The sequence below is a fragment of the Leifsonia sp. YAF41 genome (assembly GCF_052113185.1).
In the GTDB taxonomy this organism is placed as follows: Bacteria; Actinomycetota; Actinomycetes; order Actinomycetales; family Microbacteriaceae; genus Cryobacterium.
On the sequence record NZ_JBFRCS010000004.1, the window covers coordinates 172317 to 228479 of the forward strand.

53 protein-coding genes (2 of these 53 running past the window's edge) are annotated in these 56163 nt (G+C 66.6%); 18 read left to right on the forward strand and 35 right to left on the reverse strand.

Translation table 11 applies throughout. From position 1 onward, the window contains the following. Positions 1 to 34, reverse strand: partial view of an endonuclease/exonuclease/phosphatase family protein gene (locus AB4Y63_RS05670; protein ID WP_441790068.1) — the 5' end (the start) only. It extends 710 nt beyond the left edge of the window; 34 of the gene's 744 nt are visible here — the first part of the coding sequence; its start codon is at positions 32 to 34; its stop codon lies beyond the left edge, outside the window. 237 nt (positions 35 to 271) lie between these two features. Here AB4Y63_RS05670 and AB4Y63_RS05675 point away from each other — a divergent pair, with 237 nt between their 5' ends. Beyond that, a complete protein-coding gene (locus tag AB4Y63_RS05675) occupies positions 272 to 508 on the forward strand; it encodes a hypothetical protein (protein WP_441790069.1) in 237 nt (78 codons plus the stop codon). A gap of 73 nt (positions 509 to 581) precedes the next feature. Next, the gene (locus tag AB4Y63_RS05680) at positions 582 to 1013 is read left to right on the forward strand and encodes a DUF2809 domain-containing protein (protein ID WP_441790070.1); all 432 of its coding nucleotides are present in this window, start codon (positions 582 to 584) and stop codon (positions 1011 to 1013) included. A gap of 28 nt (positions 1014 to 1041) precedes the next feature. Here AB4Y63_RS05680 and AB4Y63_RS05685 read toward each other — a convergent pair whose 3' ends face one another. Continuing rightward, the gene (locus AB4Y63_RS05685; protein WP_441790071.1) at positions 1042 to 1872 is read right to left on the reverse strand and encodes a nuclease-related domain-containing protein; all 831 of its coding nucleotides are present in this window, start codon (positions 1870 to 1872) and stop codon (positions 1042 to 1044) included. Positions 1873 to 1973: 101 nt separating this feature from the next. After that, positions 1974 to 2792, reverse strand: a complete 819-nt coding sequence (locus AB4Y63_RS05690) for a sulfite exporter TauE/SafE family protein (RefSeq protein ID WP_441790072.1) — start codon at positions 2790 to 2792, stop codon at positions 1974 to 1976. A gap of 186 nt (positions 2793 to 2978) precedes the next feature. On the opposite strand from AB4Y63_RS05690, the gene AB4Y63_RS05695 reads away from it, so the two are divergent. Continuing rightward, a complete protein-coding gene (locus tag AB4Y63_RS05695; protein ID WP_441790073.1) occupies positions 2979 to 3248 on the forward strand; it encodes an acylphosphatase in 270 nt (89 codons plus the stop codon). A 70-nt stretch (positions 3249 to 3318) separates the two neighbouring features. Beyond that, positions 3319 to 4029 carry a Pr6Pr family membrane protein gene (locus AB4Y63_RS05700; protein ID WP_441790074.1) on the forward strand — a complete coding sequence of 237 codons (711 nt, stop codon included), beginning with the start codon at positions 3319 to 3321 and terminating at the stop codon, positions 4027 to 4029. On the opposite strand, the gene AB4Y63_RS05705 is transcribed toward AB4Y63_RS05700, so the two are convergent. From AB4Y63_RS05705 to AB4Y63_RS05730, 6 genes are all read right to left on the reverse strand, one after another. Then, positions 3985 to 5427 carry an FAD-dependent oxidoreductase gene (locus AB4Y63_RS05705; RefSeq protein ID WP_441790075.1) on the reverse strand — a complete coding sequence of 481 codons (1443 nt, stop codon included), beginning with the start codon at positions 5425 to 5427 and terminating at the stop codon, positions 3985 to 3987. The genes AB4Y63_RS05700 and AB4Y63_RS05705 overlap by 45 nt on opposite strands. Before the next feature lie 164 nt (positions 5428 to 5591). Continuing rightward, positions 5592 to 7193 carry a DUF7059 domain-containing protein gene (locus tag AB4Y63_RS05710; RefSeq protein ID WP_441790076.1) on the reverse strand — a complete coding sequence of 534 codons (1602 nt, stop codon included), beginning with the start codon at positions 7191 to 7193 and terminating at the stop codon, positions 5592 to 5594. Positions 7194 to 7431: 238 nt separating this feature from the next. Beyond that, on the reverse strand, positions 7432 to 8604 hold the full coding sequence (locus AB4Y63_RS05715) for an FAD-dependent oxidoreductase (protein ID WP_441790077.1): 1173 nt from the start codon (positions 8602 to 8604) through the stop codon (positions 7432 to 7434). Continuing rightward, positions 8597 to 9535: a methyltransferase domain-containing protein gene (locus AB4Y63_RS05720; protein ID WP_441790078.1), complete on the reverse strand. Its 939-nt coding sequence runs from the start codon at positions 9533 to 9535 to the stop codon at positions 8597 to 8599. The genes AB4Y63_RS05715 and AB4Y63_RS05720 overlap by 8 nt, the downstream gene beginning before the upstream one ends. 7 nt (positions 9536 to 9542) lie before the next feature. Continuing rightward, entirely contained in the window at positions 9543 to 10817 is a 1275-nt protein-coding gene (locus tag AB4Y63_RS05725; RefSeq protein WP_441790079.1) for a type III polyketide synthase, read from the reverse strand. Between the two features lie 67 nt (positions 10818 to 10884). Beyond that, positions 10885 to 11715 carry a phosphatase PAP2 family protein gene (locus tag AB4Y63_RS05730; RefSeq protein ID WP_441790080.1) on the reverse strand — a complete coding sequence of 277 codons (831 nt, stop codon included), beginning with the start codon at positions 11713 to 11715 and terminating at the stop codon, positions 10885 to 10887. Positions 11716 to 12022: 307 nt separating this feature from the next. Between AB4Y63_RS05730 and AB4Y63_RS05735 the strand changes: the two genes are divergently transcribed. Together AB4Y63_RS05735 and AB4Y63_RS05740 are read left to right on the forward strand one after the other, a co-directional pair. Continuing rightward, a complete protein-coding gene (locus AB4Y63_RS05735) occupies positions 12023 to 12571 on the forward strand; it encodes an OsmC family protein (protein WP_441790081.1) in 549 nt (182 codons plus the stop codon). Between the two features lie 201 nt (positions 12572 to 12772). Then, positions 12773 to 13015 carry a hypothetical protein gene (locus tag AB4Y63_RS05740; RefSeq protein WP_441790082.1) on the forward strand — a complete coding sequence of 81 codons (243 nt, stop codon included), beginning with the start codon at positions 12773 to 12775 and terminating at the stop codon, positions 13013 to 13015. Positions 13016 to 13084: 69 nt separating this feature from the next. Here AB4Y63_RS05740 and AB4Y63_RS05745 read toward each other — a convergent pair whose 3' ends face one another. Beyond that, entirely contained in the window at positions 13085 to 14002 is a 918-nt protein-coding gene (locus tag AB4Y63_RS05745) for an NADP-dependent oxidoreductase (RefSeq protein WP_441790083.1), read from the reverse strand. A gap of 162 nt (positions 14003 to 14164) precedes the next feature. On the opposite strand from AB4Y63_RS05745, the gene AB4Y63_RS05750 reads away from it, so the two are divergent. Further along, positions 14165 to 15100 carry a phosphodiesterase gene (locus tag AB4Y63_RS05750; protein ID WP_441790084.1) on the forward strand — a complete coding sequence of 312 codons (936 nt, stop codon included), beginning with the start codon at positions 14165 to 14167 and terminating at the stop codon, positions 15098 to 15100. 167 nt (positions 15101 to 15267) lie between these two features. On the opposite strand, the gene AB4Y63_RS05755 is transcribed toward AB4Y63_RS05750, so the two are convergent. The 9 genes from AB4Y63_RS05755 to AB4Y63_RS05795 all read right to left on the reverse strand — a co-directional run bounded on the left by AB4Y63_RS05755 (position 15268) and on the right by AB4Y63_RS05795 (position 25746). Next, positions 15268 to 17091, reverse strand: coding sequence for a stealth family protein (locus tag AB4Y63_RS05755; RefSeq protein ID WP_441790085.1), 1824 nt, complete (start codon positions 17089 to 17091; stop codon positions 15268 to 15270). A 177-nt stretch (positions 17092 to 17268) separates the two neighbouring features. Then, positions 17269 to 17697, reverse strand: coding sequence for a DUF1761 domain-containing protein (locus tag AB4Y63_RS05760; protein WP_441790086.1), 429 nt, complete (start codon positions 17695 to 17697; stop codon positions 17269 to 17271). Positions 17698 to 17749: 52 nt separating this feature from the next. Then, positions 17750 to 18175, reverse strand: a complete 426-nt coding sequence (locus AB4Y63_RS05765; protein WP_441790087.1) for a DUF488 domain-containing protein — start codon at positions 18173 to 18175, stop codon at positions 17750 to 17752. Between the two features lie 15 nt (positions 18176 to 18190). Then, positions 18191 to 20296, reverse strand: a complete 2106-nt coding sequence (locus tag AB4Y63_RS05770; protein WP_441790088.1) for a thioredoxin domain-containing protein — start codon at positions 20294 to 20296, stop codon at positions 18191 to 18193. A gap of 153 nt (positions 20297 to 20449) precedes the next feature. Continuing rightward, entirely contained in the window at positions 20450 to 21118 is a 669-nt protein-coding gene (pnuC, locus tag AB4Y63_RS05775; RefSeq protein WP_441790089.1) for a nicotinamide riboside transporter PnuC, read from the reverse strand. Positions 21119 to 21128: 10 nt separating this feature from the next. After that, positions 21129 to 22019, reverse strand: coding sequence for a siderophore-interacting protein (locus AB4Y63_RS05780; protein WP_441790090.1), 891 nt, complete (start codon positions 22017 to 22019; stop codon positions 21129 to 21131). Between the two features lie 180 nt (positions 22020 to 22199). Further along, positions 22200 to 23033, reverse strand: coding sequence for an aldo/keto reductase (locus tag AB4Y63_RS05785; RefSeq protein WP_441790091.1), 834 nt, complete (start codon positions 23031 to 23033; stop codon positions 22200 to 22202). A gap of 98 nt (positions 23034 to 23131) precedes the next feature. Further along, a complete protein-coding gene (locus AB4Y63_RS05790) occupies positions 23132 to 24130 on the reverse strand; it encodes an ABC transporter permease (RefSeq protein ID WP_441790092.1) in 999 nt (332 codons plus the stop codon). After that, positions 24130 to 25746 (reverse strand): sugar ABC transporter ATP-binding protein, encoded by a 1617-nt coding sequence (locus AB4Y63_RS05795; RefSeq protein WP_441790093.1) that lies wholly within the window; start codon positions 25744 to 25746, stop codon positions 24130 to 24132. The genes AB4Y63_RS05790 and AB4Y63_RS05795 overlap by 1 nt, the downstream gene beginning before the upstream one ends. Before the next feature lie 256 nt (positions 25747 to 26002). Between AB4Y63_RS05795 and hrpA the strand changes: the two genes are divergently transcribed. Next, entirely contained in the window at positions 26003 to 29953 is a 3951-nt protein-coding gene (gene hrpA, locus AB4Y63_RS05800) for an ATP-dependent RNA helicase HrpA (protein WP_441790094.1), read from the forward strand. Positions 29954 to 30104: 151 nt separating this feature from the next. Here hrpA and AB4Y63_RS05805 read toward each other — a convergent pair whose 3' ends face one another. Genes AB4Y63_RS05805 through AB4Y63_RS05815 form a run of 3 tightly spaced genes read right to left on the reverse strand, consistent with a single transcriptional unit; the run spans position 30105 to position 32830 of the window. After that, positions 30105 to 30857, reverse strand: a complete 753-nt coding sequence (locus AB4Y63_RS05805) for an amino acid ABC transporter ATP-binding protein (protein WP_441790131.1) — start codon at positions 30855 to 30857, stop codon at positions 30105 to 30107. 44 nt (positions 30858 to 30901) lie between these two features. Beyond that, complete coding sequence (locus AB4Y63_RS05810; RefSeq protein ID WP_441790095.1) at positions 30902 to 31930, reverse strand: amino acid ABC transporter permease; 1029 nt, start codon at positions 31928 to 31930, stop codon at positions 30902 to 30904. A 3-nt stretch (positions 31931 to 31933) separates the two neighbouring features. After that, the gene (locus tag AB4Y63_RS05815) at positions 31934 to 32830 is read right to left on the reverse strand and encodes an ABC transporter substrate-binding protein (RefSeq protein ID WP_441790096.1); all 897 of its coding nucleotides are present in this window, start codon (positions 32828 to 32830) and stop codon (positions 31934 to 31936) included. A gap of 433 nt (positions 32831 to 33263) precedes the next feature. Here AB4Y63_RS05815 and AB4Y63_RS05820 point away from each other — a divergent pair, with 433 nt between their 5' ends. Both AB4Y63_RS05820 and AB4Y63_RS05825 read left to right on the forward strand, forming a co-directional pair. After that, a complete protein-coding gene (locus AB4Y63_RS05820; RefSeq protein ID WP_441790097.1) occupies positions 33264 to 34469 on the forward strand; it encodes an MFS transporter in 1206 nt (401 codons plus the stop codon). Between the two features lie 126 nt (positions 34470 to 34595). Continuing rightward, positions 34596 to 35420 (forward strand): aldo/keto reductase, encoded by an 825-nt coding sequence (locus AB4Y63_RS05825; protein WP_441790098.1) that lies wholly within the window; start codon positions 34596 to 34598, stop codon positions 35418 to 35420. Positions 35421 to 35555: 135 nt separating this feature from the next. Here AB4Y63_RS05825 and AB4Y63_RS05830 read toward each other — a convergent pair whose 3' ends face one another. The 3 genes from AB4Y63_RS05830 to AB4Y63_RS05840 form a co-directional block, all read right to left on the reverse strand. Beyond that, positions 35556 to 36545, reverse strand: a complete 990-nt coding sequence (locus AB4Y63_RS05830) for an aldo/keto reductase (RefSeq protein ID WP_441790099.1) — start codon at positions 36543 to 36545, stop codon at positions 35556 to 35558. 62 nt (positions 36546 to 36607) lie between these two features. After that, positions 36608 to 37498, reverse strand: coding sequence for an alpha/beta fold hydrolase (locus tag AB4Y63_RS05835; RefSeq protein ID WP_441790100.1), 891 nt, complete (start codon positions 37496 to 37498; stop codon positions 36608 to 36610). A gap of 3 nt (positions 37499 to 37501) precedes the next feature. After that, positions 37502 to 37723, reverse strand: coding sequence for a hypothetical protein (locus AB4Y63_RS05840; protein ID WP_441790101.1), 222 nt, complete (start codon positions 37721 to 37723; stop codon positions 37502 to 37504). A 167-nt stretch (positions 37724 to 37890) separates the two neighbouring features. On the opposite strand from AB4Y63_RS05840, the gene AB4Y63_RS05845 reads away from it, so the two are divergent. Then, positions 37891 to 38892, forward strand: coding sequence for a DUF4349 domain-containing protein (locus AB4Y63_RS05845; RefSeq protein WP_441790102.1), 1002 nt, complete (start codon positions 37891 to 37893; stop codon positions 38890 to 38892). On the opposite strand, the gene AB4Y63_RS05850 is transcribed toward AB4Y63_RS05845, so the two are convergent. Next, positions 38889 to 39821, reverse strand: a complete 933-nt coding sequence (locus tag AB4Y63_RS05850) for a nucleoside hydrolase (protein ID WP_441790103.1) — start codon at positions 39819 to 39821, stop codon at positions 38889 to 38891. The two genes, AB4Y63_RS05845 and AB4Y63_RS05850, sit on opposite strands and share 4 nt — an antisense overlap. A gap of 212 nt (positions 39822 to 40033) precedes the next feature. Between AB4Y63_RS05850 and AB4Y63_RS05855 the strand changes: the two genes are divergently transcribed. Further along, complete coding sequence (locus AB4Y63_RS05855) at positions 40034 to 41209, forward strand: acyl-CoA dehydrogenase family protein (protein ID WP_441790104.1); 1176 nt, start codon at positions 40034 to 40036, stop codon at positions 41207 to 41209. Then, the gene (locus AB4Y63_RS05860; protein WP_441790105.1) at positions 41202 to 42548 is read left to right on the forward strand and encodes a threonine/serine ThrE exporter family protein; all 1347 of its coding nucleotides are present in this window, start codon (positions 41202 to 41204) and stop codon (positions 42546 to 42548) included. The genes AB4Y63_RS05855 and AB4Y63_RS05860 overlap by 8 nt, the downstream gene beginning before the upstream one ends. Before the next feature lie 99 nt (positions 42549 to 42647). On the opposite strand, the gene AB4Y63_RS05865 is transcribed toward AB4Y63_RS05860, so the two are convergent. Together AB4Y63_RS05865 and AB4Y63_RS05870 are read right to left on the reverse strand one after the other, a co-directional pair. Then, the gene (locus AB4Y63_RS05865) at positions 42648 to 44087 is read right to left on the reverse strand and encodes a dihydrolipoyl dehydrogenase family protein (RefSeq protein ID WP_441790106.1); all 1440 of its coding nucleotides are present in this window, start codon (positions 44085 to 44087) and stop codon (positions 42648 to 42650) included. Positions 44088 to 44093: 6 nt separating this feature from the next. Beyond that, complete coding sequence (locus AB4Y63_RS05870) at positions 44094 to 44333, reverse strand: hypothetical protein (RefSeq protein ID WP_441790107.1); 240 nt, start codon at positions 44331 to 44333, stop codon at positions 44094 to 44096. A gap of 212 nt (positions 44334 to 44545) precedes the next feature. On the opposite strand from AB4Y63_RS05870, the gene AB4Y63_RS05875 reads away from it, so the two are divergent. Together AB4Y63_RS05875 and AB4Y63_RS05880 are read left to right on the forward strand one after the other, a co-directional pair. Further along, entirely contained in the window at positions 44546 to 44668 is a 123-nt protein-coding gene (locus AB4Y63_RS05875) for a hypothetical protein (protein WP_345068747.1), read from the forward strand. A 97-nt stretch (positions 44669 to 44765) separates the two neighbouring features. After that, entirely contained in the window at positions 44766 to 45641 is an 876-nt protein-coding gene (locus AB4Y63_RS05880) for a metal-dependent hydrolase (RefSeq protein ID WP_441790108.1), read from the forward strand. Between the two features lie 118 nt (positions 45642 to 45759). Here the strand turns inward: AB4Y63_RS05880 and AB4Y63_RS05885 are convergent, their stop codons facing one another. Continuing rightward, positions 45760 to 47400: a pyridoxal phosphate-dependent decarboxylase family protein gene (locus tag AB4Y63_RS05885; RefSeq protein ID WP_441790109.1), complete on the reverse strand. Its 1641-nt coding sequence runs from the start codon at positions 47398 to 47400 to the stop codon at positions 45760 to 45762. Beyond that, entirely contained in the window at positions 47397 to 48767 is a 1371-nt protein-coding gene (locus AB4Y63_RS05890; RefSeq protein ID WP_441790110.1) for an MFS transporter, read from the reverse strand. Before AB4Y63_RS05890 ends, AB4Y63_RS05885 begins: the two co-directional genes overlap by 4 nt. A gap of 168 nt (positions 48768 to 48935) precedes the next feature. Between AB4Y63_RS05890 and AB4Y63_RS05895 the strand changes: the two genes are divergently transcribed. After that, on the forward strand, positions 48936 to 49862 hold the full coding sequence (locus tag AB4Y63_RS05895; RefSeq protein WP_441790111.1) for a hypothetical protein: 927 nt from the start codon (positions 48936 to 48938) through the stop codon (positions 49860 to 49862). Between the two features lie 75 nt (positions 49863 to 49937). On the opposite strand, the gene AB4Y63_RS05900 is transcribed toward AB4Y63_RS05895, so the two are convergent. The 4 genes from AB4Y63_RS05900 to AB4Y63_RS05915 all read right to left on the reverse strand — a co-directional run bounded on the left by AB4Y63_RS05900 (position 49938) and on the right by AB4Y63_RS05915 (position 54268). Continuing rightward, the gene (locus AB4Y63_RS05900) at positions 49938 to 51131 is read right to left on the reverse strand and encodes a 4-hydroxybenzoate 3-monooxygenase (RefSeq protein ID WP_441790112.1); all 1194 of its coding nucleotides are present in this window, start codon (positions 51129 to 51131) and stop codon (positions 49938 to 49940) included. A gap of 389 nt (positions 51132 to 51520) precedes the next feature. Next, positions 51521 to 52345, reverse strand: a complete 825-nt coding sequence (locus AB4Y63_RS05905; RefSeq protein WP_441790113.1) for an IclR family transcriptional regulator — start codon at positions 52343 to 52345, stop codon at positions 51521 to 51523. Between the two features lie 106 nt (positions 52346 to 52451). Beyond that, positions 52452 to 53147: an NADPH-dependent F420 reductase gene (locus AB4Y63_RS05910; protein WP_441790114.1), complete on the reverse strand. Its 696-nt coding sequence runs from the start codon at positions 53145 to 53147 to the stop codon at positions 52452 to 52454. Beyond that, complete coding sequence (locus AB4Y63_RS05915; protein ID WP_441790115.1) at positions 53144 to 54268, reverse strand: LLM class flavin-dependent oxidoreductase; 1125 nt, start codon at positions 54266 to 54268, stop codon at positions 53144 to 53146. Before AB4Y63_RS05915 ends, AB4Y63_RS05910 begins: the two co-directional genes overlap by 4 nt. A 47-nt stretch (positions 54269 to 54315) precedes the next feature. On the opposite strand from AB4Y63_RS05915, the gene AB4Y63_RS05920 reads away from it, so the two are divergent. Next, positions 54316 to 54825, forward strand: coding sequence for a MarR family winged helix-turn-helix transcriptional regulator (locus tag AB4Y63_RS05920; protein ID WP_441790116.1), 510 nt, complete (start codon positions 54316 to 54318; stop codon positions 54823 to 54825). Between the two features lie 54 nt (positions 54826 to 54879). Here AB4Y63_RS05920 and AB4Y63_RS05925 read toward each other — a convergent pair whose 3' ends face one another. Continuing rightward, entirely contained in the window at positions 54880 to 55563 is a 684-nt protein-coding gene (locus AB4Y63_RS05925; RefSeq protein ID WP_441790117.1) for a GntR family transcriptional regulator, read from the reverse strand. Positions 55564 to 55755: 192 nt separating this feature from the next. Here AB4Y63_RS05925 and AB4Y63_RS05930 point away from each other — a divergent pair, with 192 nt between their 5' ends. Then, positions 55756 to 56163: the start of an MFS transporter gene (locus AB4Y63_RS05930; RefSeq protein WP_441790132.1), read on the forward strand. Its footprint extends 777 nt past the window's final position; the window shows 408 of its 1185 coding nt (coding positions 1-408); its start codon is at positions 55756 to 55758; its stop codon lies off the right edge, out of view.

Consider the following 56163-nt stretch of genomic DNA (forward strand, 5'->3'; position numbering starts at 1 on the left):
GGTTCTTGCGGAGGTTGTAACTGATCACCCTCACGATGGCCCTGCCTCTATCTCAGTAGTAGAGCTCCAGCCTACGTTCGGTTCGCCGATTCGGGATGCGACTGGCTCAGAATCCCAGCCGGATGTCTCTCGCACGCGACGGCAAGCGCACACTGCATCCGCCCGGGCGCTCGGCGCAGCATCCCTCTCCCAGCACCCCCTGGTACCGTTGATCCTGGTCGCCCTGCATTCTCGGAGGCGGGCCTTCGAACCTCAACCCGATGGGATCCCCGTGCTCCGCACCATGAAGAGCTGGTCGTTCAACACGTGTGCGATCGCCGGATTCTCGTGCAGCAGCTTCGCGGTACTTCTCATCATTGTCAACGCCCTCACCGGCAGCGTCGCGGTCACCCAGATTGTGCCCGTCGCAATTGTGTCGCTCGTGATCGGTGGCGCGCTCTCGGTGCGTGCCCACATCCTCTGGATGCACGGCAACAACGCCCCGGGAACCAACAAGCCCAAGCGATAACCGCACCTCTGCAGGCCGTCGCCCGCGTGGACCGGACCGTTCATCAGTCAGCGTCGCCCGATACAGTGCAGCAATGACTCCACGCCCCGTCCGCACCGGTCGCCGCCGCGCCTGGCTCCTCGGCTGTGCCGCCGGTGTCCTCGCCACCGGGTTGTTGGTGCACGTTATAGGCAGCGGACCTGCGGGCGATTTCACGGCCGACGCCCTCTACGCCGTGCTCATTTATCTGCTCGTCGCGCTTCTACTCCCCCGCGCCTCGAGCGTCACGGTGGCGGGCATCGCGCTCGCGTTCTGCGGGGCGATCGAGTTGTTCCAACTCACCGGGGTACCCGGCATCCTCTCCGACGCCTTCCCGCCCGCCCGGCTCGTCTTCGGCACTACGTTCGCGCCGGTCGATCTGATCGCCTATGCGCTCGGAACCGGAGTGGCATTGGCCGCGGATGCCGCGGTGCGGCGCTCGAAGACCAACCGTGTCAAGTCGTCCGAATCGGAGCCGGTGCGCTGAAGAACGGTTCGCTGAAGCACGGAGGAATTCAGCCGAACATTCCTAAGGCGAGTGGCAGCAATGCCATCGGGCTGACCACGAGCGCTCCGTAGCCGACCAGTTTCCAGAAACCTCGACGCACCCGCGCCGATCGCACCTCGGCATCGATCAGCTCGAACGCGGCAAGGAGGCCGACCGTCGTGCTGAACTGCGGTTGCGACGGCGCATCGGTCAAAATCGGCACCGGGCCGGTGGCATGCCAGGTGACCGGATTGTCGAGCAGTGAGACGATCTCGTCCTGCTCGGCGGGGCTGAGCACCGGGGACAGATTCGTCAGCCAGCGACGCAGTTGCCATGCATCGACGACCTTGACCTGAGTCGGTCGTTCCCGAATCGTCACCTGCTTGGGATCGATGAACGCAATGACCGGTTGCACCGGCGCGGGCAGGGGCATCCGTTCTTCGACGATGGCCGACACCCGCTGCGCCTCGACTTCGGCGGCCGGGATATAGCCTCGCGCCTCACCGTCAACGACCAGAGTGCTCTTGGCCACCCAGACATCTTTGTCGTGGTGGTGCTTGGTGTTGACGGTGAAGATTCCGCAGGGACCGATCACCAGGTGATCGATGTCCAGCGCGCCCATTCCGGCGGGCAGCGCATGGAGAACCGTCCACTCGGGCGGCAGCATGTCGAGGATGCGTCCCATCGCGATTTCGCCCTGGGCGTCGAGGTACCACGCGGTGGCGTCCGCGTTCAGCGGCGAGCGTCCGACGAGTCGGGCCAGCGGCGAGCGGCGAGGCATGTCGGCCTGGTGGCGTACCAGATTCTCGATGACCGACTGGCCCGCGCAGCGCTGCCGCATGCTCAGGGTTTCGGCCACGGATCTCCTTCTTGAATGAATAGAATCTAGCGGGCTGGCCGGTTGAATGGGTAGCCCCAAACGGGGGTAGTGCGGCGAATTGTGCCGCTGCGGTATGCGCGTCAGCGTCGCCGGATCGCCTGAACCGACAGCTGCACACTCGCCAGGAGCAACAGCGCCACGAAGAGCATGTTTGCTACCGCGGCCGGCAGCCACAGCGCCAGCGCGACTCCCCCGAAGGATGCCGCGGTCGCCGCAACCCCCACGACGAGAACACTCGGCAGATCGATCAACTTGTTCGCGCGATTGCGCAGCGTTCCGGTGATTCCCGTCGGAATCATGACGAGCAGCGAGGTGCCCTTAGCCACCAGATCGCTGGCACCGAACAGGATGATCAGGGCCGGCACGGCGATCAGACCGCCGCCGATGCCGAACAGGCCGGATGCGATGCCCATCAGCAGTCCGACGGCCAGCATGCTGAGCACCACACCGATGCTGAGCTCGACCGTGTCGCCGCGGATCGGGGTGACCAGCAGCATCCGGATTGCCACGATCACGATCAGTGCGATGAAGGTCCAGCGCAGCCAGGCCAGCGACAGCCGGGCCAGCAGGGCCGACCCGATCATCGCACCGACAACAGCGCCCACGGCGATGACCAGTCCCGCGACGAGGTCAATGTGCCCGTTGACCAGATAATTCGCGCTTCCGACGATCGCGGTCGGCACGATTGCGGCCAGAGAGGTCGCCGCGGCACGGCGCTGGTCCATGCCGGCCAGCCCGACCAGAAGCGGAACCATCAGGATGCCGCCACCGACGCCGAGAAGGCCGGAGAGCAGACCGCCCAGCAGACCGACAATCGCCAAGACCAGCCAGCGGCGCGGGGGCGTGTGCAGGGCGTCGGCTGCGGCGTGGTCACGCACTGAAGTGTCGTGCTCGGTCATACTGGCTGCTTTCGGTCGCGGGCGATCATGCCCGGGGAACGTCGGAAAGTCAGCGTTGACGGAGCGGGGCCGTCGCGGGATGCGCGTCGAGCCCCCGAGCGATTATAAGCACCCGCGAGAGACCTGCCGGTGCACGCGAGGGCCACGCTCGTCGTCATCACCCGGCCGGCGGAGCAGAATGGAGTTGTGATCTGCCAACGAATTCTGGTGCGAGGCCGCGTGCAGGGCGTCGGATTTCGCTATTCCGCCCGAGCCGAAGCGCTGCGTGTCGGCGTCGCCGGAACGGCACGCAATCGCGACGACGGCGCGGTCGACGTTGTCGTCGAGGGCGATGCGGCACCGGTCGCGGCGATGCTCGACTGGCTGGCGGTCGGTCCGCCGGGAGCTCGCGTCGAGAGCGTGGAAGTGTCGGAGCTGACGCCGACCGGCCTGAGCGGTTTCATGATCGTCGGCTAGGCAACCCGCGCTCAGCCGCACTGGCGTAGCGTTGAAGCATGCAAGCGCACGGGCATCTGGGTCTCTCCAGATGAGACTGAGCGTTCGGCAGGGGTTCGGCATCGGCCGGCTCGTTCTCGCTTGCGCGGGCGTTGTCGGGCTGATCGGCAACTTCGATTACGTGCTCGGCTTCAAGTCGTTCGGTGCCAACAACTTCTTCAGCTACTTCACGATTCAAAGCGCCATGGCGGCTGTGGTCATGTTCACGCTCGCCGCCATCGTCGCGTTTCGCCGCCGGGAGGACCCTCCCTGGCTCGACGTGCTGCGCACCCTGGTGACGACGTACATCATCGTCTCCGGCATCGTCTTCGCCGTGATGGTGGTGGAGTCCTCGTCGCGGGCGTATCGCATCGATGTGCCGTGGTCAGATCAGTTGCTTCACTTCTGGATTCCTGCCTTCGCGTTGCTCGACTGGCTTTTCGACCCGCACAAGAACCGGATGCGCTGGCGGTTGCTCGGTTGGGTGGTGATCTACCCGCTCGTCTGGGGTGTCTTCACTCTGATTCGCGGTGCCCAGGTCGGCTGGTACCCCTACTTCTTTCTCGATGGCAGCCAGGTCAGCGTCGCCGAAACGGTGATCTACTGCCTGATGTGTCTCGCAATCATCGTCGGCGTGACGGCGCTGCTTGTGGCCACCTCACGACTCAGATTGTCACCGTGGTGGACGCCCGCGCCGCAGCGGCATCCGGTGCCGGCGCTACTGGCCGACGAACGGCTCCAGGCTGCGGAGCGCCGCGGCTAACACCTCGTCGTCATCCTGCTTCGCGAGACGACGTGCACTGTCGGCGGCGGTCAGCCCCATCAGCACGGGCTGCCCGGTGAGCGGCAGCAGGTTCACCCAGACCGGAAAGTCCACGGTGTCGCCGACGACGTTCCAGATTTCAGCCTCCGACGTCCAAAACGGGGTGTCGTAGCGCAGCCAGATCTTGTCAAGAACTCCCATGCCGAGCTCCGCGATCGCCGCGCGGTGCGCAAACGGCAGCGGCGGGCTGAACTCGAGCGCGTCGGCCTTCAACACCCCGAGCGGCACCGTCACGATCACCCGGTCGACATTGATCGATTCGCCGGTCGCCATCCGCAGGCTCACGGTCTGGGCTGTGTAGGCGATCTTGGTGACGATGGTCGACAGCATCACATCGAGGTCGGTGGCCATCGAGGTGAGCAGGGTCGAATAGCCGCCGAGCACAATGCGCTCGTCGGCGAATTCCGCGTTGACGGCACTGGGTGCTGGCGCGTACCAGGCCGAGACCTCCGCCGCGGATGCCCCGGTGGGCATCTCGACATCGGTGACGAGTTCGAGGCCCAGCCAGTCGGCATCCGTCGGCGCGGCACCCTCTGCCGCGGTCGGCGCGGTCGGCGGCGGCGTCGGCGCGCCGGAACCAACGAGGGCGTCGGCGACCGAGACGTCGTGGGGCTGCGTCGCGGCCCAGTCGAGCGCGGCGGTGAGCAGCCGGGCACCGGTGTCGGGAACCGTCACCGTCTCGCCCGAGCGATCGCGGGTTTCAGCGGGCGTGCTGACGGGGGCCGTCGCGACGCCCGCTGCGGCGAGTTCATCGTCGAGGCTCGGGCTGCCGACCGGGGCGGTCGAGTGCACGAACGAAGCGCCGAGCTCGATCGGGAACGGCCAGTCCGAGCCGAAGACGGTATCGATGCGACCGCCGACCCGGTCACGGGATTCGATCACGATCACCGAAAAACCGGCGTCGCTCAATTGGCGAGCGGCGGTGAGGCCGGCCAGGCCTGCGCCGATCACCGCGACGCGCTCCCGCGCCGATGCCGCTGTGAAAACGGCGGTCGCCGCGACGCGGCCCGAATCCTGTGCACCCTGGGCCGTCCCGGGTGCGACCTCGGCAACGGCCTCCCCGGCCAGAAAGATGCGGTCGAGCACAGGAGCGGCCAGGTCGGCACGCTGCTCAGGAGCCGAACCGACTGCCTGGTAGCTGAACGAACCGCCGGCAAACGGATCGTTTGACCAGTTCGTGCGCTGCATCCCGGCGGGCTTCGGAACCGGTGATGGGCTCGGTGAGCCGGTCGAGGTCGGCGACTTCGTCGGCGAGGGATTCACGGGCGTGCACGCGGCGAGCGCCGCGACAGAGAGGCCGGATGCCGACACGAGCAGAAAGGTTCGACGATCGATCACGATGCGCGCGTCACTTCGTGCGGTGCTGCGCCGGGTGTTGCGGCACCATGCGCTTTCGGGACCTCGCCATTCATAACCCTCAAACTAACCCATGAAGCTCGGGATGTTCGAGGCTTCGAGGTTCGGGCTTGCGACATGGCCCGGTGAAGCGCTCAGCGACGCGCCTAGGCGGGCGCCTGCAGAAAGCCGTCGTCGAGAAGCTCGCGCACGCGGGGCAGCAGCTCGGCCCGCAGGTCGGTCTCGTCGGCTTCGAGCAATTGGGCCAGTGCCCCGATGATCGCTCCCACTGACAATTCGCCGTCGCAGGCGCCGATCAGTGCGGCGAGCGCGGTGTCGAGCTGCACGGAGCGCCCGAACCCACCGCCCTGGTGCAGGGTCATCAGGGTGGGGTCGTCCTGCCCTGGCCAGTAATGCCGCTCTTCTGTCACGTCGGGAGCGACAGTGAGATGGGAGGCGGCGAGCTGGGCGTCATCCGTCGCCACCTGCCAGTCGTGCGCCTGCAGGCAGGCGGCCAAGTGACTGCCGATGCCGGCGGCGTTCGCGCCGAGGGCGTCATGAAGGCGTTCGAGGCGGCGGAGCGGCGCGGATGTCCCGGCTGCGTCGGGAGAAGCGCTGAGCGGCGCGCGCAGCAGCATGTAGCCGAAGCCGACCTTGCTCACACGGCGGGCTTCGAAGTCGTCGAGCCAGGCGCCGTAGAGGCGGTCGAAGTCGGCTGTGTCGGGACGGGTGCCTCCGTCACGAATCCAGGTTTCGGCGTAGTCGGTTGGACCCTGAGCTTCGCGTTCGATGATCCACGCGTCAAGCGGCGTTTCCTCGGTGCCGTTCGGGGCGTCGAGCCACGAGCGCAGCCGGTCGAACGCGTCGCCGCTCGTACTCCCGGTCGACTCGGCACCCTCGTGGTACTCCCAGTTGCCGAGCAGCTGGGCGATTCCGCCGGGGTTCAAGTGAGCGGCCGCACCCGTCACGACCGCCTCGACGATCGCATCGCCGACGAGGCCGCCGTCGCGGTACTCGTAGCTCGGAATCCCCTCGGTGCGCGGCGTGATCACGAACGGTGGGTTCGAAATGATGTGGTCGAATCGTTCCCCGGCAACAGGGTCGAACAGGCTGCCGAGACGAAACTCGATATTGCTGATGCCGTTGAGTTCGGCGTTCAGCGCGGCAAGCTCGAGTGCGCGCTCGGAGATGTCGGTGGCGACGACCCGCGCGGCGTGGCGGGCGGCGTGCATCGCTTGGATACCGCATCCGGTGCCGAGGTCGAGGGCCGACTCCACCTCGTTCGGAATCATCAGTCCGGCCAAGGTGAGCGAGGCTCCACCGACGCCGAGCACGTGGTTCTCACCGAGTTCGTGGCCGAGAGCGAGTTCGCCGAGGTCGGAGACAATCCACCAGCTACCGGCCCCGTGGCCGTCGATGAAGCTGTAGGGGCGCAGTTCGAGCAGGGGGCGCACCACGGAGGCATCCCGGTCATCGATGCCGATCAGGCCGAGTTCGACGGCTCCGTTGATCCCGAGGGTCGGAAGTGCGGCGTCCAGATCCGTCTGCGCCACCGGAAGCCCGAGCACGAACAGTCGCGCGAGGGTGGCCGAGCGCTCTTCGCGACCGAGCTTCTCGCGCAGCTCGGCGAGCGCCCGCAGTGCCGGAACCCGCTGATTGCGGTGCAGGGCGGCATCCGCTGCGCTCCCCCACAACCCGGTGAGTGCGGTCACGCTGAAGTTGGCGGAGGCGAGGTCGGTACGAAGCTGGTCGATCAGTGCGGAAGTCACTCAACTATTCAACTGCACTCCGGGGGCGACGCTTCGCCTTCCCTGCTTTTCCCCGTCGGGCACCGCTTCATGGCACTGCCCCTGTGGCTAACTCCGGTTATCTCGGATGCTGGAAATTGACAACCGCAGGAATCCGCGGCAGCCGAGGGCTTGTTGCCGTCGCCGCCCGGGAGTAACCGGAGTTAGCCACACAAACGGCACGCATCGGGCCGGCGGGAGAAAAACTCGGGCTGTGCGGTTAAAGCCAGCGCATCGTGAACGCCCGGGCCAGCACTTGGTTCGCGGGCGGGATCGCCAGCACCCGCACTGCGGCGTTGCGGGCATGCAGGCGCAGCCCGTCGTACGGGCGTCCCATCGCCATGTTGAATCCGGCCTGCCGCACGGCCATTCGAGCGGCACTGCGCCGGCGCCGGTCGTATGCGGCCAGGGCGGCGTCGGCCTCCAGAGCAGAGTCGCAGTTACCGTCACGATGCGCCGTCTGCGCCTCCCGATCCGCCGTGACCGCACGCTCGAGGGCCGGGGCGAGAGCGACAGCATCCAACCATCCGAGGTTCATCCCCTGCCCGCCGATCGGGCTGATCTCGTGCGCCGCATCCCCGACCAGCACAATGCGGCCGACGACCATCCCTTCGGCGAGCCGCTGCTGCACCGCGAAGGCGCTCGGCGCCGCCAGCGCATCGGGCAATGTCACCGTCGTGCGTCGTCTGACGATGTCGGCCAGGTCGGCACCGCTCGCTTCCGGGGTGAGCCCATTCGTCATCGCCACCCATCGGCGTTTCCCACCCGGCAGCGGGAACGATTCGACGACCCCGCCGCGTTCGAAGAACAGCACCGCCGTCGACCCGTTCGCGCCCGAGTCAGGGAAGTCGGCCATCAGATAGGTTTCACCGGTGCCGATCGTGCGCCAGCCGATCCCGGCCGCCGCTCGCACCCGACTGCGCGCCCCGTCGGCGCCGACGAGATACCTGGCGCTCACCACCCGGCCATCAGCGAATCTGGCTTCGACGCGATTCCCGGTGTCACGCACATCCGACACCGCGACCCCCTCGTGCAGGGCGCCCGGCCGAAGTTGCCGAAAGCGCTCCCGGAGCAGCTCCTCGGTCTCATGCTGCGGCAGCGAGGCGACGAAGGGGTGGGCGGGAGCCGCCCGTTCGAAAGACAGCCGGCCGAGCGCCCTCCCATCACAACCGACGACTCCCTCCCGAATTCTCACTGCCCGCGCGAGCAGTTCGTCGGCGATGCCGATCTGTTGCAGCGCGGCCAGGCCCGGCGGGTGGATGCCGATGGCTCGGGAGCGCAGGGACGGCTCGGTGCGCGCCTCGAACACCTCGACATCGATACCGCGCAGGGCGAGCAGGCATGCGGTCAGCAGCCCGACCGGGCCGCCGCCGACGACGAGCACCTCAGGCATCCGTCGGCTCCGCCGGCGCCCGCTCCCCTGGCTTCGCACCCGCACCCGCCGAGTTTGCGCGTTCCGGTCGACCTTGCCTGGTGTGCCGCGCAAGCTCGACCGGAAGTGTCAAACTCGACGCGAGTGGCGGAGGAGACGTACCGACCGGCTTTGCCCGCGGCGCGACCCAGCGCAGCACCAGGCGCGACGGCAGCTCACGGGTGACATGCCAGCCGGCCGGCCCGGCCAGGCCTCCGCCCGTTGCCCGACCGCTCTGGGCGACTCCGCCCGTGGTCAGACCGGCCGCCAGCCCCGCCGTCTCGAGAGCCGCCCGTAATTCCCGCGCCGTGAAACTGCGCCGGATCGACGTCAAGCCGTCTTCACGAATGTAGGAGTCCCGGAAGAACGGAAAGGTGCCGACCGCGAACCCCAGGTAACCCCACCGGCTCCGCTCGATGTCGGCGTGCAGCACGCGCCGCCGACACAGCTGCTCCGAGTCGAACAGCAGCCCGCCGAGCTCGGCGGCGCTCAGGTGATGCAGCACATGATTCGACACCACGAAGTCGAACCGCGCCCCCTCTGCCACCAGCTCAGAGCTGAGCGCCCGGCGAAACACGAGCCCCGGCAGCGGCGGCTGGCCGACCGCGAAGGCGTGCGCACGCGCATCCGGGTCGATCGCGGTCACGCTCAGCCGCAACCGGTCGCGCACCGCCCAGCGCGCCAACGCCCGCGCCACATCGCCGCCGCCGGCCCCGACGTCAAGCAGAGTGCTGTTCTTGGAGGGGCTGAGCATCGGACGGATGTCCCGGCGGTAGATCGTGCGCCATCCCGACACCACCGCGTTGACATAGCGGAATTCGTCGTAGGTGCGCTCGAGGCGCTGCGGGTCGCACTCGCCGTCCATGATCTCGACGGCGTCGATCGCCCGAGAGCCGAGCGATGGGAAGGCCATCGGGCGGCTACCCGCGGCTCGCGGTCATCAAACTTGATTCGACGGTGAGTCCCGGACCGAATGCCATCGCGCAGACCCGTTCGCCGTCGGCGGTGGTCGGCGAGTCCATGATCGACTTGAGCACGAACAGCACTGTCGCACTCGACATGTTCCCGAACTCCCGCAGTGTCTGCCGGGCCGGCTCCAACTGAGCCTCAGTGAGCGCGAGTTTCGCCTCGGTCTTGTCGAGGATGCTGCGCCCACCGGGGTGAATCGCCCAGTGCGCGATCGCCTCATTCAACGGTTTGGTCAGCACGGCGACGCTGGGCGCGCCGCTCGCCTCGAGCGTTGCGCCGTCGTCGGGCGGCCCGTCGTCGCCGATCGCCAGCTCCCCGTTCGCCTCGCCCGATTCCACCCCGGTATACAGCGAGCCGTCGGCCCCGATCAGTTCGGCCAGCTCCGGGTCACGCGCCAGCAGCGGCGCCAAGGCGCTCTCGATGTGCTCGTCGATGATGTGCGGTACATAGCTGCTCAGCACCATTTCGAAACCCTCGTCACCGATCTTCCAGGCCATGTCGCCCTCGCCGACGGGCGTGATCACCGTCTCGAAATGATCGAGGGTGAGGGCGCTTTCGCCCGGCCAGGGGTCGCGGGCCGACACGATTCCCGCTGCCGCGCCATCCGCGAACAGCGAGGAGGCGACGATGGTGTCCGGATCGTTCGAGGTGCGCAGATGCAGCGAACACAGCTCGGCGCTGACCACCAGCACGACGGCATCCGGATCGGCTTCGACGAATTGCTTCGCCGTGCGCAGGGCAGGCATCGCCGCATAACATCCCATGAAGCCGAGGTGGTAGCGCTGCGTCGACGGGTTCAGTCCCAGCTCGCGCACCAGCATGTAGTCGGGCCCGGGGGCGAAGAACCCGGTGCACGACACGGTGACGACGTGCGTCACATCGGCGGCGGTCACCCCCGGGCAGTTCTCGAGGGCCCGGCGACCCGCCTCGACGAAGAGCTTCGTCGCCTCGACGATGTAGAGCTCGTTGCGCACCTTGGTTCCCGGAATGAGCAGGCGCTGCTCGACCGGATCGAAGAACTGCGGATTCGGCGTATCGACGTCGTAGGTGAGTTCGGCGATGACGGTGCGCCGCGTGTCGATGCCCGACAGGTTGAACGACGTTGTCACCAGCCTCTGGGCCAGGCGACTCAGATCGGGCTGGGCGGCGAAGACATCCCGCACTTGCTCCTGCACCAGGATTGTCGGGGGTACTGCAGTCTGTAGCGAACGCAACGTGACGGCCATAGCTCAGTGTGCCATGCGAGTGTTCGAAGTGGCACCCCTGAAATAACCCGAATTCGGCGCAGTTCGGTTACGGCAACCGGGCGAACAGCCGGGTGCCGATCACCGCGACGGCGAAACCGGCGGCCACGATGGCCGCCATCCCGCCGATGTAGGCGATGAGAGTCTCCGTCGATTCCCCGGATGCCCGCAGCACGGTGATCACGAACGCCACGCCCGTGACGACGGCGAACGGCACCACAATCCACACCAAACGCCCGGCCCGCCAGGGTCGAGCCGGAGCCGGCCTGGCTGGCCCGAACTGTGACAAAACGGCTCCGGCGAGACATCCCCAGAATGCGACGACAAGCAGCCCGGCAATCACATCGCTCGGCCGGTGCCAATGGGTGGCCACTGTCGACAGACCGGCCGCAACAGCGAACGCCGCCCCCCACGCCCCGACGGTGGGACGCATCCGCGGGCTTGAAACGAGGAAGACAGCGAGGGCGGATGCTGCGGCCACCGTTGTATGCCCCGAGGGGAATGAGTTGTCGGCGTACCCGGCGACATCGAGATCGGGGCGGGTCAGAATGGCGTACTTCAGCACTTGGGTCGTCGCGACGGCCGCGCCGGCAGCGGCCACCGCGACCAGAAAAGTCGACCAGTTGCGGCGCACAGCGGCGATCACGAGGGTGAGCACCAGGCAGATCACCGCCGAGATCAGTGGCACCCGGTCGAGAAGCGCGTTGGTCAGCGGGGTCACACTGCGTGACCCGAATTCGGCTCCATCGAAGGCGAGCTGATCGACAATCTGCCCGTTGTAGGTCTTCACGAAGAACCAGTAGAGCGCGATGAACGCCAGAGCGGCACAGACAGCACCGGTCAGGTATCTGGCCGGGCCGATCGAAGTTGAAGCGCTCACCTGTTCAACTGTGCCACAGCGATCCGCAGAGCTTGCACAGCGCCACCTCCACCTTCGCCGTGAAACGTCACGGCCTCTGAACGCGTCATTCCCCGCGACAGCGTTGTCTCACCTTCGCCGTGAAACGTCACGGCCTCTGAACGCGCCATTCCCCGCGACAGCGTTGTCTCACCTTCGCCGTGAAACGTCACGGCGCATGAACGCGCCGTGAAATGTTACGGCGCATGAACGGTGTATTCGCCCGCGACTGCGTTGCTTCCTAGTCTGAGACTCCGCTCGCGCCCACCGCATATCGCAAAGGAACAACATGACCCTCGCCATCGACACCATTCCCCCGATCACTGCCGATGAGCGCGCCGCGCGTTTGACGGATGCCGGAACCGCCTGGTCGAATCGCATCAGCGCCAACGTCAACAACGCCCAGCTCAGCTACACCGTGACAGGTGTCGGTGAAGGGTCGGTCGCCAGCCGCATCACGGCCGGCAAGCAGGTCTTCTTCGTCGACGAACCCGCCGCGCTCGCGGGCGATGACGTGGCGGCCAGCCCGGTGGAGTTTGCGCTCGGCGCCCTCATCTCCTGCCAGATCGTGGTCTATCGCCTCTACGCCCAGAACCTCGGCATTCGGGTCGACTCGATTTCTGCCGAAGCCGAGGGCGACCTCGACGTGCGCGGACTGTTCGGCGTCGACGACTCGGTGCGTCCTGGGTTCTCGGCCATCCGCCTCACCGTGCGCGTCACCGGCCCCGAAAGCGACGCCCGCTACGAGGACCTCCACGCCGCCGTCGACGCCCACTGCCCGGTGCTCGACCTGTTTGCCAACGCCACTCCGGTCACCGTCACGCTGGTCGCCAACTAGACAGCCCCGCGCTTTCACCATTTCGTTGGTCGAGGAGCGAGCGCCAGCGAGCGTCTCGAGACCTCGTGAGCCGGTCTCCAAACCCAACCCAGGTTCGAGGACCGGCTCGCGGGATCTCGAGACGCGGCCTCCTCCGTCGGCTGCTCCTCGATCAACGAGATGGAGCTTGCGTTCACAGCCGAGAAGCGTAGCGTCGAGGATATGTTCGGTTCACATGAGCATGGCCGGCGGGAGCGCGGCACTTCGGCGTTTGGATTCCCTGCACTCCGCACGACGGACATCCACGCTGCAGAAATAGCCACCTCGCCTGAGCTCGAAGGTGACTTCGAAGTCGAGCGCCACCGCGCGGCGGAGTCCGGTCGCGAGAAGATCGAGCGCTACGAGCATGGCGACGACAGCGGTCCGGTGATCCCCGGAACGACCTCGGGGTTCACCCACCCGTGACCGCACCCTGGGCGTTCACAGATGCGTTCACACTCAGGCACACGGACAAACACCTGTTCAAGCAAGGGTTCAGACGAGCGTGAGAACCACTTTGCCCAGCAGGTGCCCGCCCATCAGATAGTCGTAGGCGTCGCGCACCTTCTCCAACGGGTACGTGCGATCGATCGGCAAAACCACCTCTCCGGAGGCGATCAGCTCGGCGACCTCCGCCAGGTCGGCGAGCGTCGCTGTCTTGCCGCCGACTCCGGTGATTCCCGCATCCGCCCGGTGACCGCGGGCCGCAATCGTGTTGATCCGGGATCCGGGCGCCCCGAGCTTCAGCGCGACATCGATGGTTGCCGGACCCTGATTGTCGAGGGCCGCCGTCAGCCGCGGGGCGACCTGGCGCACCCGCTCGAGCAAGCCTTCTCCGTAGGCAATAGGGATGACATCCAGCCCGCGCAAGAATTCATGATGGGCTTCGCTGGCTGTTCCGATCACCCGGGCACCGGTGCGCCGCGCGAGTTGCGCGGCCAGAATGCCGACTCCCCCGGCGGCTGCACTCACCAAAACGGTGTCGTCGGCAGTCAGATGCAACGAGTTCACGCTGGCCCAGGCGGTGCGCCCCGCAATATCAAGTGCGCCGGCCACCTCGAAGCTCATTGCGTCGGGTTTGCGGATGATCCTGGTCGCGTCGATGATCACATAGTCGGCCTGCGCGTACATCCGCTTGCCGCCGAGCACCGCGTCGCCGAGCGTGAAGTCAGCGACCCCGCCACCGATCTGGTCGACGACGCCGGCGAAGTCGTTGCCATTGCCACACGGCGGAATTGCGTTGTAACCGGCCGCCGTGGGGCCGCCGCGGATGATCTTCACATCGACCTGGTTGAGCCCGGCCGCGTGCACCCTCACCCGAACCTCACCCGAGGACGGCTGCGGCCGTTCGTCGTGCTCGATGTGCAGCACCGAGGGGCCACCGAACTCGTCGAAACGTACGTAGCGTGCCATTCCGACAGCATAAGCACAGGAGGCAGATGCCGCGCCCCCCGATTTTTTGCAATCCGGATAGTGCGTGGCGTACACCAAATGTTCATAAACGTCTGGTCGAATGTTGCGTGAACCGTCTGCGTGCGCGTTAGAGAGTGTGCGCTTCGAACGAATGGAAGCTCTGTGAGCATTCGAACGGCCGAGTACCCCAGGCCGGACCATTTCCTGCTCCATCTCAGTGACACGCACCTTCTCGCCGGCGACCATCGTCTCTACGGACAGGTCGACAGCGCAGAGCATCTGACCCAGCTCTTTGCCGAGGTCGAAGCGTCGGGTGCACGGCCGGAGGCCATCATCGTCACCGGCGATCTGGCCGATCGCGGCGAACCGCAGGCGTACGATCGTCTGCGCGATATCGTCGAACCCACGGCCGCGCGCCTCGGCGCCCGGGTGATCTGGGTGATGGGCAACCACGACGACCGCGCCGTCTTCCGCACGACACTGCTCGGTGAGCTGCCCACAACCTCGCCGATCGACGATGTGGTCGAGATCAATGGGTTGCGCGTGATCACACTCGACACCTCGGTTCCCGGCCACCACTACGGCGAGGTCAGGCCCGAGCAGTTGGAGTGGTTGAGCGAGCAGTTGCGGGTTCCCGCCCCGGACGGCACGATCCTGGCCATGCACCATCCGCCGGTGCCGAGCGTGCTCGACCTTGCAGTGTCAGTCGAGTTGCGCGACCAGGGTCCGCTCGCCCAGGTGCTGCGCGGTTCCGACGTGCGCAGCATCCTCGCCGGTCATCTGCACTATTCGTCGACCGCAACCTTCGCCGGCATTCCAGTGTCGGTCGCATCCGCCACCTGCTACACCCAGGATCTGACGGTTCCCGTCGGCGGCACCCGGGGTCAGGATGCCGCGCGCGCGTTCAATCTCGTGCACGTCTACCCCGACACGGTGCTGCATTCCGTCGTGCCGCTCGGCAGCCACCCGGCGCTCGAATACATCGACGCGGCCGAGAGCGCCCGGCGCCTGGCCGAGTCGGAGATCGAGATTCTGCCGGCCGGCACGCTGCGGGCAGAGCCGCCGCGCACGACGCCGATCTCGGTACTCAGCGCCTGACGCCGAAAGCCGCCAGACCTCGTCGAGTCGCCAGACCTCGTCGAGTTTGACACGTGCGGTCGAGGTACCCCGTTGTGCCGGGGAATCTCGACCGCAACGGTCAAACTCGGCACAGGAACACAGCCGGGCCGGGCGCACGAAACGGCCCAGCCCCGCGCTGAGGCGAGTTACGCCCGACGCACCGCCTCGCCCAGCAACGGGTCGACCGCCGGGTCGATCACGGAGTCGGCAGCGCCGTCGGTCGGCGTCGCCTCCTTCTCCCATGGTGCCGGGAACGGGAAGTACAGTTCGAGAAACTCGGTCACCGCAGCGCGCCGCACTTCGTCGGAGATTTCAGGAAAGCTGCCGTCGTTGAGGCAGAACATGTCTTGGTCGCGACGCTTGCGCAGCCGCTTCATCTGCTGCAGAGCCCGCTTCAGGGTCGTCTCGATGTACATCGAGCGCACCTGAGTCTGCGCCACCGCGTGCCCGGTCATCAGCGCGTAGTAGTGGTAGAGCGAGTTCGTCACAGAGATATCGGTGGCCGACCGGAACTGACTGGCCGCGGTGCGCGCGAAGTCTTCGGGGAACTCGTTCTCCAGCTCCCGCATCACGCTTTTCACCAGCGGGGCCGCGGTGTGCTCCAGGTGCCGGGTGGTCACCTTGCCGAATCGGCCGAGCAGGAGGGCCCGGTTGACCCGTGCGGCATTCTCGAATCCGCTGCGGCTGGGATCGTTCTCGCCCAATCCGATGCGGGTCGCCGCCTCGACGAACTTGGTGACCCCACCGGGCGAGAAGAACAGCTCGGGGCCGACCGGCCGCCCGAAGAACATGTCGTCGTTGGAGTACAAGAAATGCTCGGCCAGACCGGGGATGTTGTGGAGCTGGCTTTCGACGGCGTGCGAATTGTGCGTGGGCAGCGCGCTCTGGTCGGCGAAGAACTCTTCGCTGCGCATGATGGTGACCCGCGGATGCTCGGCGAGCCAGACGGGTGCCGGCGAGTCGGTGGCGATGAAAATGCGCCGCACCCAGGGTGCGAACAGGTAGACGCTGCGCAGGGCGTACTTGAGTTCGTCGATCTGCCGGAAGCGCGCGTCGGAGTCGTCGCCCTCACCGGCGACATAGCCCTGCATCCGCTTGGCTCGTTCACGCTGGAAGTCGGAGGAGGAGCCGTCGACCCAGGAGAACACGAGGTCGATGTCGAAGCTGACATCGCTGGCCAGGTCGTCGAACATGCTCGGCAGGGTGCGCCACTGGCGGTCGTAGAGGTCGATCGTGGTTTCACGAGCCTCGGAGCGGGGAAGCCGGGTGCGCATCAACGCATTCTCGACCGGGGCGACGATGTCGTCTTCGCCGAAGCGCCAGAATTCGAGCTGGAACGCGGTCTGCGAGCCGTAGCGGAGGCGACCGATCGGTTCGATGCGCGGGCGGTAGACCCGAAACACCGAGGACTTCTTGAGCGTTGCAAGCGCACCGTCGGCAATGAGAGCTGGCTGCGTCTGGTTGCCGTCCTGCGGCTTGGCGTAGAACGGCTCATCGGCGAACGCGCCGGCAAGCGCTTGTGAGATCTTCTTGCGCGAGGCACGGTCGACAGCAATGACCAGCCGATTCTGATCGCCACGCACCAGCAGAAAATCGATCCCCGCCGCCTCGAGGGCGTCATGCACGGCGATGAGGTCGGTCACCATGGACTCGTGGGGTGTGAAATGCCCGTTGACGAGCGCAATTTCACCCTTGCGCACGACGACATCGTCGCGGTCGAACCGGCGGGTGCGTTCGTTCGGCGCGACGAGCACCAGCTCCGGCTCGCCGCTCAGTGAGAGCACCGGCATCGCTGCCGTGTTGGTACCCAGAAACTCGTCTGACGAGGGTGATCCGAGCGCGTCGACGTGGGTTCCGACGTGGGCGCCGCCGTGTCCGCCGCCGTGCGATCCCGCATGGCTGCTGATATGGCCGCTGCCGAGGGTGCTGCCTCGTTCGCCGTGTGATCCGGATCGATCAAAAGTGGCCATGGTTCTCCTCGAGACAATAGAACACAGGTTCACCAGGCATCCACACGCATCGCTGAGCAGCATGCGTTCGGCACTGCCGAACGGCGGCTCTGCCGGGAATGTCGAGACCGTGTGCTGTGCAGCCGGGCAAAGCGGTCGCGCTGTTCTCAGTGTACGTCGGTTCCCGCCGGTGGATCGCTAGAGTGCGCTGATCCCGAACAGCCCGATGATGAGGGCCATGATCATGATCGTCACCAGCTCATGGGCAATGTTCAACACGGTCAGGCCGCGCGGGCGGCGGTCGAAGGCGTCATGGGTGATCATGCGGGCGGCGGTGAATCCGGCCCAGAGGATGAGGCCGGTCAGCAACGTGTTGGCCAGAAAGCTGCCGTGGTAGAAGTTCTGTGCGATTGCCGCGGCTCCGGCGAGCACCCATGCGGTGATGAAACTGACGATCACCGTCACGATCAGGGGCGCGGCCGAGCCCTTCCTCATGCTTTCTTCGTCGTGTCCGACGGCCTTCATCCAGTAGGTGCCGAAGACCGCTTTTGCGTACCAAATCGCTCCGACGACCATGCTCGACACCGTCGCGAGCAGTACAGCCCAGATATTGATTTCCGGAACCATGATCGAGTCCTTTCAGCAGGCCCGTCGAGGCGACGAAGCGGATGGCTCGATGCTAATGCCCGGGGGCGACATCCGGATGCTGCGCCTCACCGTGCTTCTGGGCCTCGGACTCGGTGAGGTACTCGGCAAGGATCCGGGCGTGATTGACGACCGGGTCTTTTGCGCCGTAGACGAGGGTCGCCGTGCCGGCCGACGAAACACATGCCCAGAACTCGTCGATGGCCTTCACCGTGGCGGGATTGCCGTCGAGCTCGGCCCGGTAGCGAGCGGCGAATTCGTCGAGACGCTCAGGGTCGTGGTTCCACCAGGTGCGAAGCTCCGGCGTCGGCGCGATGTCCTTCAGCCAGGCGTCGAGGCGCGCGTGCTCGGTCGTGACCCCGCGCGGCCACAGCCGATCGACGAGTATTCGCACCCCATCGCTCGCAGCCGCATCGTCGTAGGCCCGTTTGATCACAATGCTCATGCGGTCAATGCTCATGCGCTCAGTGTGGTCTTAGCCCGGCTTGTCGTCCAGGGTCGGGATGCGCAGTTCGGCGTCGAGCGCCGCGGCATCGGTGATCGGAAGGCGACAGACGAAGTCACGACAGAAGTATGCCGTGGGCTTACCGTCGACGACCCCGCGATCGGCGAAGAGCGAGAATCCCGCCTCGGCGAAGGCCGCGGCCTGGCTGACCGTGACGGATGCGACGAGCCCGGCCGGATAGCGACGGGCCACGTTCAGCAGGGAGTCGCGTTCAACCGCGCTGCGGGTGGCGGGCGCGGCTGTGTCGGGAACGGCTGTATCGGACGCCGCTGTATCGGACGCCGCTGTGTCGGACGCGCTCGGGGCCTCGGGCGACACGACGACGAGCTGAATCGTGGGGGCCGCGCTCCGCGCCATCGCCCGCAAAGTGCCGCCGAATGCGAGCGGCTGGGCGAGGGCGAGGGGTGCGACGACGCTGAGCGCCTGGTCCGCTGCCTGGCGATAGCGTGACTCCCCGGTGAGTTGATAGAGCAGGCGCGCGGCATCGGCGGAGGCAGTGAGCCCCGACGGGTAGGCGCCTTCCGAAGGGTCGAGCGAGACGGCAAGCCCCTGGGCGACCAGTACCGGATCTCCCCCGGTCGGCACCCGGAAGGTCGCCGCCGAGCCTGCGGTGTCGGCTGTGTCGGCGGTATCAGCGGTGTTCGTGCCGACGATGGCCGGGTCATCGGCTGGGGTATCGGGCTCTGTCGCATCAGAGCCGGCGGTGTCGGCGGTCGGGGCTAGCGTGCTGTCAATGAGGCGGCGGGCCGCGGTGGCGTAGTCGACCTCTCCGGTGACGAGTGAAAGTTCGAGGAGGCCGTGTGCACACATCCCGTAGTCCTCCAGCGTCGCCGGCGCCGCGGAGATGCGCCCGTCGACCGAAGCCCGCACGAGGCGATCGGTCAAGACGTGGGCGGCCAGGATGTAGTCGGCGGCACGCCGGGCCGCGTCGATGGACTGTGGGTCGCCGGCGGCGAATCCGGCGCGGGCGAGAGCCCCGATGGCGAGACCGTTCCAGCCGGTGAGCACCTTCGCATCGAGCGCGGGCGGCGTCTGCTTCCGCCGCGCGATCAGGTCGAGGGCGTAGTAACCGCCTTCGACGCGTTCGCCGTCGACGGTGCTCTCCGAGTCCTGAGCGCTGGCGAATCCACCGGACGGGAGCTGCATCACCGACTGCAGAAACTGCGAGACACCGTCAGCGAGGATGCGCGCCCACGGTTCGTCGGTCAGTTGACGCGCGCGCACGGTGAGATCGAGCAGCTGAGCGTTGTCGTAGAGCATCCGTTCGTAGTGCGGTTCCGACCAGTCACGGTGCACCGCATAGCGAAAGAACCCGCCCTCGACCGGATCGCGAAGCGGTGAGGCGCCCATGATCTTGAGCGTGCGCAGCGCGAGCGACTGCCCCGTGGGTTGCTCGAGCAGAAACCCGAGCACGGGTGCCATCGGAAACTTCGGTGCGCCGCCGAATCCGCCGAAGAGTTGATCTTCCTGGTCGGCCAACCCGGCCACGATCGCCCGAGCAGCGTCGGCGCTCAGCCGCGCGCTTGGCTCGCTTCCGGCCGCATCGTCGCCGGCGAGGGCGACAGCCGCCGGAATCGTGACGGCCGCCACCGCGTCAGCGACGCGCTGCGCCCCGGCGATGACCGCGTCTCGGCGGGTGATCCAGGCATCCGTCACGGCGTCGAGCACCTGCCCGAACGACGGTTGCCCGGGTGCTGGCCGGGGCGGAAAGTAGGTGCCGGCGAAGAACGCCTGCCCGTCGGGGGTGACGAAGACATTGAGCGGCCACCCCAGGTTTCGGGTAAAGGCACTGGCCGCCGCGAGATAGCTTGCGTCGACATCGGGGTTCTCCTCCCGATCAACCTTGATGCTGACGAAGCGTTCGTTAAGGCTGGCGGCGAGCCCGGGGTCGCTGAAACTCTCCCGCGCCATCACGTGGCACCAGTGACAGGTCGAGTACCCGATCGAGACGAGCACCGGAACGTCGCGGGCGCGCGCCTCGGCGAAGGCATCGGCACCCCAGCCGAACCAGTCGACTGGGTTGTCGGCGTGGGAACGCAGGTACGGGCTGATCGCGTCGGCGAGACGGTTAGTCATGCACCCATTCTGCTCTTCGTGGATGCCTCTACGCAGTCCCGGCGCGGTGTAACCCGATGGGCGCGGGGTAGAGCGCGCGCCAGCGGGGATACACCGCGCCTGGGCGGTCGGGGCCGGGCCCGCGCCGGGCCCGCGGCGGGCCATCCATCAGCGTCAGAGCAGGAGCGCCTGCGCCTCGCGTTGCCGACGCTGCACGCGCATCCAGACGAAGAAACCCAGGAGGGTGAAGGCGCCGTAGAACACGTAGAGCACAGCCGACACGTAGTAGCCGGCGCTCACCAGCAGGGGCACACCGACTACGTCGACGGCGACCCAGATAAGCCAGAACTCCGTCCAGCCCTTCGCCATTCCATAGGTGGCCAGCAGCGAACCGGTGAAAATCCAGGCGTCGGCCCAGACCGGTTCGAACGAGCCGAGCGCGGTGAAGATCGGCGTCAGCGCTAGCGTGCCGCCGATCATCGTGGCGCCGAGCACGATGCGCACCCGGTTGCCGGCCCAATGCGGGACAACGGCGACGTGGGTCGGCGAGTTGCGTGCCCGCGACCACTGAATCCAGCCGTAGATCGATACGACGATGAACATGATCTGGCGCCCCGCTTGGCCGAGGAGGTTGACCGGGTTGGGTGTGCCGAAGACGGCACCGAGAAAGACGGTGAAGAGCAGCAGATTGCCGGCGATACCGACCGGCCAGGCCCACACCTTGCGGCGCATTCCGCCGAGGGCGCTGGCGAGACCGAAGAGGTTGCCCACAATCTCGCGCCACAGAATCACCTGGCCGCCGATGTGCAGCTGGGCGTCGAAGAGCCACTCAATCAGATTCATTGCCACTCATTCATCGCTCGAGCTGCGCCTCGGCGTCGTCCACCGGCTGCGCCCAACTTTGTTTGGCGGTGCGCCAGCCGTCTTCGGCCAGACCGCGCTTCCAGTACCCCGAAATCGAGAGGAACTCGCGCGCGACACTTTTCTCCACGCGCAGATAGCGGCGAAGCTCGCGCACGAAGCCGGCATCCCCGTGCACGAAGGCATGCACCTGGCCGGGCAAGAAGCGAAGCTCTCGCACCGTGGCCGCGATGTCCGGCGGTCCGGCCGGGTCGTCGCGGTGCAGCCAGATAAACTCCACGTCGGCGGCGGATGCGATCCGCTGCTCGTCGGCGGGAGAGCCCACCTCGATCACGGCCAACGCCCGGCTCCCTGACACCAGTGATTCGAGGCCTGCCGCGATGGCGGGCAGCGCGGAGTCGTCGCCGACGAACAAGTGCCAGTCGGCAGCGGGATTCGGCGCGTAGGCGCCGCCCGGGCCGGTCACGTAGATCTGGTCGCCGACCGCCGCGTGGAGCGCCCAGGGTGCCGCGACACCCTCGTCTCCGTGAACGACGAAATCGATGGCGAGCTCGCCGGTCCCGGCATCCCAGGACCGCACCGTGTAGGTGCGCATGATCGGCCACCACTCGGGTGACAGGTCACGCTTGATCTCGTCGGCGTTGTAGGGAACGCCGTACGGGGCATCCCGTGGCACGAAATGCAGCTTGACGTAACTGTCCGTCGGCACCCCCACAGCGAACTCGCTGAGCCCGGCGCCGCCGAACGTCACGCGCATCATCTGTGGGGTGAGCCGCTCGGTGCGCAGCACCTCGGCCAGCCAGCGACCCTTCGCCGGCCGGGTCGCCACGCCGGTCGCCGGGTCGGCGTTGACGACGACGGGCTCAGATACGGGTGCAGACACAGGCTCTTCCTTCGGCATCACAGACGTTCACGGCAGAACGCGAAACTCAGGCAAACTTTACTAGCAGTTCACGAGAGCTGTGGTCGACGCCGGTTGGGCGCTGTGAAGGACGAGGGTGCGCTGCACCATGTGGTCGAGGGGCGGCCGACGTCGTCGGCTGCTCCTCGACCGACGATCGAGCTAGTTGACCTCGTTCGGGTGCGCGCTGACCCGGCCGACACGCTCCAGCGCCGAGATCGCGGCGACCTCAGACTTCGACAGTTCGAAGTCGAGCACGTCGAAGTTCTCGGCCATCCGCGAGCGGTTGTTCGACTTCGGGAACACGATGTTGCCCATCTGCAGGTGCCAGCGGATGATCACCTGGGCCGGCGACTTTCCGTGCGCCTCGGCGGCGACTGCGACGACCGTCTCGTCGAACAGCGGGTATTTGCCCTGGCCAAGCGGGCCCCAGGCTTCGATGGCGATGCCGTGACGGCGCGCGTACTCTGTCACCTCCGGCTGCTGGTGGGCCGGGTGCAGTTCGATCTGGTTGACGACCGGAACCACATCCGTCTCGGCGAGCAGACGGCTCAGGTGCGGAACCAGGAAGTTCGAGACACCGATCGAGCGGGCCCGACCGGAGTCGTGAATCTGCTCGAGTGCCTTCCAGCTCTCGATGTAGCGGTCGTTGGCCGGTGCCGGCCAGTGAATCAGGTACAGGTCAACGTAGTCGAGGCCGAGCTTCTCGAGGCTCTCATCGAACGCGTCGAAAGCCGACTGGGTGCCCTGGCGGTCGTTCCACAGTTTGGTGGTCACGAACAGCTCGGAGCGGTCGATTCCGGAGGCGGCGAGAGCGTCGCCGACGCCCTGCTCGTTGCCGTAAATCGCCGCGGTGTCGATGTGCCGGTAGCCGACGCTCAGCGCATCGGTGACGATGCGGGTCGTCTCGGTCGGTTCGACCTTGAAAACTCCGAAGCCGAGCTGCGGAATGGTATGGCCGTCGTTGAGCGTAAGCGTGGGCACGGTGTTTGTCATCGGTCCAGCTTAGGGATCGTCATTCACCGAGGCTTTGTCGGGTGATCAGGAGCCCGTGGTAAGAGCGCCCGGTTTTCGGGTGGTTCAGTGCCGGCGGTTCAGTGCCGGCGGCGGCTCAGCCGGGCCAGGCCGAGCGCGAGCAGGATGACGACTCCGGTGAGCACCAACTGCAGCGCGCTGTTCATCTGCAACAGGGCGAGCCCGTTGCCGAGCACACCGACGATTCCGAGACCGACGGCGGTTCCACCGATGGTCGGCGAACCGGTGCGGGAGAGCGTGAGACCGAGCAGCACCGCAGCGATCGAGCTGAGCATCAACGGGCTGAGCATCGCCGCGTCGCCGGTTGTCGTATGCCCAGAAGCCAGGCTGGCGGTGAGGACGATTCCGGCGAGCGCTGCGCCGACGCCGGAGAGCGCAAAAGCTGTGAACCGCGCCAGTTTGGTGTTGAGGCCGGACAGCTTCGCGGCATTCGCGTTGCCGCCGATTGCATACCAGGTGCGGCCGAGCACCGTGGCGGAGAGCAGAAACCAGGCGAGGAGCATCACCACAACGGCAATCACGACGGGCACGGGAACCGGTCCGATGCGGCCCAGGCCGAGCCAGCTGACGGCGTCGGGCAGACCCGCTGCAGCGGCTCCGTTGCCGAGCAGCAGCGCGAGTCCGGTGAAGCACGTCATTGTGGCCAGCGTTGCAATGAACGTGGACAGCCCTAGGTACGCGACGACCAAGCCGTTGATTGCCCCGGCGAGCAGGCCCGCCCCCAGGCCGAGCAGAATGGCCGTGACCGGATGCATCCCACCCACGAGCAGCTGCGACACCAGCACTCCGACGAGGCCGGCCAGCGCGCCCACCGAGAGGTCGACGTCACCGGCTGCCATGACGATGGTCTGCACCGAGGCGACAATCGCGAGTACGGCCACCTGCTCGAGAATGGCGCTGAGGTTGGGCGGGGTGAGAAAGCTCTGCGGCGTCAGCATCGCGAAGAGCGCAATCAGACCGACTAGGGCGAGAAGGGTGCCGAGCGCGGCCAATCTGGCCGGAAGCCGGTGCGCCCCGGGGCGGGGGCCGGCCAGCGTGGGCGTGGTGCGACGTGGCATCAATCGGCCTTTCGGTAACAGTGCTGCAGAATCGTCGCCTCGTCGGCGTCGCCGGCGGGGAGGAGAGCGCCGAGCTTCCCCTCGTTCAGCACGGCAATCTCGTCGGCGAGACCCAGCAGTTCAGGGATTTCCGACGACACCACGATCACTGCCACTCCGGCGTCGGCGAGGCGCCGAATCGCCGCATGAATCTCGGTTTTCGTGTGCCGATCGACGCCGCGAGTCGGTTCGTCGAGCAGGAGCACGCGCGGCTTGCGCTCGAGATACCTCGCCAGCATGATCTTCTGCTGATCGCTGGAGGACAGCTCGCCGACGGTGCGAGACAGCGCGGATCGAGGGCGTGGAGGCGCGGTGATCGGCATCTGGGCGATTCCACGTTCGGCGACGGCCCGCTCGCGTCGGCGCGAGGCGAGGCCGAGCCAGCCGGCGGCAGCCTCATTCGCGAGGGCGATATTGCGTCTGATCGACGCGGTCATCACGAGACCCTGCCGGCGTCGTTCAGCGGGAACCAGGGCGATTCCACGCTCCATTGCCCGCCTCACCGATCCGCCCGCCACGGGCACGCCGTCGAGCAGAACTTGGCCGGCCCGCATCCGTTGATCGCCGGCGATGAGTCTGAGCAGTTCGCTGCGGCCTGATCCGGCGAGCCCGGCGATGCCGAGAATCTGCCCAGCGGATGCGCTCAGGCTGACGCCCTGCAGCCGGTGCCCGTGCAGAGCCTCGACGCGCAGGATCTCGGTTTCGAGCGCCGGGGTTGGCACCCGGACGGGAAGGGCAACATGTTCCGCGAGCCCGGTCATCGCGGCGACCACGTCGCCGGTATGGGTTTCTCCGACCGGCTTCGTCCAGACGAGGGCGCCGCCCCGCAGCACCGTCACGGTGTCGGCGAGCCGGAACACCTCGTCGAGGCGGCGGGAGACGTAGATGATCGAGGTACCCGCTGCCCGCAGCGACTGAAGCACTCCGAACAGCTGTTCAGCTTCAGCAGCGGTCAGAGCCGCTGTCGGTTCGTCGAGCATCAGCAAGCGGGAATCGCTGGCGAGCGCCCGGGCCAGCGCGACCACGGTCTGCTGCACGGCCGACAGCTCTCCGACCGGGGTGCGCAACGGAACCCGCTGGCCGAGCCGGGCCAACTGCACCGCGGCATCCTGTTCGAGATCGCGTCGACTGATGAGGCCGAGGGCGCCGTGCTGCCGTTGGCCGAGGAAGATGTTTTCGGGGGCGCTCAGCGTCGGAACCAGCGTCAGCTTCTGCGGGAGGGCAACGATGCCCAGCTTCTGCGCATCCTTCACCGAGCGCACGCGGCGGCGCACGCCGTCAATCTCGATGTGGCCGGCATCGGCGCGAATCACGCCCGCCAGCATCGAGATCAGGGTCGACTTGCCGGCACCGCTCTCACCGAGCAGCGCGTGAATCGTGCCATGCGGAATCGTGAGCTGGATGTCGTCAACGACCGTGGTCGGACCGTAGAACTTACTGAGTCCGCGAATCGACAGCAGCGGCAACAGTGTGCGTTCGGCGAGTTCGCTGCGTTCCGGTACATCCGCGTGTTCCTGAAGGGCGGCGTGTTCGTGAAGATCTGCGCGTTCCGGCACATCGGTGGGGAGCATGAGCATTGTGCCCCCAGTGATTCAAGCGACCGACAAAGTAGACCTATCCTCGCAGATCCGGGCGAAGAGGGACGACAGCGCGCCGTCTCCCGACGAGAAGTCGCTCGATCGACGCGTCACTCGAGCTGGGCGTGGGAAATCCCGGCAGGCGCGCGCAATCCCCCACGCCCAGGGGGATTCCCCACGCCCACGCTCAGGCCGCTCCCCGATCGACGAAGGGGTCGCCACCGAAGCACCCGCCAGGCAATACGATGGAAGGCTCATGATTCCCGTGCAGATCACCTTCCCCCCTGAACTTCCGGTCAGCCAGCGGAAGGACGACATCGGCCGCGCCATCCGCGACAACCAGGTCGTGATCGTCGCCGGCGCCACCGGCTCCGGCAAGACCACCCAGCTGCCGAAGATCTGCATGGAGATCGGCCGCGAGTCCATCGGCCACACCCAGCCGCGCCGGCTCGCCGCCCGCACCATCGCGGAACGCATCGCCGAAGAACTCGGCCAAGAGGTCGGCGAACTCGTCGGCTACCAGGTGCGCTTCACCGACAAGGTCGGCGCCAACACCAAGATCAAGCTGATGACCGACGGCATCCTCCTGAACGAGATGCACCGCGACAAACTGCTGCGCAAGTACGACACGATCATCATCGACGAGGCCCACGAGCGCAGCCTCAACATCGACTTTCTGCTCGGCTACCTGCGCCAGTTGTTGCCCAAGCGCCCTGATTTGAAGCTCATCATCACCTCGGCGACCATCGACCCGCAGAGTTTCGCCGAACATTTCGCCGATGCCAACGGCAAACCGGCGCCCATCGTCGAGGTCTCGGGCCGCACCTACCCGGTTGAAATTCGCTACCGCCCTCTCGTCGCCGAGGCGGTGCTCGCCGATGACGACTCGGCCACCGACGGCGCCACGACGGATGCCGCCCCGGCCGTCGACCGCGACTACATCGAAGGCATCAGCGCGGCTCTCGACGAACTCGAGCGCGAGTCCAACGGCGATGTGCTCGTCTTTCTCTCCGGTGAGAACGAGATCCGGGATGCCGCCGACGCGTTGCAGGGAAAGTACGCGTCGTCGTCGCGCACCAGCCCGACCGAGGTGCTCCCGCTCTATGGCCGTCTCTCCTCGGCTGAGCAGCACCGCGTCTTCCAGCCGTCGACCGTGGCCGGCGTGCGCCGCCGGATCGTGCTCGCGACGAACGTTGCCGAGACCAGCCTGACCGTTCCGGGCATCCGCTATGTGATCGATGCCGGCACCGCCCGGATCAGCCGCTACAGCGTGCGCTCGAAGGTGCAACGGCTCCCGATCGAGGCGATCTCGCAGGCGTCGGCCAACCAGCGCTCCGGCCGAAGCGGCCGCACGAGCGACGGCATCGCCATCCGGTTGTACTCCGAAGAAGACTTCACACGTCGACCCGAGTTCACCGAACCCGAGGTGTTGCGCACCAACCTGGCCGCGGTCATCCTGCAGATGATCTCGCTGGGCCTCGGCGACATCGCCGCCTTCCCGTTTCTCACGCCGCCCGACTCGCGCGGCATCAAAGACGGCCTCGACCTGCTCACCGAACTGGGCGCCGTCGAAGCGCTCACCTCGTCGTCGAGCCTGTCGAGACGTGCCCCGAAAACCGGCAACCCGGCGATCGACAATGCGGTGGGTCTCGACAAGCTCGACCAACGGGGTGCGAAGCTCACCCGGGTCGGCCATCAGCTCGCGAAGCTGCCGATCGACCCACGCTTTGGCCGCATGGTCGTCGAGTCCAAGGCGCAGGGCACCAGCCGCGAGGTGCTCGCGATCGTGGCCGGTCTGACCATTCAGGATCCGCGCGAGCGCCCGCTCGAACGCCGCCAGCAGGCCGACGAGCATCACGCCAAATTCAACGACCCCACCAGCGACTTTCTCACCCTGCTCAACCTCTGGAACTATCTCGAAGACAAGCAGCGTGAGCTGGGTTCCAGCGCCTTCCGGCGTCTCTGCAAGACCGAGTACCTCAACTATCTGCGCGTGCGGGAGTGGCAGGATGTCTACCGCCAGTTGCGCCAGCTCGCCAAGCCGCTCGGCCTGCACCTGGGCGATCCGAGCGTCAACCCCGACGGCATCCACCGTTCGCTGCTCGCCGGCTTGCTCTCGCACCTCGGTCTGAAAGACACGGCGAAGAAGGACTACGTCGGCGCCCGCCAGCAGCGTTTCGTGGTGTTCCCCGGCTCCGCGCTGGCGAAGAAACAGCCCGCCGCGGTGATGAGCGCCGAGCTCGTCGAGACGAGCCGGCTGTTCGCCCGGATGAACGCCGCGATCGACCCGGCCTGGGCCGAACCGCTCGCCGGCGACCTGGTCAAGCGCAACTATTCTGAGCCGCACTGGGAGAAGAACCAGGGTGCCGTCGTCGCCTACGAGCGGGTCACCCTCTACGGGGTGCCGATCATCCAGAAGCGTCGTATCCAGTTCAGCCGCGTCGACCCGATCTACGCCAGAGACCTCTTCATTCGCCAGGCCTTGGTCGAGGGCGAGTGGGACCTCGACCGCGTCGACCGCCGCTTGTCGGCGTTCGACCGGGAGAACAAGAAGCTGCGCGCCGAATTGGCCGAGCTTGAGGAGCGCACCCGTCGCCGGGACATCCTGTTCGACGACGAGGCCGTGTTCGAGTTCTACGACAAGCGGATTCCCGCGGATGTCTGCTCCACGCGCACCTTCGAGTCCTGGTGGCGCAAGGCGCGCGTCGACACCCCCGACCTCTTGACGATGACTCCGCAGACCCTCGTCGCCGAGGACACCCCGGCGATCGACGAGTCGCTGTTTCCGCCGGTCTGGCAGCAGGGGGACCAGCGGTTCGCGCTCAGCTACCGGTTTGAGCCGGGCTCGGCGGATGACGGCGTGACGGTGCAGGTTCCGCTCGCGTTGCTGGCGCGGCTCTCCCCCGCCGGCTTCGACGGCCAGGTGCCCGGGTTCCGGGTCGACCTCATCACCGCTCTGATCAAGTCGCTGCCGAAGGCGATCCGCCGCAACGTCGTGCCGGCGGCGGACTGGGCTGCGCGCCTGAATAAGGAGATTCCGATTTCGGTGGTCGAGCCTGTCGAGACCACGCGCGCGGTTTCGACAAGCTCAACCACCGGAACCGAGAGCTTCGTCGAACTCCTCGCCGCCCAGATCAAACGCCTCACGCACGTGCCTGTCACGGCGAGTGATTTCGACCTGTCCCGCATCCCGCAGCACCTGCAGATGACGTTCCGGGTGGTCGACGAGCGCGGACGCACGGTCGACTCCGGCAAGGATCTGCGGGAGCTGCAGCGTCGCCTCGGCGGGAAAGCCCGCGAAAGCGTGGCCGCCGCATCCGTCGCCGCCGCCCCGAACGCGATCGAGAAGTCGGGGCTGACGACCTGGTCCTTCGGCGAGCTTCCTCGTTTCATCGACACCAAGCAGGGCGGCAACACGATTCGGGCCTACCCGACGCTGATCGACGAGGGCGATTCGGTGGCGATCAGGCTGATGAGCACCGAGGCCGAGCAGTCGCGCACCCTGCCCGGCGGAGTGCGCCGGCTGCTGTTGTTGGCCACTCCGTCACCGGTCGCCTATGTGCAGCAGCATTTGACCGGCACCGAGAAGATGTCGCTGGCGACCAGCCCGTACCGCAGCACACCGGCGCTCTTCGACGATTGCCTGAGCGCGGCGGTCAACGACGTTCTCTACCGGATTCGCCCCGACGGCCAGGTGTTCATGAAGGCCGAGTTCGACACCATCCGCGACCGGGTTTCGGGCGTGGTGATGGACACGATGTTCGAGACCGTCGGGCTCGTCGCCCGCATTCTGACCGCGTCGCGCGCGGCAGAAAAGGCGCTCAAAGCCGCGACGAGCATGGCCTTGCTCGCACCACTCGGCGATGCGCGCGCGCAGCTTGACGGGCTCGTCTATCCCGGATTCGTCAGCGCCACGGGGCTGAGCCAGCTGCGTCACCTGCCGCGCTATCTCGGCGGCATCTCGGCACGCATCCAGAAACTGCAGGACAACCCCGGACGTGACCGCGTCTGGATGAACGAGGTGCAGTCGGCACTGGCGAAGTTCACGGATGCCGGTGGCACGATCCCGCTCGCAGCCGATGCCCCGGCGAATCTGGTGCGTGCGCGCTGGATGATCGAGGAGCTGCGGATCAGTCTCTTCGCGCAGGAGCTCAAGGCGGCGGAGTCCGTCTCGTTGCAGCGGATCCAGAAGGCGCTGGCCGGCTAAATCTCGGTGGTTGAGGAGCGCGCGAGCCTGCGAGCACGCGTCTCGAAACCAAAGCGAGCCGACCCTCGAACGCAGGTTGCGTCCGAAGACCGGCTCACGAGGTTTCGAGACGCGGCCGACTCCGTCGGCTGCTCCTCAACCACCGAGGTTCTTAGAGAACCTTCGACAAGAACGCCTGCGTGCGCTGGTGCTGCGGGTTGCTCAGCACCTCACGCGGGTCGCCGGATTCGACGACCACTCCGCCATCCATGAACACCAGCGAGTCGGCGACTTCGCGCGCGAAGCCCATCTCGTGGGTGACGACGATCATGGTCATGCCTGATGCGGCCAGGCCCTTCATCACGTCGAGGACTTCGCCGACGAGTTCGGGGTCGAGCGCGCTGGTCGGCTCATCGAACAGCATGAGCTTCGGTTCCATGGCAAGTGCACGGGCGATTGCCACGCGCTGCTGCTGACCGCCCGAGAGGTGCGCCGGGTAGTAGTCGGCCCGATCGGCCAGCCCGACGCGGGCGAGCAACGCGAGAGCACGCTCCTTCACCACGGCCTTGGACTGACGCTTCACTCTGATCGGAGCTTCCATGACGTTCTCAAGTGCGGTCATGTGCGGGAACAGGTTGAACCGCTGGAACACCATCCCGATGTCGCGACGTTGCTTCGACGCTTCCTTCGGGTGCAGTTCGTACAGTTTTCCGTTCGCCTCGCGATAGCCGACGAGGTCACCGTCGACGCTCAACCGACCGGCCGAGAGAACCTCGAGGTGGTTGATGCAGCGCAGGAATGTCGACTTGCCGGAGCCCGACGGGCCGACGAGGCACATGACCTCGCCGCGCTTGACCTCAAGCGAGATGCTCTTCAACACTTCGTTGGAGCCGAAGCTCTTCGAAACGCAGTCGGCCAGCACCATCGGAGTGTCGACACTGGTGTCGGGAATATGAATCAGTGGGTCTGTCATCGCAGGCCTCCGTCACCGTTGGTTGTTGAATCGTCACGCTTCGGCGGCAGGATGACCGTCGGCTGACCGGCACCGGCGATGGGCAGCGTGCCCGTCACGGAACCGGTCTGGTCGCCCACCTTGCGGTCGGGGCGACGCTCACCCACGCCGCGCGCGAAACGCTTCTCCAAGAAGTACTGGCCCACCATCAGAATCGAGGTGAAGAACAGGTACCAGAGCGACGCGACAATCAGTAGCGGGATCGGGTTGAACGTCTCGGCCGAGATGTCCCGCGTGCGCGTGTACAAGTCGAAGGTGAAAGGTACGGCGGTGACCAGCGATGTCGTTTTCAGCATTGAAATGACTTCGTTGCCAGTCGGCGGAATGATGACGCGCATCGACTGCGGGATGATGACGCGCACCATCGTCTGCAGCCAGCTCATTCCGAGCGCTGTTGCCGCTTCATCCTGACCAGGATCGACCGAGAGCAACCCGGCACGCACGATCTCAGCCATGTACGCGGCCTCGTTCAATGCGAGCCCGATGATCGCCAGGGCGAAGGTGCTGAGCGCGACCTTGGTCTCGATGGACACCCACGGTTCCTGGAACGGAAGCCCGAGGTCGATCGACTGGTAGATGATCGAGAGCAGGCCCCAGAACACGAGCTGAACGTAGACCGGGGTACCACGGAAGATCCAGAGGTAGACCCAGGCGATGCTCTTCACCACGGGGTTCGGCGACAGACGCATCACTGCAAGCGCCACACCGAGGATGATCGCGATCACCATCGAGTACACCGTGAGCTGAAGCGTCACAAATGCGGCCTGGGTGACACGCTGATCAAAGAGATACTTGCCGACCGACGGCCAGTCGAAAGCCGGCCGCTGAGCGGCATCAAGGATGAACAGCGCCACGAGGATAAGCAGCACCACTGCGAAAACATTGCGCCACGGATGCCGCAACCGGATCGCCTTGATCGGCGCCGGTGAACGGTCGCCGTCCGGCGGATTATCCCCCGCCGGACGGTTTACTACAGAGTTGGTCATTTACTAGCCGTTCGTTGCAGCGTTGATCGTGATGGTCTCAATGCCACCATCGGTGACACCCCATGCTTCCAAAATTTTGCCATAGCTGCCGTCGTCAACCATGGACTGCAGCGCAGCCTGCACGGCCTTGGTCAGTTCGGAGCCCTTGTTCACGGTCATGCCGTAAGGCGCCACGTCGAATGCCTCGCCGGCCGGCTCAAGCTTGCCGCCAGTCTTCGAGATCGCGTACAGCGTGACCGGGGAGTCGGCGCTGAGCGCGTCGGCCTTGCCGAGAACCACTGCGTTGGTGGCTTCTTCCTGAGAGTCGTAGGGCAGCACCTCAATTGCCGCTTTGCCGGCGGCAAGGCAGGCTTCGTTCTTCGCGGGAAGCTCGTCGGTGTCTTCAACCGTGTTCGACTGCACGGCAACCGTCAGGCCACAGGCGTTGTCGGGGTCGATCTTCTTGCCGACCTGCGACGCCCAGAGGATGCCGGCGTTGTAGTAGTTGACGAAGTCGACCTGCTTCTCCCGCTCGGCATTGTCGGTGAACGAGGACTCGCCCATGTCGACCTTGCCACCGGTGATGCTCGGGATGATGTTGTCGAAGCTGGCGATCTGGTACTCGGGCTTCAGGCCGAGCTTCGCGGCGATGCCGTTCGAGAGCTCGATGCCCCAACCGATCGGCGCGCCCGCCGTGTCCTTGTATTCGTTCGGCGGGTAGGCCGCATCCGTTCCGATGACGAGCTTGCCGGTGCTGGCGATGTCGTCGGGCACGAGTGCCGCGGCGGCGTCATCCTTGGTGATCCCGCTGCCGGCGGATTCGGTGGAGCCGCCGGCCGACGGCGTTGAGTTGTCAACGCAACCTGTCAGCATGAGGGCGGCTGCGGCCGCAAGGGCCGGAATTACAAATCTTGCGCGCATTGTTAAACCTTCTTCGAGTCGGGTTGATTCTGGTTCGTCTTTGAAATCCATGAAGGGCAGTGACGAGGTCGAGCATATAACATCGACGGAACGCCGATTCTTTGCGTCAATAACGTTTTGGACACCACATTCTGCGCGCCCGGGTTGGCTCGGGCGCATCCGGAAGAGCTAAGTGACTGGGCCCCGATGTCGAATGGGCGCCAGAATGGTTTTTGATTCTCACAACTATCCCCCTAATTAGGGGCGAATGGCACCGTGAGCCCTGAGTTGTCACGGAATTGTCACCTGACGCCGCAACGGGCCGTGTCGAATCATGTCCAGAATGCCACAGTCAGTACGCACCCCGTTTCCCGCCGTGCTGCCGGAAGTGGCGCGCACCCTCCGCTCCGCTCGCTTCCGAAAGCGTCCGGCGCGGCAATAGACTTGTCAGATCGTGCGCAGCTACTTGGACCTCCTGAAGACACCGGGGGTCGGTCGTATCCTCGCCGCCCAGCTCACTGCCCGTTTTCCGTTCGGGATGCTCTCGCTCGCGTTTCTGATTCACATCGAGCAGGCCTATGGCTCCTATGGAGCCGCCGGTCTCGTGCTCGGCGCCATGAGCATCGGCCAGGCCATCGCCGGGCCGGCCACCAGCAGGCTGATGGGCCGCTGGGGCATGCGCCTGGTGATCTCCGTCACGCTCAGCATTTGCACCGTCGCCATCGTCGTGATGGCTTTGGTGTCGCTCCCGATCGTGCCCCTTCTGGCCGTCGGCTTCATCGCCGGCTTGTCGATGCCGCCGATCCAGCCGGCGGTGCGCACGATCTACCCGAAGCTCGTCAACTCCAAGCAGCTCACTCCGCTCTTCTCCCTCGATGCGTCGGCGCAGGAGATCATCTGGGTGGTCGGGCCCGTTGTCGCGACCTTCGTGGCCATCCAGGTCAGCAGCGTGGCCGGCATCCTGCTCGCCGCGGTGTTCCTCGTCGGCGGCGGCGTCTGGTTCGTCTCGCTGCCCGAGGTCGGGCGGGTTCGCATCCCGCGCAGCAAACGCAAGATCGGCGCCGTGCTGAAACGGCCCGCCGTTTTGCTCAGCACCATCGTCGGATTCGTGCTCGTCGCCGCCTGCGCGTCGGTCGAGGCGGGCGTCGTCGCCGCATTCGGCCATGGCAGCGGAGATTCCGGTTTGGTGCTGGCGATCTTCGCAGTCGGTTCCCTCGTCGGCGGCCTCGCGCTCGGGCACACGCCGATCGGTCCGTGGGCACTGACCACCCGCATGATCATCGTCACGATCGGCGTCGGGCTGGCCAGCATCTCCCTCAACTTCTGGTGGCTCTCCGCCACACTGTTCATTGCCGGCCTCGGCATCGCCCCCGCCTTTGCCGTGCTGTTTGGAATCGTCTCAGCCAGCGTGAGGTTCTCCGAGACCGCGGAGGCCTACGGCTGGGTGGGCACCGGCCAGCTGATCGGTGCGGCGCTCGGCTCGGCGGTCGCCGGTTTCGCCATCGACCACTACGGCGCTACCGCGGCAATTCTTGCGGCGACGGGCTTCGCCCTGCTCGGAGTCATCATTCCGACGGTGGGCAAGCGCTGGCACCCCGACCTGCGTGGCCGCGACGCCAGCCCGATCCCGGACACTGAAGCCGTCGCAGTGGTCACCTAACTCGCACACCTTCTCATCTCGGCGCGGTGTCTCCCCGCTGGCGCGCGCTCTACCCCGCGCCCACCGGGATACACCGCGCCGGGATTGTCTATCACGCCCTGCGGCGGACGGGATTACGGTTGAAGGATGACTACTTCGCCCCTGCTGCTCATGAACGACGGACACCGCATCCCCCAGCTCGGGCTGGGCGTCTACAAGGTTGCGGATGACGAGGCCAGCGACACCGTGCAGGTCGCGCTCGAAGCCGGCTACCGTCACCTCGACACCGCGGCACTCTACGAGAATGAGCGCGGCGTCGGCGCCGGAATCGCGCGCTCCGATGTGCCACGCGACGAGCTCTTCGTGACCACCAAGGTCTGGAACGACCGGCACGGCTACGACGAGACGCTCCGCGCGTTCGACGAGAGCCTCGACAAACTCGGTCTCGACTACGTCGACCTCTACCTCATCCACTGGCCGGCACCCCGCCAGAACCGGTACGTCGAGACTTATCGCGCACTCGAGAGTCTCCAGGCCGACGGCCGGGCACGCTCGATCGGCGTCTCCAACTTCCACACGCACCACCTCGATCGCTTGCTCGCCGAAACGGATGTGGTTCCGGCGATCAACCAGATCGAGCTGCACCCCGAACTCGCGCAAACCGAGCTGCGACGCTACGACGCGGCCCACGGCATCCTCACCGAGGCCTGGTCACCGCTGGCGCGAGGTCGCTTGCTCGACAATGAGGCGTTGGCGACGATCGGCGCCCGCTACGGCAAGACTCCGGCGCAGGTCGTGTTGCGCTGGCACGTCGAACTCGGCAACGTTGTCATTCCGAAATCGGTGTCACCCGTGCGCATCGCCGAGAACCTCGACGTGTTCGATTTCACCCTGGATGCTGCCGATCACGCGGCCATCGCACAGCTCGACGTGGGCTCGCGCACCGGCAAAGACCCCGACACGATCGACTAGTCGAGAACCGGCTGGCCACGATTGGGGCGATGCACAGTCCTGGCGCGGGGTGGCCCGGTGGGCGCGGGGTAGAGCGCGCGCCAGCGGGGATACACCGCGCGGGATGGCAGGGCAGACGGAAGTGACTCGCGCCGACTACCAGCGCGGGTGGATTTCGGCCCGCAGCAACCGGTCGTAGATGTCACGCACCCCGGCGGTGAACGCGTCGCCCAGCGGCGCGAGCGCCCCGGCTGCCGCATTCGCTTCGACCTGCGTCACGCTGCGCGCGCCGGGGATGACCGAGCTCACGCCGGGAAGCTGCGCAACCCAGGCCAATGCCGCCTGGGCGGGAGTGACCGACACGGGAAGCGTGGCCACCAGCTCGGAGAACTCCGTCGCCGCCTGCAGGCCCACCTCATAGTCGACGCCGGAGAACGTCTCGCCGACGTCGAAGTGGCTGCCGTCACGGTTGTAGTTGCGGTGGTCGTTGGCGGCGAACGCCGTCTCGCGCGTGTACTTTCCGGTCAGCAGACCGCTGGCGAGCGGTACCCGGGCGATGATCCCGACGCCGGCTGCCTGCGCGGCGGGGAGTACCTCGTCGAGCGGCTTGAGCCGGAACGCGTTGAGGATGATCTGCACCGTGGCCAGGTTCGGTCGTGCAATCGCCGACAGCGCCTGGTCGCAGGTCTCGACGCTGACGCCATAGTGGGCGATGGCGCCCTCCGCGACGAGGGTATCGAGCGCGTCATAGACCTCGCCGGAGTCGATCACGGCGCTCGGCGGGCAGTGCAGCTGCACGAGATCCAGGGTCGGCATACCGAGGTTGGCACGCGATCGGTCGGTCCAGGCCCGAAAGTTGTCGAGCACATAGTTCTCGGGAATCTGGTCGACGCGGCGGCCCATCTTCGTCGCCACGGTGATTTGGGCATCCGTCTTGGCCAGAAAGCTGCCGATGATCTGCTCGCTGCGGCCGTCGCCATAGACGTCGGCAGTGTCGAAGAAGGTGACGCCGGCGTCAACGGATGCGGCGAGCACGGCCGTCGCATCGGCCTCCGTGACGTCGCCCCAATCGGCGCCGAGTTGCCAGGTTCCGAGGCCGATCACTGAGACAGTACGGCCGGTGCGTCCGAGGGTGCGATTCTGCATGGCACCATGCTAGCGAGTCGCGGGGCCTCCCCCACCGCCGTCCACCGATGCCCCTCACGCCGTCAGACCGGCGGCCCGACTCCTGACGAGGCGGCCGGCGAGACCGGCTCCACCTCCGGGTCGATCACCCGGGCGATCACCCTGGCCAAACGTTTGCGGACGATGTGGTCGTTCGCTTCGACTCGATGCATCGTGACGTGGCGCATCCGCTCGATGACCGTCATGCTGCCGGGCGCGATGAATGCGTCAAGCGAGCCGTAGACCACATCGACCGGCACCCGTAGCGCTGCAATGTCACTGACCAGCGTTTGCGACTCGATGCAGTGCTCGAGCGATTTGACGAACGGTGTCCAGTTCTCTTCCGTCACCTCGAAGAGTCCCTTGGGAAGCAGCCTCGAGATGATCCCGGCGTTTCGTATCGTGAATTCCTTGTTCGCGCGCAGAAAGTTGTAGGCCTTCAGATAGGCGTCAACCAGGGCTCGCACCCGATAATCGCCGATCTCTGATGGAGCGACGTACACCGGCGGCCCGACCAAGACGACATGCGAGGGTCGCGCCGGTCGCAGCCAGCGCAACCAGGCGACACCGCGGGAGAGCTCGACAGCAGCCAGCCGCGACACGATCAGGCTGCCGAGAGAATGGCCGACGAGAGTGTACGGCTCGCGGAGGTTCAGCGATCGGATCGTGACGTCGAGCGAGTCGACGTGATCTTCGAGCCTGTACTCGCTGTCGGCCGGCGCCGGAGACTGGCCGAATCCGAGGATGTCGATGGCGATCACACGGTGCCGGGAGACCAGCAGCGGAATGAGTTTTCGAAATGTGACCGACGACGACGCGATTCCATGAACCAGAATCACCACCGGGCCTTCGCCCTCGTCGTGAGCGATGTGCAGAAGCGGCGGGCGCCGCCGACGAAGTTCTCTCGACGTCGTCGGCGGCACCAGCTCAGTCATTCGTCAATTATCGCCGCGCAAGTTCTCTTTGTACTCGTTCTTGGCATGTGTCGCGTCGCGTTCGGCCTCGGCCTTCTTCACGCCGGCCTCTGCTTTCTTCACCTCGGCGTCGGCTTTCATTTCGTCGACCGTGTCGGCGATCTTTTCTTTCGTGTCATCGACCACCTGGCCGATCTTCTTACCGGTTGCGTCGAGCGCATCCTTGGCATCGTCAGCGATTCCCATGTTGTCCTCCTCGTGAGCGCTTGTGGCGCATTCTTGGTGGCGTCGGCCGGATGTGCGAGGCCGACCCTTCGACACTACGTCGCACCGGCGCCACCGAGACCTGATTGTGATCGGACTCCCAGAGATCACGCAGACATGGGCCTCAGACTGCCCCCTAGTGTGGGGCCATGAGACGAACTGTGCTTGCCGCCACTGCCCTGCTGGCGGCGATCGCACTTGCCGGATGCACCAGCTCCGGCGACACCGGTAGCCGTGCCAGTGTCGGAAGCGGTGAGATGGCGGTGCCGCCCGGCGTGACCGGGATGGCCGATGGAGCGGCTCCGGCCACGATCCCGAACTTTGCCGACAAGTCGGTGACCGGGCGGGACGTGATCACCACCGGGTCGGTGTCGATCACCGTCGAGGATCCGATCCGTGCCGCCCACGACGCGGTGACCATTACCGAGCAGGCCGACGGCCGCATCGACAGTCGCACCGAAAACCCGGGCACCGACAACCAGCCGGCGAGTGCGAGCCTGACCCTGCGAATCCCGACGACCGCGCTCGATCACACACTCACCGAGTTGAAGAAACTCGGCGCGGTGAAGGTGGTGTCGCTCAGCAGCGCGGATGTCACCCAGCAGAGCGTCGATCTGGATGCCCGCATCACGTCGCTCGGCACCTCGGTCGACCGGCTGCTCACGATGATGTCGACATCGACGAACACCACGGACCTCATCGCCATCGAAAGTGCACTCGCCCAGCGGCAGGCAGAGCTGGAGGGGCTCATCTCCCAGCGCACCTTTCTCTCTGACCAGATCGAGTACTCGACGATCACCCTCGATCTGACCGCCGAAGGCGTGCTCGCGCCGGGCTCCCCCACCGATTTCTGGGGCGCGATCGCAGCCGGCTTTTCTGCGCTCATCGCCGCCGGCGCCGGGCTGCTCGTGGCACTCGGCTACGCGCTGCCGTGGCTGATCGCGCTCGGCGTGATTGCCGCCGTCGTGCTGCTGATCGTGCGGGGGGTTCGGCGCAAGCGTCGGGGCCCGCCGACCGGCCCGGCGGATGCGACGCCTGGTGCGAAACCGGATGCGACGCCGCCTGCAACGGTGGATGCGACACCGAGCGCAGCACCGCATGCGACGCCGCCCGCGACCCCCGAATCCCCGCGCGACGCCCCGCTCGTCTAGCTCTCGTACCGGCGCAACGAGTCGACGACCAGGCGCCAGAACCCGTCGCGATCCAGCACCGTGCCGAGGCTCACGTTCTCCGGCTGTTCGAAGCTGAAGTCGCGGTCGACGACTGAGGATCCATAGGTCCACCGGCCCTGCGTCTCCACCAGCACGCAAGCCCTCTCCGTCGTCACCAGTCGCGGGTCGATCACGTAAGCCACGGCGCAGGCATCGTGGATTGACGGCCCGTCTTCTCCGGGCGTGATCTCGCCGAGCGCATAGAAGTCGAGCCACGCCTCGACCGCGCGGGCGACAGGACTGGTCAGGGTGCCGATCTCCGCCAGCACGTTCTGCGGAACCGCAGACTGCCAAGTGAGATCGAGGCCGAGCATCACGATGTTGCCGCCCGAGCGCAGCACTTCGTCGGCGGCTTCGGCATCCGCGTAGAAATTGAACTCCGCGGTCGGAGTGATGTTGCCGGCGTTCACCGCGCCGCCCATGATCACGATTTGCTTGAACCGCTCTGCAATCGTCGGGTCGCTGCGCAGCGCCAGTGCGATGTTGGTGAGCGGTCCGATCGCCACCAGGGTGATCGTTCCGGCCGGGTTGCCCCGCACCGTGTCGAGAATGACGTCGACGGCAGCGCGGTCACTCGCACGGCGGCCCGTGTGCGGCAGCTCCCATCCGCCCAGGCCGGTTTCGCCGTGGACATCCGCGTGAACGGCGTCACGCACGAGCGGCTGAGCGGCGCCGGCGGCGATCGGCACATCGTCCAGGCGCAACAGCTCGGCCAGGCGCAGCGCGTTGCTGGTGACCTTGTCGATGGTCTGGTTGCCGGAGACCGTGGTCACTGCGACGATGTTGCAGGCGGGATGCGCCTGGGCGATCATGAGGGCGATCGCGTCGTCGATGCCGGGGTCGCAATCGATGAGGAGTTTCTCTGACATCGGTGTCCTGTCTCAGCACGCCGATGAACATATCGACTACGGACATTGTCGACACCCGGTGAACGCCGAATCGTGCGTTTCGGCCAGAAGCCGTCTGGAATCTGAGACGCCGCACTGTAATTCGATCACCAATGCCCCGGCTGCCGGTGCTCCTTCGACGAATTCGGCCCTGAAGCACGTCAAGAGTCCGGCAGAAAACTAGGCTGGTCACTGTGAACACAACCGCGCCCCTCCCCGGCACTCGTCTGCTGAGCGACGATCTGCTTCTCGGCATTCGCGGGCGCGCGGCCGGCTACGACGACGCCAATGAGTTCTTCACCGAAGATCTGGCCGACCTGGCCGAGGCCGGCTACCTGCGGGCACTCGTACCGGTTGAATTCGGTGGCCTCGGCGCCACCTTGGAACAGGTCACTGAGGCGCAGATCGCACTCGCGGCCCATGCCCCTGCCACGGCTCTCGCGGTGAACATGCACCTGGTCTGGACCGGCGTCGCGCTGGCCCTACGCAACCGCGGCGACGACGCGCTGACCTTTCTGCTCGACGAGGCCGGCCAGGGCGAGATCTTCGGCTTCGGTGTCAGCGAGCCAGGCAACGACCTGGTTCTGTTCGGCTCGAAGACGGATGCCCAGCCCCAGGACGACGGCGGCTACCGGTTCACCGGCACGAAGATTTTCACCTCGCTCTCCCCCGCCTGGACCCGCCTCGGCACGATGGGCCTCGACAGTTCCAGCCCTGACGCTCCGAAGATCGTCTGGGCGTTCATCGATCGCGGCGAGTCGGGTGTCAGCCAGAAAGACGACTGGAACACCCTCGGCATGCGGGCCAGCCAGAGCCAGTCGACGGTGCTCGACGGCGCGTACGCCCGGCCCGACCGGGTGTTCCGCACACTCGACCCCGGCCCCAACGCCGACCCGCTCATTTTCAGTATTTTCGCGACCTTCGAAATCCTGCTGGCCTCCGTCTACACCGGCATCGGCCGGCGCGCACTTGAGCTGGCCGTCACGGCAGCCGGGCGTCGCACCTCATTGAAGAACGATGGGCGGGCGCTGTCGCAGGATCCCGACATCCGGTGGCGCATCGCCGACGCGGCCATGGCGATGGATGCCATCTACCCCCAGATTCGTGATCTGGCCCGGGCCGTCGACGTTCAGGAGAATCGCGGATCGCAGTGGTTTGCCCAGCTGGCCGGCCTGAAGCACCGGGCCACCGAGAACGCCAAGCATGTCGTCGACCAGGCGCTGCGGGTGTCGGGCGGTTCGTCGTACTTCGCCGGCAACGAGCTGGGCCGGCTGTACCGCGACGTGCTCGCCGGCATCTTCCACCCCTCCGACGCGGAGTCGGCGCATGCCACGGTGGCGACGGCTTGGCTTGGCCCGCTCAATGAGTGAGCACACTGGCGCGATCCAGATCGACGCTCTGTATGCCCGGGCCGTTCTCGACCTCACCATGCGCCTGGCCGAAGTGATCTTCGCCGCCGGCGCCGGCGCCGAAGATGCGGTCGCCGCGATGCAGGGCGTGACCCGCGCCTACGGGCTCAAGGGTATCGACGCCGACATCACCCACACCCTGATCACGCTCACCTTCGAGAACCCGGCCACTCACGACACCATCTCGCGCAGCCGCAACGTCAAGTTTCGAAACCTCGACTACACGAAGTTGTCCGAGACGTCTGAGCTCATCGCCGAGCTGATCGAGTCGCCGATGGATGTCGCCGTCGCGCGGAAGCGACTCGCGACAATCGTCAGTTCGAAGCCCCTGGTGTCCGTGTTCGTGCGGCGTCTCGGCTGGAGCCTCGTCGGTGCCGGCGCCGCCCTGCTGCTCGGCGGCGGTGTCACGGTGATGATCGCGGCATTCATCGCCACCTTCTTCGTCGACCTGCTGACCAGCGCTCTCGCTCACCGCAAGGTGCCGGTGTTCTACCAAACCGTGGTCGGCGGTGCGATCGGCCCCGTCGCCGCCGCAATCGTTCACCTCATCGACCCGGGGGCGAATCCCTCGCTCGTCGTCGTGGCCACCATCATCATGTTGCTGGCCGGGGTGACGATCTTCGGCGCGGTGCACGACACACTCTCCGGCTTCTACATCACCGGAACCGCGCGCCTGGTCGAAGCGGTTCTCATCACCGCCGGTCTCGTGACCGGGGTGGCCGGGGCCACCGCGATCCTGGCCCGGCTCGGCCTGCGCCTCCGTATCGACTTCAACATCCCGTCGCTGTTCGAGCTACCGATTCTGCTGCTGGCGGCCGTCGTGATCGTCATCGGGTTCTCACTCGCTGTTCAGATGCCGTGGCGGGCACTCTGGGTGGTCTGTGTTCTCGGTGCTCTCGCCGAGTTCTTCTATCAGGCCGGCATCATCGCGGACCTCGGTCAGGTCTGGGCGTCGGCCGCGAGCGCCTTCCTGATCGGATTGTTCGCCACCGTCGCCGCGCCGCTCGTGCGCACGCCGCCGTTCGTGGTCATCGTCTCGGCGCTCGTGCCCCTCGTGCCCGGTCTGATTCTGTTCAACAGCCTGATGCAGGTGGCCGACGGTGACGTGAACGGGCTGATGGGCATGCTCGCCGCGGCCTCCGTTGCGGTGGCCCTGGCGGCCGGGGCCATCCTGGCGCAGTATCTGGTGCAGTATGTCTGGGGTCCGGCGCGCAACCTGCAGCGACGGTTCGTCGGACCGATCATGGCGCTGCCGCTGCGGTTGACCCGCGCCGCGCGCACGACAGTGAAGCGCACCTGATCCGGTGGTTGAGCCTGTCGAAACCACCACCGCGACCGCATGGGCGAGGCACGGGGCGGCGGGGTCAACGGGCGGCTCGCGGGATCTCGACAGGCTCGATCAACCGGGCCGTGGTGTCAAGGTGCTGAAGACCGTCGTCAACCCCTCCGCCATCGTCGGGTGCGCGATAATCGCATCCTGCAGGAGCGTGTAGGGAGCGTCGGCCAGCATCGCGGCCTGAATCACTGCAATCACCTCGCCCGAGTCGACACCGACCAGCGACGCACCCAGGATGCGCTGGGTGGTGCGGTCGACGATGATCTTCCAGAACCCCTCGGTCTGGCGCAGGGTGCGCGAACGCGGAACGGCGATCACCTTCTGCATCGCAACGCTGATCGTATGGCCGGCCGCGAGCGCTGCCGACTCGGTCAGACCGATCTGAGCAATTTCAGGTTCGACGAAAACTACAGACGGGATCAGCCGTCCCTTCGTCGTTCGGGAGCCACCGGTCAGGTTCGCCTTCACAATGCGGTAGTCGTCGTACGAGGCATGGGTGAACTCGGCGTGCCCGGTCACGTCGCCGACCGCCCAGGTGTTCGGCGCCGTGGTGGCCAGTGTGTCGTCGACGACGACGAAGCCCCGCGCGTCGAGAGCCACACCGGCTACAGGGAGACCGAGGCCGCCGGTGATCRGGCGGCGCCCGGTGGCGACGACGATCGCGTCGACCTGCAGCGCTGTCGCGTCACTGAGCGCGAGGCTGGTCCCCTCGGAGTCGTGCTCGACTGCAGCGTGATTCGGGGCGGAACCGACGGCGCGCGCGACGCTCGTCACACTGACGCCGAGGCGCACCTTGATCCCCTCACGGGTGAAGGACGCCAGCAGCGCCGCCGACGTCTCGGGCTCCTCTCCGGCGAGCAGCCGCTCGCCACGCACGAGCTGTGTCACCTCGCTGCCGAATGCCTGCAGCATCGAAGCAAGTTCTGAGCCGACGAAGCCTCCACCGATGACGGCAACCCTGCGCGGGATCGATTCCAGACGCAGCACGTCTTCGCTCGTCATCGCACCGACGTCGGCAAGTCCCGGGATGTCCGGCAGTTTCGGCCGGGTACCGGTATTGATGACCACCTGCTCGCCGCGGAGCAGACGCCGGCCTCCGGCATCCGGCATCACCTCGACCAGACGGGGGCCGACGAAGCGTGCCTGTCCCAGGATGAAGTCCATGCCGCTGGCCGCGAAGAGGTCGCGGTGCAGGGCGACCATGTCGCCGACCACTCCCTCTTTGTGCGCGCGCAGCAACTCCAGGTCGACGTGGGAGTCACCGACGTGCACGCCGAGGGAATCGGCGCGGCGCAGCACCCCGAGCAGCCGGGCGCTGGCCACCAACGATTTCGTCGGAATGCAGGCGACGTTGATGCAGCTGCCGCCGATCATCTCCCGCTCGACCATGGCGACCCGGCGTCCGGCCTGGGCGAGATCCATCGCGAGGGTCTTGCCGGCTTTGCCGCCGCCGACCACGATCAGGTCGAATTGCTCCTCGGCCGGCTGCACCGGTGCGTTCACTGTCAGTTAGTTCTGCACGCTCGGCGGCGAATCGCTGTCGGTCTCCTCGACGAAACGATAGGGAATCGGTTCCGTCGTCTCGGCGCCCTTGCGGTAGCGACGGGTGATGGTTTCGCCGTCTTCATCGACCGAGACGACGACCGTCTCCTGGTGCTTGCCGTCGACGAAGAACAGTTCAATGGGTTCGCCGGATCCGATCGGGTTCGGTCCGAGCAGTACCGCTTTGTACGTGGCGCGTTCGTTCATGATGTCGGCCCTTCGCTGAGTGCAGCCGGCTGGCAGGCTGCTCGTGATTTCTGGGCACAGCTTACGTCTGCCCGGCTCGAAGCGACAGGGCGCGCGCACCTGCACGCGGCCGCGGCCGATGGCGCACATCGGCGCGTGCAAGATGATCTTTTGTGCGATCCCGCGTATGGTCAAGTGAACGCTGCCGATGAGGCTCGGATGAAGGAGTACAGATGGCTGACAAGTCCCCCAAGAAAGAAGCCGGCAAGAAGAGCGCAGATCGCTCCCTGAAGGAAAAGCGCGCCGACAAGAAGGCGAAGTCCGACGAGACCTCGTCAAAGGCCCGCAAGGCTTAGCCGATCTGAACCATGTTTCACCGGATGCTGCCACGCTCGTCGTGGCAGCATCCGTGTTTTACACCGCTGCCGCTGATTTCGACGGGACCCGTATTTCATGACCTTTCCACTGATCGACACGCTCGTGAGCTACCCGGCCGGTGCTCTGACCGCCACAGCACACGTTCTGCACGTTGAGCCGCAGGCCGATGGCCGACAGGCCGTGCTTCTCGACACGAGTTGTGTGCACCCCGTCGACGTCGGCTGGCCGGATCAGGGTCCCGACCGCGCCGTGGTGCGCGTCGGTGACGCGGAGTACCCGATTGTGGATTGCATCGTCGGCGCCACCGACGGTTCTGCGCTTTTCACCGGACGCGACATCCCGGTCGGCAAAGGCACTGACGGCTGGGCTTTCGTCGTCGTGCATTTTCTGGCCGGCGATGCGGCGATCGCCGAAGGCGACAGCGTTGAACTTGTCGTCGACGCCGCCTACCGAACGCGGCTCTCGGTTGGTCACACCGCCTGTCACCTGGCCTCGCTCGCGCTCAATCGTGCCGTCGCCGACCGCTGGAAAAAAGAGGTGCGCGCCGACGGCCTCGGAGCCCCCGACTTCGATGGCACGGCCATCGACGTGTCGCTGATTGTCGAGAACGGGTCGGTCGACACCTACCGGCTCGGCAAGTCACTGCGGAAGCGCGGTTTCGTCACCGAGGGCATCGCCGAGGCGCTGCCCTCGATCGAAGCGGCGATCACGGCGACGCTCGCCGAGTGGGCGACGACGGATGCCGCGGTGCAGATCGAGTGCGACGGCGAGAGGTTGACCGACCGCCGCTACTGGGTGTGTGCGCTGCCGGAACAGACGGTGCGGATTCCGTGCGGTGGGACCCACGCCGACTCCGTGGCCGCGCTCGGCCCGCTGCGCGTGGCGTTGTCACTCGCGGATGTCGATGGAACTCCGGTGCTGGCGATGGAGACGTTCGCTAAACCTGAGTAGCCCCTCCCGGAAATTCCGGTGGTTGAGGAGCGAGCGCCAGCGAGCGTCTCGAAACCTCGCGAGCCGATCTCCGGACGCGTCCCGGCTTCGAGGATTGACTCACGAGGTTTCGACAAGCTCAACCAACGGATGCAGGTGGCTCCACCAGACGCGCGAGCAACTCGATCAAGAGGCGCTCGGTCAGCGGCGCGGGCAACGCCTCGATCAGTGTGAGCAACGGGGCCATCTGATCGGGAAGCGCGGAGTCGCCACGTCCGATGCCGAGCTGGCTGAGCACTCCGAAGGCTTGTGCAGACGACAACCCGCCCGAACCGACAGGCGTGCCTGAATGAGCTCCGGCCGCGGTTGCAAGCACGTCGGCCACCCCCGGAATCGCTCCGAGCAGCTGCATCAGGTCGATCGGGCCGGCACCCCGCACCTCGTCGGCGGCCTGCACCAGTACGGGAATCAGCTCGGACAGCACCGACTCGGTCACGGGAGTGATCGTCAGGTGTGTCGTCGCAGGGAGCTGCACCGCGTCGCCTGCCCCCAGCCCCGACTGATCGAGCCCGGGTTGCTGCTGCAGCAACCAGCCGAGCTGCTTCACCCGGTCAGCCCAGATGTGCGGGTCAACGCGGCGCTCGGCCGGCACCGACTCGTCGGTCGCGACGGCGAACAGCGGTCCGACCGGCGAACCGACCACGCGGAGCCCGTCGATCGCGTTGACGGCGGTCGTGAGCGCATCCGTCGCCCGGCGACACGAGGCGCTCAGGCGCGCGAACCCGTCGTCGCCCAGCCGCTGGATGATCGCCCAGGCCGCCGCAAGGGCGCCGGCCGACTTCGAGCCGAGCATTGTCGGGTTGACCACGGGGTAGCCGGGCCAGCGTTTCGTTGCGAAATACTGGGCGCGCTGCCGGTCCCGACCGCGCTGCAGCAGCACCGAAACGCCCTTCGGGGCGTAGCCGAACTTGTGCAGATCGGCCGAGATGCTGGTCACGCCGGGAACTTCGAAGTTCCAGGCGGGCAGATCGCTCCCCCACCAGGGCAGCACCCAGCCGCCGATGCAGGCGTCGACGTGGCAGGCGATTCCGGCCGCGGATGCCGCGGCAGCGACCTCGGCCACCGGGTCGAGGCTCGCGTGCGGATAGGCCGGCGCCGAGACGACGACCAGGGCCACGTCGGGGCCGAACCGTGCGATCAGATCGTGGGCGGAGACCCGCCCGTCGGAGTCGACCGGCACGAGGTCGAGTTCGAGCCCGAAATAGTGGGCTGCCTTGTGGAATGCGGCATGCACGGTGACCGGGGCGAGCAGGCGCGGGGAGCCCTGTCCGCCCGCGGCACGCCAGACGTCGCGGGAGGTTTTCACCGCGAGCAGGCAGCTCTCGGTGCCGCCCGTGGTGACGCTGCCGACGATCTCCGTGTCGGCACCTGTCGCCGTGGCTGCGTCGTCGTCTGCGCCGGTTCGAGTGGGATCGCCGCCGAGCATCCGTCGGGCGAAGCCGATCACGTCGCGTTCCATGCTCGCGACCGACGGAAACGTCGTCGGGTCGAGTCCGTTGACCGGCTGCATGATGCGGATCGCTTGCGCCGCCAACTCGTCGAGTTCGGCCAGACCTGAGTCGTAGACGTAGGAGAGCACGCGGCCGCCGTGCGTCGGCGCATCCTGGGCGCGCAACAGCTCGAGCCGGGCGAGGATCTCCCGCGACTGCTCGGTCAGCTCAGTCAGCTCGGCGCGGTCGGCGCGGTCAGCAGCGTTAGTCAGATCGGTCAGATCGGTCATGGGTGAACCTCCACGGTCGGGATCGGGGCATCGATGTCGCTCTTGCGCAGGCGGTAACGAGCGAGCGTGAACAGGCTGGCCAGCATGAGCACGGCCGGCACCAGGCTGAAGCTCAGCACGATGCCGACGACGGCGCTCGTCGGCTGGGTCACCGCAGCGTTGCCGGCCGACACGATGTAGCCGGACGCCGCCAAGACGACGGTCAGGGCCGTCGCGCCGAGCGCCATGCCGGTTGTCTCGCCGGCCGTCCAGACGCCGCCGAAGAGCCCGGCGCTTCCGTCGCCGTTCCGCCGGGCATCGTGCGAAATCACGTCGGGAAGCATCGCCATCGGCAGTGACTGCATGCCGGCGTAGGCCGCCCCGGCGAGCGCGACCGGCAGATAGACCCAGTCGCCGGGTGCCCAGATCAGGGCGACCATGCTGAGCGCGGCCACGCCGAACAGGATGCTCGCCCAGGCGAACGAGCGCTCCTTGCCCCAGCGCCGTGCGATGCGCCCCCAGACCGGGGCGAGGAACAGCGCCGGGGCGATCAGGGCGATGAACAGATAGGTGACCGCATCCTCGGAGTGCAGAACCCAGGTCGCCACATATTGAGCTCCCGCGAGCATCAGCCCGGTGGCCAGCCCCTGCAACACGAAGGTTCCGAGTAGGGCGCGAAATGGCTGGCTGCGGCGAAGCACTCCGATGCTGGCCCGGTAGTTGTGACCGACGCCGGCGGCGGGCTGCGGGCGCAGCTCCGGCCGGCCCCGGGGCGCGACCGTGGCCGAGACGAGCATCCCGATGCCGATGACCAGACCGGCGACCACGGCCATGAGGAGGTAGCCGAGACGAGGGTCGGAACTCGCGCTGCGCAGCAGCGGCCCGCCGGCACCGAAGAGCAGGATGGCCAGAGCGAGCACGACCACCCGCCAGGTGAGCAGACGAGTGCGGTCGTCGTAACTCTGGGCGAGTTCGGCGGGCAGCGCGATGTAGGGCACTTGGAACAGGCTGAATGCGGTGGCGCAGAGCAGGAAGGCGAGGGTCACCCAGATCACCGAGGGGACGGAGTCGAGTCCGGCCGGAACCGCGAAGGTGAGGATGAAGAAGATCGGAAGCAGCAAGCCGCCGAGTCGCATGAAACGGCGGCGCGACCCGGTGGCCTTCAGGCTGTGATCGCTGCGGGCGCCGATCACCGGGTCGATCACGACATCCCAGATCTTGGCCAGGGTCACGACGAGACCGGCCGCCAGAGCTGCGATACCCAGTGTGTCGGTGAGGTAATAGACCAGCACGAGTCCGGGCAGGGTGGCGAAGCCGCCGGTGCCGAGAGAACCGATCGCGTACGCGGCGATCGTGCGTCGAGGAAGAGTCTGCGCCGTTGCATCCATGATGCATGAGCTTAGGGTGTCGGATGTCAGGTGAAGGTCGCGCGACGCGCCCCGTCTGCCTCTCTCATCGCTCGCTCATCGGATTTCGACAGGTGGCGCCGAGAGTAGACCGCCACGGTTGACTCCCTCAGCTCATCTCGCTTGTCCAGCAATTCTCGGGAGGGAACCATGCCACCACTCAACAAGGACGTTTCGACGAGCCGCCTCGCCGTCAGCCGGCGACGGGCCCTCGGCCTCGGCGGCTTGATCGGAATCGGCGCGCTGCTCGCCGCCTGCACCAGCACGGATGCCGGCGGAACCGCGACGGCGACCACCTCGACGGGCTCGGCGACCCTGCAGCCCAGCACGACAGCATCCGGCGACATCGTCGCCAAACTCGATGCGGTGGGCACCTGCGGTTTGGAGACAGAGGAAGTGACGCAGGGGCCCTATTACTTCGACGTGGATTCGATTCGGAGCGACCTCCGCGAAGACCGGCCGGGCATGCAGCTCGACATCGCGTTTCGCGTCTGGGACGCGTCGTGCGCCGCGATCCCGAACAGTGTCGTCGAGATCTGGCACTGCGATGCCGGGGGCGTCTACTCGGGGTTCGAGAGCGCATCGAAAGGTGGCGGCGGCACTCCGCCGGGCGGAGGCGGCGCACCTCCCGCGGGAGGCGCACCGCCCGCAGGGGGCGACGCCCCGGCCGGCTCCGGCGACACCACAGACGGCAGCTACACGTCTGGCGATTCCGAAGCCACTCCGAGCGACGATGGCACGTACTTGCGGGGCGCCCAGGTGGCCGACGCGAACGGGGTCGTGCAGTTCACGACGATCTGGCCCGGCTGGTACTCGGGCCGCACCGTGCACATCCATCTGAAAGTGCACGTCGACAAGAAGACGGTGCTGACCGCCCAGGTGGCCTTCGACGACGAGCAGAACGCGCAGGTTTTCGCGACGGCTCCGTACAGCGAGCACACCGGGCGGGACACCTTCAATGGCGGTTCGGCGGGCAGCGGAACCGACAACATCATCACGCAGAAGAATCAGCTGCTGACGATCGAGCCGACGGCGAGCGGCTACCTCGGTTACATCAACCTCGGCGTGGGCGGCTAGCGCGACCGGCTCGCCGAGAATCGCCTCTGGAGCGACGATTCTCGGCACGAACGGCGACGCTCGGCACCGTGCGAGCTACAGCGGCAGGCCCGTGTACTGCTCGGCCAGGCTCCGCTGCGCGTGCAGGGAATGTGTGACGTAGTCGAGCTGGCCGAGCTGGCTGCGGTAGTCGAATGCGGCGGCCTCTGCGCCCGAAGCGCCTTCGGCCGGGTGCCGGTGCAGCATTTCGGTCATCCACTGCGAGAACTGCTGCACACGCCACTGCCGGGCGAGCGCCTCCTCGCTGTAGCCGTCAAGCTTGGTGTCGTCTCCGGCGTAGTGCTCGACCAGCGCGGCGGCCAGCTGGGTCACGTCGGAGATCGCCGAGTTGAGGCCCTTGGCCCCGGTCGGCGGCACGATGTGACCGGCATCGCCGACCAGGAACAGGCTGCGATACCGCAGCCGCGAGGCCACGAAGCTGCGCATCGGGGTGATCGACTTTTCGGTGATCGTTCCCTCGTGCAGGGTCCAGCCGGGCAGGCCGAGCCGGGTCTGCAGGGCTTGCCAGATGCGGGCATCCGACCAGTTCTGGATGTCGTCGGTCGGGTCGACCTGCAGGTAGAACCGGGAGACCTGCGGTGAACGCATCGAGTGCATGGCGAAACCATCGTCGTGCAGCGCGTAGATGAGCTCGTCCGACGACGGCGCGACGTCGGCGAGGATTCCGAGCCAGGCGAACGGGTACGCGCGTTCGTGGAGTTCGATCTGGTCGGTCGGGATGGACGCCCGGCAGACGCCGTGGAAACCGTCGGCCCCCACGATGAAGTCGGCGCTGATCTCGTGCTCCTCACCGTCGTGACTGAAGGTGACGCGCGGGCTGTCGGACTCGAGGTCGTGCACCGCCACATCCGCCGCCTCATAGAAGATCGCGGAGCCGGCCTGGTTGTGTGCGGCGACGAGGTCGGTGACAACTGCCTGCTGCCCGTACACCGTGACCGTGCGACCGATCAGCGCGTTGAAGTCGACGTGGTGGCGCTCGCCGCCGAACTGCAGATAGATGCCGTCGTGCGTCATCCCTTCAGCCTGGAGCCGGTCGCCGAGACCGAGCCGGGTGAGCGTTTCGACGGAGCCCTGCTCGAGAACACCGGCGCGGATGCGCGCGAGCACGTAGTCGAGCGAGCGATTCTCGACCACGATCGAGTCGATTCCGGCGTCGCGGAGCGCCCAGCTGAGCAGCAGTCCGGAGGGGCCGGCTCCGATGATGGCGACGCGGGTGGAATGGTGGGGCACGAGGGAGCCTTCCTAGCAACGGTGACAGGGTCGCCCTAGTTTCTGGTTTGCTCCGCACGCCGGGTTGCGGGTTTCCACTCAGTGGAAGAATCACCTGCTTTGCCTTGCTACGTCACGCGTCGCTCGACAAGGCGGGGACCCAATTTTTCGTATTGAACTTCAGGGTCATATGAGCCGGAAGTTCATTACGGAAAAGGGAGCACCCCTGTTGGTTGGTGCGTTGGGTTAAAGCGCGAGCCATTTCGGTGGTTGAGGAGCGAGCGCCAGCGAGCGTCTCGAAACCTCGCGAGCTTCCCTCCAGACGCAACATCAGTTCGAGGATTGGCTCGCGTGGTTTCGAGACGCGGCCTCCTCCGTCGGCTGCTCCTCAACCAACGATGAAGTCGCCGTCAGCTTGTGGGTCGCCGATACCCGAGCGCGCGGCTGATCCCCTGCGCCGCTACGCGCACGGCCAGCTCCTGGGCCGGATCAACCGGCGTGCCCGAACGCGTCACCGTCGACACGGCAGCAACGACGAGGCCGGTGCTGTCTCGAATCGGAGCGGCAATCGAACTCGACCCGACGGTCATCTCGTCGGACATCCGTGCCACGCCCTGCACCCTGACCTCAGCCAATCGCCGCCGCAGTTCGTCGGGCGAACTGACGGTCTGCGGGAGGAAGCGTTGCAGCGCGGTGCCGAGATAGGCCTGGATGACATCCATCGGCGCGTACGCCAGCAGCACGAGCCCGACCCCCGTCGAGTGCAGCGGCAGCCGCCCGCCGACCCGGGAAATGATGCGCACGGGACTGTGCCCCGAGAGTTTTTCGAGATAAAGGGCGTCGTGCCCGTCGAGGATCGCGAGGTGCACATGCTCGCGGGAGACTTCGAAGAGGTCCTCAAGGTACGGCAACGCGATGGTGCGCAGATTGTGCGCGGTCGGGGTCTGTACCCCGATCTCCCAGAGGCGCAATCCGAGCGCATAGCGCCCGTCGTCTTGACGGGTGAGCCCGCCCCAGTTGACCCATTCGGCGACGAGTCGATGCGTCGTCGACAGCGGCAGACGAGCCCGCTCCGCGATCGCCGTCAGGGTGAGCGACGCGGCGATCGGCGTCGTGAATGCGTCGATGATCGCAAACAGGCGGGCGGCCACCGAGCGGTCGTCGACCGGCCGATCGCCACTGACGGGTGCCGACGCATCCGTCGCGCCCCTGCGTAGTGCTGGCTTCCCTGACATGATTCATCACGCTATCGGTAGTTCACCGCCGCGAGCCGTGGCAAATGACCATTCACGACGCTCAAGAATGGTCATTCGCCACGGTTCGGCGAACGATATCGAGGGTTCAGACGCCCACCAAGAGGGCATCCGACCCGTGCGCATCGCCCGAAGCGGATGCCCCGGCCACGCCGGCGAGGATCGCCTCGAACTCGGCCGCACTGTGCCGGCCCGCGAAAACCGCGGTTCCGGGGTGGAAGTGCCGCCCACTGGCCAACTCCCCCGCATCGATGCTGTCGTAGCCGAGACGTTCGATGAACTCAGCGACGATTGCTTTGGCCGCAGCATCGTCGCCGGCGAGACCCAGCGCGCGCCGATCGGCGGATCCGATCGGCCGATCGTCGGCCTCGAGCTCGTGATAGCCGATGTGGTTGAGCGACTTGACCACGTGCGCGGCGGCCAAGAACTCCTGCACGACCTCGCTCGTCGAGCGCGGATCCTCGTCGAACTCGTCGATCGAGCCGTCGACCGGCGCCCAGTAGTTCATCGAGTCGATCACCGTTTTGCCGGCGAGGGCGACGGCCGGCAACGCGCGGAATTTGTGCAGCGGCACCGCGAGCACGACGAGGTCGGCCCCGCGGGCGGCATCCRCTGCCCACATCGGTGTCGCACCCGGAATGACGATTTCGGTCAAGAGACGGATGTCGTCGGGGTCACCCGAGGCGCTGACCGTCACTGTGTAGCCGGCTTTCATCGCGGCCCGGGCAACGGCGCTGCCGACTCGTCCGACGCCGAGCACGGCAATCGATTTCACACCGCTCATGCTGCGCCTCCTTCAGAAGCACCGATTTCAGCAGCACCAACGAGTTCGATGCTGTCTTCGCCGAGCTCCTGGCGCACGGCCGGGAGCACCTCGGTCGCCAGTAGCTCGATGGACTGCAGGAAGGTGGCCTGCGGCAGGTTGCCGACGTCCATCTGCAGAATGTGGCGGGTGTGCCCGAGGCTCTGGTGCAGGGTGATCAGGCGATCGGCGACCTCGCTCGGGCTGCCGGCGAGGATCGCACCGCGACCGTTGGCTTGCGCGTCGAACTCGGGGCGGGTCGGCGGGCGGAATCCGCGCAGCTTGCCGAGCTCGGTCATCATGCGGAACCAGGCCTCGTAGTAAATGTCTTTGGCGCCCTGCGACGTGGGCGCGACGAGGCCGGGGCTCGCGACGGCCACCTTGATGGTGGATGCGTCGTGACCGGCGCGAAACGCGGTCTGCCGGTAGAGCTCGGTGAGCGGCGCGAACCGGTCGGCGTAGCCGCCGATGATGCCATACGCCACGGGCAGGCCGAGCTTTCCGGCGCGGATCGATGAACTCGGGTTCCCGCCGGTGCCGAGCCAGATCGGCAGGGTTCCGTTCACCGGGCGCGGCACGATCAGGGCGTCGTCGAGCGCTGGGCGAAACGTTCCGTTCCAGGTCACGCGCTCGTTCTCGTTGAGCGCGAGCAGCAGCTCCAGCTTCTCGGCGTAGAGGTCGTCGTAGTCGCCCAGGCTGAAACCGAACAGCGGGAATGACTCGACCGACGAGCCGCGCCCGGCGGTGATCTCGGCGCGGCCGCCGGAAATGGCATCGATCGTCGCAAACTGCTGGAACACGCGCACGGGGTCTTCGGTACTGAGCACCGTCACCGAACTGCCGAGGGTGATGTTCTTCGTCGCACCGGCCGCCGCGGCCAGCACGGTGGCGGGCGCCGAAGCCGGCATTTCCCGGGTGTGGTGCTCGCCGACGCCGAAGTAATCCAGGCCCGCGGCATCCGCCAGCGTGATCGCGTCAAACAGATTGCGGATGGCGTCGGCCGTCGAGCCGAGGCGACCCTGCGGGTCGGCCTGAACGTCACCGAAGCTGTAGGCGCCGAGTTGCATGTTTCCTTCTCCCGTTGAGGTTGTTACATCAACCATAAAACTATTTTGTAGATGTATCAACCACATTCGCGTAGAGTTATTCCATGGCCATGCAGACGCACACCACCCCGGACTCGGGTACCCGGCAGCCGACCGCCGCCCAGCATGCCTGGACCGCCTATCAAGGACTCCGCGCTCAACTCACCGGTCGCATCAACCGGGAACTCACGCGCAGCACCGGACTCTCCGAGCCGGACTACGAGGTGCTGCTCGCGCTCACCGAGGCAAAACAGCAGACACTCCGCTCCCTCGAGCTGCGCTGCGGTCTGGATTGGGAGAAGAGCCGCCTCTCGCACCAGCTCAAGCGCATGGAGGAACGCGGCCTGGTCAGCCGCGACACCTGCGCGACCGACTCGCGGAGCGTGGACATCCGTCTCACCGATGCCGGCAAGACGGCGTTTGCCGCGGCCCGGCTCTGCCACGAGGCGGCCGTCGAGCGCTACTTCGCGAGCGCCCTCAGCGAGGAGCAGCTCACCGCATTCGCGGCTGCGTCGAGCGCGATCCTCGAGCGGCTCGAGCAGTCGGCGCCGTCAGCGCAGCACGCCACGGCCTGATTCAGCCGCTCGACCACGTCACCTGGTCTCGACAGGCTCGACCACCGAGACCGACTATTCGGCCTCGCCGCTGATGATCGACAGCCCGCGCCCACGGAGCCGGCGACGCTCGGCCGTGAGGGACTCCAGCAAACGCTCATTGGTGCCACGGATGTGCTCGGCCACCAGGCGGGCAGCGGTCTCGGCATCGCGGGCACGCACCGCATCGACGATGTCGCGGTGCTCCTGCCAGGCTCGCTCACGCGCGTCGGGAGTGCGCACCTCGAGCCAGCGTGTGCGCGACAGCCGCGTCATCGCATCCGCCGTCGCGTTCGCCATGAACTGATTGCTCGAGAGGTGCGCGAGATCGACATGGAACTCGCTTCCGGCTCGCACCCCCTCTTCCCCGTCGTCGGCCGGCCGCGCCGCATCGAGTAGCGCGGAGAGCGCCTCGATCTCCACGTCGCTCGCGCGCCGCACGGCAAGACGCACCGCTGCGGTTTCGACCGATTCCCGCCACTCCGCGAGCGCACGAATCTCAGCGAGGTCGATGGGGGCGATGATCCAGCCGCGACCGACGCGCTGCACGAGTCCGTCGGATTGCAGACTGAGCAACGCCGCCCGCACTGGCGTGCGTGACGTGTGGAAAAGAGTTTCGAGCCCGCGCTCGGTCACGCTCTCCCCCGGAGCCAAGTCCAGGTCGAGAATCGCCGTTCGCATGCGGTCATAAATGTGCGGGGTGTGCGCCGGCGTCTCCATGCCCCCATTATGGTGCACCATCTTGGTATCCCAAAGTGGTGTACCGTAATTCTCGGCGCAGTTGCGAGCCGGATTCTGAGATCGACCCACGGGGTCGCGACAGGTTCGGCCACCGACAGCGCTCCCGAAGAGAAAGCCGACAGAGTGACGCAAACGATCTCGACCTCGACCGCCACCCGCCGCCCCGAGCGCATGCCGAACGCCGTTCGCGCCTGGAGCATGCTCGGCCTCGGCGTGGCCGCCCAGACCGCCGGCACCGTGTTCGTGAGCGCCCCCACCTTTCTCATCACCCTGCTGCACACCGAGCGCGGCCTCAGTTTTGCCGAGGCCGGGCTGCTCGCCGCGACCCCCACGATCGGCATGGTTCTCACCCTGATCGCATGGGGCGCCCTGGCCGACCGCATCGGCGAACGCTGGGTGATCGCCGGCGGCCTCGCACTCACCGCGCTCGCCGCCGTGGGGGCCATCTTCGCCGATGGCTACGTCATGCTCGGCCTGTTCTTTTTGCTCGGCGGCATGGCCGCGGCAAGCACCAATGCGGCGAGCGGGCGCGTCGTGGTGGGCTGGTTCCCGAAGAATCGCCGCGGACTCGCCATGGGC

What these genes read in the sequence shown, in the direction of transcription:
- AB4Y63_RS05840 (WP_441790101.1), bottom strand. Translation starts at nt 37,723, where the DNA reads ATGGGAATCGCTGACGATGCCAAGGATGCGCTCGACGCAACCGGTAAG.
- AB4Y63_RS05700 (WP_441790074.1), top strand. Translation starts at nt 3,319, where the DNA reads ATGAGACTGAGCGTTCGGCAGGGGTTCGGCATCGGCCGGCTCGTTCTC.
- AB4Y63_RS05920 (WP_441790116.1), top strand. Translation starts at nt 54,316, where the DNA reads ATGGCCATGCAGACGCACACCACCCCGGACTCGGGTACCCGGCAGCCG.
- AB4Y63_RS05875 (WP_345068747.1), top strand. Translation starts at nt 44,546, where the DNA reads ATGGCTGACAAGTCCCCCAAGAAAGAAGCCGGCAAGAAGAGCGCAGAT.
- AB4Y63_RS05815 (WP_441790096.1), bottom strand. Translation starts at nt 32,830, where the DNA reads ATGCGCGCAAGATTTGTAATTCCGGCCCTTGCGGCCGCAGCCGCCCTC.
- AB4Y63_RS05770 (WP_441790088.1), bottom strand. Translation starts at nt 20,296, where the DNA reads ATGACTAACCGTCTCGCCGACGCGATCAGCCCGTACCTGCGTTCCCAC.
- AB4Y63_RS05880 (WP_441790108.1), top strand. Translation starts at nt 44,766, where the DNA reads ATGACCTTTCCACTGATCGACACGCTCGTGAGCTACCCGGCCGGTGCT.
- AB4Y63_RS05745 (WP_441790083.1), bottom strand. Translation starts at nt 14,002, where the DNA reads ATGGCACGCTACGTACGTTTCGACGAGTTCGGTGGCCCCTCGGTGCTG.
- AB4Y63_RS05860 (WP_441790105.1), top strand. Translation starts at nt 41,202, where the DNA reads ATGAGTGAGCACACTGGCGCGATCCAGATCGACGCTCTGTATGCCCGG.
- AB4Y63_RS05765 (WP_441790087.1), bottom strand. Translation starts at nt 18,175, where the DNA reads ATGAGCATTGACCGCATGAGCATTGTGATCAAACGGGCCTACGACGAT.
- AB4Y63_RS05720 (WP_441790078.1), bottom strand. Translation starts at nt 9,535, where the DNA reads ATGGCCTTCCCATCGCTCGGCTCTCGGGCGATCGACGCCGTCGAGATC.
- AB4Y63_RS05825 (WP_441790098.1), top strand. Translation starts at nt 34,596, where the DNA reads ATGACTACTTCGCCCCTGCTGCTCATGAACGACGGACACCGCATCCCC.
- AB4Y63_RS05690 (WP_441790072.1), bottom strand. Translation starts at nt 2,792, where the DNA reads ATGACCGAGCACGACACTTCAGTGCGTGACCACGCCGCAGCCGACGCC.
- AB4Y63_RS05915 (WP_441790115.1), bottom strand. Translation starts at nt 54,268, where the DNA reads ATGGTTGATGTAACAACCTCAACGGGAGAAGGAAACATGCAACTCGGC.
- AB4Y63_RS05835 (WP_441790100.1), bottom strand. Translation starts at nt 37,498, where the DNA reads ATGACTGAGCTGGTGCCGCCGACGACGTCGAGAGAACTTCGTCGGCGG.
- AB4Y63_RS05740 (WP_441790082.1), top strand. Translation starts at nt 12,773, where the DNA reads ATGTTCGGTTCACATGAGCATGGCCGGCGGGAGCGCGGCACTTCGGCG.
- AB4Y63_RS05790 (WP_441790092.1), bottom strand. Translation starts at nt 24,130, where the DNA reads ATGCCACGTCGCACCACGCCCACGCTGGCCGGCCCCCGCCCCGGGGCG.
- AB4Y63_RS05805 (WP_441790131.1), bottom strand. Translation starts at nt 30,857, where the DNA reads ATGGTGCTGGCCGACTGCGTTTCGAAGAGCTTCGGCTCCAACGAAGTG.
- AB4Y63_RS05845 (WP_441790102.1), top strand. Translation starts at nt 37,891, where the DNA reads ATGAGACGAACTGTGCTTGCCGCCACTGCCCTGCTGGCGGCGATCGCA.
- AB4Y63_RS05760 (WP_441790086.1), bottom strand. Translation starts at nt 17,697, where the DNA reads ATGGTTCCGGAAATCAATATCTGGGCTGTACTGCTCGCGACGGTGTCG.
- AB4Y63_RS05885 (WP_441790109.1), bottom strand. Translation starts at nt 47,400, where the DNA reads ATGACCGATCTGACCGATCTGACTAACGCTGCTGACCGCGCCGACCGC.
- AB4Y63_RS05870 (WP_441790107.1), bottom strand. Translation starts at nt 44,333, where the DNA reads ATGAACGAACGCGCCACGTACAAAGCGGTACTGCTCGGACCGAACCCG.
- AB4Y63_RS05850 (WP_441790103.1), bottom strand. Translation starts at nt 39,821, where the DNA reads ATGTCAGAGAAACTCCTCATCGATTGCGACCCCGGCATCGACGACGCG.
- AB4Y63_RS05810 (WP_441790095.1), bottom strand. Translation starts at nt 31,930, where the DNA reads ATGACCAACTCTGTAGTAAACCGTCCGGCGGGGGATAATCCGCCGGAC.
- AB4Y63_RS05735 (WP_441790081.1), top strand. Translation starts at nt 12,023, where the DNA reads ATGACCCTCGCCATCGACACCATTCCCCCGATCACTGCCGATGAGCGC.
- AB4Y63_RS05785 (WP_441790091.1), bottom strand. Translation starts at nt 23,033, where the DNA reads ATGACAAACACCGTGCCCACGCTTACGCTCAACGACGGCCATACCATT.
- AB4Y63_RS05830 (WP_441790099.1), bottom strand. Translation starts at nt 36,545, where the DNA reads ATGCAGAATCGCACCCTCGGACGCACCGGCCGTACTGTCTCAGTGATC.
- AB4Y63_RS05890 (WP_441790110.1), bottom strand. Translation starts at nt 48,767, where the DNA reads ATGGATGCAACGGCGCAGACTCTTCCTCGACGCACGATCGCCGCGTAC.
- hrpA (WP_441790094.1), top strand. Translation starts at nt 26,003, where the DNA reads ATGATTCCCGTGCAGATCACCTTCCCCCCTGAACTTCCGGTCAGCCAG.
- AB4Y63_RS05795 (WP_441790093.1), bottom strand. Translation starts at nt 25,746, where the DNA reads ATGCTCATGCTCCCCACCGATGTGCCGGAACGCGCAGATCTTCACGAA.
- AB4Y63_RS05895 (WP_441790111.1), top strand. Translation starts at nt 48,936, where the DNA reads ATGCCACCACTCAACAAGGACGTTTCGACGAGCCGCCTCGCCGTCAGC.
- AB4Y63_RS05725 (WP_441790079.1), bottom strand. Translation starts at nt 10,817, where the DNA reads ATGGCCGTCACGTTGCGTTCGCTACAGACTGCAGTACCCCCGACAATC.
- AB4Y63_RS05905 (WP_441790113.1), bottom strand. Translation starts at nt 52,345, where the DNA reads ATGTCAGGGAAGCCAGCACTACGCAGGGGCGCGACGGATGCGTCGGCA.
- AB4Y63_RS05925 (WP_441790117.1), bottom strand. Translation starts at nt 55,563, where the DNA reads ATGGAGACGCCGGCGCACACCCCGCACATTTATGACCGCATGCGAACG.
- AB4Y63_RS05715 (WP_441790077.1), bottom strand. Translation starts at nt 8,604, where the DNA reads ATGCCTGAGGTGCTCGTCGTCGGCGGCGGCCCGGTCGGGCTGCTGACC.
- pnuC (WP_441790089.1), bottom strand. Translation starts at nt 21,118, where the DNA reads ATGAATCTGATTGAGTGGCTCTTCGACGCCCAGCTGCACATCGGCGGC.
- AB4Y63_RS05755 (WP_441790085.1), bottom strand. Translation starts at nt 17,091, where the DNA reads ATGGCCACTTTTGATCGATCCGGATCACACGGCGAACGAGGCAGCACC.
- AB4Y63_RS05680 (WP_441790070.1), top strand. Translation starts at nt 582, where the DNA reads ATGACTCCACGCCCCGTCCGCACCGGTCGCCGCCGCGCCTGGCTCCTC.